Source organism: Streptomyces sp. NPDC053367, assembly GCF_044545925.1.
Classification (GTDB): Bacteria; Actinomycetota; Actinomycetes; order Streptomycetales; family Streptomycetaceae; genus Streptomyces.
In genome coordinates, this window is record NZ_JBITYN010000009.1 from 112,571 (window position 1) to 166,903 (window position 54,333).

The following is a 54,333-nucleotide window of genomic DNA, read 5'->3' on the forward strand; positions in this document are numbered from 1 at the left end:
GGGCGCCCACATGATGTCTCTGACCAAGCTGATCGTGGTGGTCGACTCCGACTGCGACGTCCACGACCTGCACGAGGTCGCCTGGCGGGCGCTGGGCAACACCGACTACGCCCGTGACCTGACGGTGGTGGAGGGCCCGGTGGACCACCTGGACCACGCCTCCTACCAGCAGTTCTGGGGCGGCAAGGCGGGCATCGACGCGACGAAGAAGTGGCCGGAGGAGGGCTACACGCGCGACGGGGGGTGGCCGGAGATGGTGGTGTCGGACCCGGACACGGCCGAACGGGTGACGCGGCGTTGGAAGGAGTACGGCCTGTGAGCAGCGCGTCCGCAGCCCTTCCCCAGCCGGGGCGCACGAAGGCGTTCCTGCGCCTGGTGATGATCGAGCACTCGGTGTTCGCGCTGCCCTTCGCCTACATCGCCGCGCTCACGGCGATGTTCGAACTGGACCGGAACGTCCACTGGGGCCGGCTGCTGCTGGTCACCGTCTGCATGGTGGGCCTGCGGACCTTCGCGATGGCGGTCAACCGGATCATCGACCGGGAGATCGACGCGCGGAACCCGCGGACGGCGCAGCGCGAGCTGGTGACCGGTGCGATGAGCGTGAGGCACGCCTGGACGGGCGCGCTGATCGCGGTGGTGATCTTCCTGGGCGCGGCGGCCCTGCTGAACCCGCTGTGCCTCGCCCTGGCGCCGGTCGCGGTGATCCCGATGGTGGTCTACCCCTACGGGAAACGGTTCACCAACTTCCCCCAGGCCATCCTCGGCCTGGCCCAGGCGATGGGCCCGGTAGGCGGCTGGCTGGCCATCACCGGCTCCTGGTCCTGGGACGCGGTGGTCCTCGGCCTCGCCGTCGGCGTCTGGATCGGCGGCTTCGACCTGATCTACGCCTGCCAGGACGTCGACACCGACCGCGAGACCGGCGTCGGCTCCGTCCCGGCCCGCTTCGGCGTGCCCGCGGCGATCTGGGGGGCGCGCGGCTGCCACGCCGTGACGACGGCGCTCTTCGTCTGGTACGCGCTGCTGACCGGCGCGGGCGCCTTCTTCTGGCTGGGCCTGCTCATCGTGGCGGGCGCCTTCGTCTACGAGCACAGGATCGTCCGGCCGCACGACTTGTCCCGCTTGAACAGGGCGTTCTTCACGACGAACGGGTTCATCGGCATCTCGTTGTTCCTCTGCGCGCTGCTGGACCTGCTGGTGCGGGGACTCACGCTGTAGTCCCCGCGGGGCCGGCTTGCGTTGGACCCCCCACCCGGCCTGAGCCCCGCTCGTCCCACCGGTACGCTCAATATGTGAACGCAGGAGAAACGCAGCGCCGGCCTTGGATCGTGGGGGTGTCCGGGGCGTCCGGGACGCCCTACGCGGCGGCCGTGCTGCGAGGGCTGCTGGAGGCGGGGGAGAGCGTCGATCTGGTGGTCAGCAGGGCCTCGCGGCTCACGCTGCTGGACGAGACGGGGATCTCCTTCCGGGACGCCCACTGGCAGGACGACCTGCGGGAATGGCTGGCCCGAGGGGCCGACGGGAAGCCCGACCGCTTCGACGTCGACCTGTCCGGGGTGCGGTACTGGAACGCCGGTGACCTCGCCGCCGGGCCCTCCTCGGGCTCGTACCCGACCAAGGGCATGCTCATCGTGCCCGCCTCCACCGCCTGCGTCGCGGGTGTCGCGCTCGGCCTGTCCAAGGACCTGCTCCAGCGCACGGCGAGCGTCTCCCTCAAGGAGCGCCGCCCCCTGGTCGTGGCCGTACGCGAGACCCCGCTGAACGGCCAGACCCTGCGCCACCTCGTCGCACTCGACGACGCCGGCGCCGCCGTCGTACCCGCCTCGCCCGCCTTCTACGCCGGTGCCACGCACATCCAGGACCTGGTGGACTTCGTGGCCGGACGCGTCCTGGACGCGGCGGGCGTCGCACACGGCCTGTACCGCCGGTGGAAGGGCGAGCTGGGCGGGGCCCGCCCCTCCTGACCGGCATCGGAACACTCAGACCACATCACTCTTCATCTCGGAAGGCTTCGATCGCATGGACGCGGTGGACAGGCAGCTCATCCAGGCCCTGAGGGAGAACGGCCGGGCCTCCTACGCGGAGCTGGGACGCCTCGTCGGCCTGTCGGGACCCAGCGTCACCGACCGCATCAACCGGCTGGAGGCGGCCGGGGTGATCACCGGCTACCGGGCGACGGTCGACTCCGCCTCCCTCGGCCTGGGCGTCACCGCGCTCATCGGCATCTCGCTCTCCGACGCCGCCGACCACGAGGACGTGGCCCGCCGGCTGAAGGACTTCACCGAGATCGAGGACTGCTGGTTCATCGCCGGTGACGACTCCTTCATGCTCAAGGTGCGCGCCAGCGACGTGGACGGGCTGGAGAAGATCATCCGCCGGCTCAGCGGCACCCGGGGCGTGTCCCGGACCCGTACCACCATCGTGCTCTCCACCAAGTGGGAGAACCGGGTCGGGGAGCTTCCGGAAGAGGTGTAGGCGCGGGGCGCCGTATGAGGGTCCCCCCGCCCCAAGGCCGGGGGAGTAGCGTTGGGCGAGCTGTCGTAGAAAGGGCATACGCATGGACGTCGGGCTCAAGCGCGAGCTGGAGGAGAAGGTCCGCTCCGGTGAGCGGCTGACTCGCGAGGACGGCATCGCGCTGTACGAGTCGGACGACCTGGCCTGGCTCGGCGGGCTCGCCCACGAGGTGCGCACCCGCAAGAACGGTGACGTGGTCCACTTCAACGTCAACCGGCACCTGAACATGACCAACGTGTGCACGGCCTCCTGCGCGTACTGCTCCTTCCAGCGCAAGCCGGGGGAGAAGGACGCGTACACGATGCGCATCGAGGAGGCCGTCAAGCTCGCCAAGGCGATGGAGTCGGAGAACCTCACCGAGCTGCACATCGTCAACGGCCTGCACCCCAACCTGCCCTGGCGCTACTACCCCCGCTCCCTGCGCGAGCTGAAGGCCGCCCTGCCGGACGTCTCCCTGAAGGCGTTCACGGCGACGGAGATCCACCACTTCGAGACGATCTCCGGGCTGTCCGCCTCCGAGATCCTCGACGAGCTGATCGACGCCGGTCTCGAGTCCCTCACCGGCGGCGGCGCGGAGATCTTCGACTGGGAGGTGCGGCAGCACATCGTGGACCACCGCACCCACTGGGAGGACTGGTCCCGTATCCACCGGCTCGCGCACGAGAAGGGTCTGAAGACCCCGTGCACGATGCTCTACGGCCACATCGAGGAGCCCCGCCACCGCGTCGACCACGTGCTGCGGCTGCGCGAACTGCAGGACGAGACCGGCGGCTTCCAGGTCTTCATCCCGCTGCGCTACCAGCACGACTTCGTCGACATGCAGGACGGCAAGATCCGCAACCGCCTCCAGGCGCGCACCACCATGGCGACCCCGGCGGAGGCCCTGAAGACCTTCGCCGTCTCCCGGCTGCTGTTCGACAACGTCCAGCACGTCAAGGTCTTCTGGGTCATGCACGGCGTGCAGACCGCGCAGCTCGCCCTCCAGCACGGCGCGGACGACATGGACGGCTCGGTCGTCGAGTACAAGATCACCCACGACGCCGACAACTACGGCACGCCGAACAAGCTGACCCGGGACGATCTGCTGGACCTGATCCGGGATGCCGGGTTCCGTCCGGTGGAGCGCAACACCCGCTACGAGATCATCCGCGAGTTCGAGGGGCCGGACGCCTCGCGCCGGGAGGCCCCGCAGCCGATGAGGCTCTGATCGTATGAGACAGGGCTGCGGTGGGTGTCCCTGAGGGGCGCGGGGCTGCGCGACCAGCCACACACGACCGCGACTGGGTACACGGCATTCATGACCACCTCGGAAGACCGGTACACCGCGGAGCCTTTCGTGCCGGAGGGCGCTTCCCTCAGCGCCCTCCGTGAAGCGGCAGCCGACTGCCGTGGCTGCCCCCTCCACCGCGACGCGACCCAGACGGTCTTCGGCGCGGGCAGCAAGGACGCCCGGGTCATGCTCGTCGGGGAGCAGCCCGGCGACCAGGAGGACCGCCAGGGCAGGCCCTTCGTGGGCCCCGCGGGAAAACTGCTGGACCGGGCCCTGGCGGAGGCCGGTATCGACCCGGGCGAGGCGTACGTCACGAACGCGGTCAAGCACTTCAAGTTCACGCAGGCCGAGCCGAGGAAGCGGCGCATCCACAAGTCTCCGAGCCTGCGTGAGATGACGGCGTGCGGCCCCTGGCTCGCCGCGGAGCTCGCGATCGTGGAACCGGAGCTGATCGTGGTGCTCGGCGCGACCGCGGGCAAGGCGCTGCTGGGCAGCTCGTTCAAGGTGACCGAGGTGCGCGGCACCGTGCTGGAGCGGGAGATCCACGGCCGCCGGGAGCGGCTGGTCCCGACCGTGCACCCCTCGTCCGTGCTGCGGGCGGACGACCGCGACAAGGCGTACGAGGGCCTGGTCCACGATCTGGAAACGGCGGCCCGCGCACTGGCGTAATGGCTACGATGCCTGCGTGTCCCTTACTTTCACTCTCGACCCGGCCGTCACCCCGGAACTGCGCGACGGCCTCCTCGACCTGTGGGCGGACGTCTCCAACGCGGGCGGCGCCGTCGGGTTCGTGCCGCCGGTGGACCGGGAGGCGATACGCCCGGAGCTGGTGAAGCACTTCACCGCGATGGCGGACGGACGCGTCCGATTGCTGGCCGGGTACGACGAGGACGGCCGGGTGGCCGCGACCGCGTTCCTCACCTTCAACACGCACCGGCTCATGAAGCACTGGCTGTGGCTGTACACGGTCATGGTGCACCCGCGCCACCAGGGCAAGGGCTACGGCCGCGACCTGCTGGCGGCGGCCGAGCGGGCGGCCCGCGGTCTGGACGGCATCGAGGCGATCCGCCTCACCTGCCGCGGCGGCCTGGGTCTGGAGCGGTTCTACGGCTCCTGCGGCTACAAGGAGGTCGGCCGTGTCCCCGGCGCGATCCGCGTGGCCCCGGGCGACGACCGCGACGACGTGATCATGCTGCTTCCGCTGGACTGAGCCGCGGCTGACCCCCGTACAAGATCGGGGGCCCGGCGTGCTTCACTGGACGGTGCCCCCTTTTGGAATCGGAAGAGTGGATTGAGATGCTCCGGTACACGCTGATGCGCCTCGGGATCTTCGTGGCCTGCTTGGTGGTCGTCTGGGGTCTGGTCTACTCCGGCATCGTCCCGCGCGGCCTCGGCGGCTCCAACGGCATGTGGGTCGTGCTGCTCGCCCTGGTGATCTCCGCGCCCATCAGCTTCGTCGTGCTGCGCGGCGAGCGGGACCGGGCGTCGGCTCAGGTCGTCGAGCGGGTCGAGCGGGTCAAGGCGAACTTCGAGGCCAACCGCAGCCAGGAGGACGCGGCGGTCGACGAGGCCGCGCGTACCCGCAGCGCGTCGTAGGGCGGGCCCAGGGCCTGCCGTTCGGCCCCGCGACGCCGGGCTGATCGAAACGACAGGCCCTAACTACCCTTGCTCCCATGGGAGCCGGGAAGACCAAGCGGATGCCGCGTGCCGTCCGTGAGCAGCAGATGCTGGACGCCGCCGTACGGATCTTCGGTCAGCGCGGGTACACGGCCGCCTCGATGGACGACATCGCGGAACTCGCGGGCGTGTCCAAGCCGTTGGTGTATCTGTACCTGAACTCCAAGGACGACCTCTTCTCCGCGGTCATCCGCCGTGAGGCCGCCGCGCTCACCGAGGCCGTGCGCGCGGCCGTCCGGCTGGAGGAGCCCGCCGACCGGCGCCTGTGGGACGGCCTGCTGGCCTTCTTCACGCACACCGCCGAGCACCCCGAAGCCTGGTCGGTGCTGCACCTGCACGCCCGTACCCACGGCGACCGCTTCGCCGCCGAGGTCGACGCCCTGCGCAAGGAGATCGTCACCTTCGTCACCCAGCTCCTCGCGGTCGCCGCCCGCGAGGCCCACCGCAACCCCGACCTGCCCGACGACGAGATGGCCGGCCTCGCTCAGGCGCTGGTGGGCGCGGCCGAATCCCTGGCGACCTGGGCGAACGCGACGGAGGGCGTGACGGCCCGGCAGGCGGCGGCGACGCTCATGAGCCTCGCATGGTCGGGCCTGGGCTCCTTGATGGAAGGACGAGGCTGGACCACAGGTACCTAGGCGCGCGGGGAACTGCGCGAGCAACCCACCACGGCCTGCACCCGGGAACGCACGATCACCACCCCCGAACGCTGCCGACCAGGTGCAGCCGCCCCGCACTTCTCAGCTCGAACCCCTTCTCGGACGCCCCGTACTCAACGCACCCCGGCAAGGGAACAGGCGCCCGGAAGGCCACCTGAACGCGCTCCACGTCCCCGAACGCGGCCAGACACCTCGCAGCCGTCCACATGCCATGGGCAACGGCCCGCCGGAAGCCGAAGAGCCGCGCGGTCGCGGCCGACAGATGAATCGGGTTCCGGTCGCCGGAGACCCCCGCGTAGCGCCGCCCCACATCCGCCCCGAGCCGCCAGGACTCCCGAACGGGCAGGGGTTCCGCGGCACTTCGCCCGTCCGCCCCGTCCGCCCCGTCCGCCCCGTCCGAACCGTCCGAACCGTCACCGTGCCGCGCCAGATACGTACTGGCCGACTCCCATACGACCGCCCCGCCCAGCCGCGCCTCGGTGACCACGGTCGCCTCCGTCCCGCGCCGATGCGCGGCCAACCCCGGGACGTGCACGGCGAGTTCGTACTCGCCTCCCACCGGCAGCGGCCGGTGTCGCGCGACGGAGATCGACGTGTGCACCAGCCCCAGCAGCGGCAGCGGAAACGCCCGTGCGCTCATCAGCCGCATGGCCAGCGGAAAGGCCAGCACATGCGGGTACGTCACCGGCAGGGTCCGGGCCCCCGTGGGAAACCCGCACGCGCGCTCGTAGCGGGCGAGGCGGACGGCGTCCACGCGCACGCCGGGCAGGACGAGCCGGTCGCGGGGGAAGGCGGCGCCGGGATGCGGCCGCCTGAAGGGGGAGCGGACCGCGCCACGCAGGAGGAGAGGGGTCAGAGCGGGTGGTGCGGCGAGGGTGACCTCGGGCATGGGTCGGCTCCTGGACGGGTCAGCACGTGCATGGCTCTTCCTTCTTACTCATCGGTAAGGTTACCGTAGGTAAACCCAAGGGCCGCAAGGGTCGAAGGTGCACAGCCCCGTCCCCGGACCGCCTCCGGACCACCCCGGAACCCGCACGAACCCCCCACGAGGGCGCCGTACGATCACGCATCCGACCGCTGCTGAACGCCACACCGTGCACCGCGCGTACTCCCACGTGCAGCCGCCAAGGACGCAGCTACAGGTCCCCAGGAGCCGCCATGCCGATCTCGTACTCGTCCCCGTCGCCGTCCCCCTCCCACCCCGGGCGAAACTCCGCGCCGTCGCTGGAGTACGACCCGGACGGCGGCCCGGTGCTCGTGCCGCCCGAGCTGCGCCGGCTGGACGGGGAGGTGCGCGAGGCGGCCGTACCGCCGCTGGTGCCGCCCGTGTCGCACGGCTCGCTGGCCGACCTGCCGTTCGAGAACGCCGGGGCCGATCCCGCCCACCGGGTCCTCAGCCGCCGTATGGCGGACGGCAGTTGGCAGGACGTGACGGCGGCCGAGTTCGCCGCGCAGGTGCTGGCCGTGGCGAAGGGGCTGATCGCGGAGGGGCTCGTACCCGGCGACCGGCTCGCCGTGATGGCACGCACCTGCTACGAGTGGACGCTGCTGGACTTCGCCGCGTGGGCCGCCGGACTGGTCACCGTGCCGCTCTATCCGACCTCCTCCGCCTTCCAGGCCCGGCAGATCCTCCAGGACTCCGGCACGGTCGCCCTGGTCACCGAGACCGCCGCGCAGGCCGGCACGCTCGGCCCGGAGCTCGGCCGGCTGCCCGACCTGCGCCATCTGTGGGCCATCGACCAGGGTCACGTCCAGCGCCTGGTGGAGCTGGGCGCGCACGTGCCGGACCAGGAAGTCGCCGTACGGCGCGGGGTGCTGGGCCCGGACACGCTCGCCACGCTCGTCTACACCTCCGGCACGACCGGCCGCCCCAAGGGCTGCGCGCTCACCCACGGCAACTTCCTCGCGGAGGTCGACAACGCCGTCGAACTGCTCTACCCCGTCTTCAAGGAGAAGGTCGGCGGGGAGCCGTCCACCCTGCTGTTCCTGCCGCTGTCGCACGTCTTCGGCCGGATGGTCGCCGTCGCCTGCGTCCGCGCCCGGGTGCGGCTCGGGCACGCGCCCAGCCTCAAGGCCGAGGACCTGCTGGCCGACCTGGCCGCCTTCAAGCCCAGCTTCCTGCTGGCCATCCCGTACATGCTGGAGAAGGTGTACGACAACGCCCGCGCCACCGCCGAACGCGGCGGCAAGGGCGCCGCGTTCGAGCGCGCGGCCGGCACCGCGCGCCGCTACGCCGAGGCGGCCGAGGCCGCCCGGCACGGCACCGGGTCCGGTCCCGGCGCGGCCCTGAAGGCGTCCCGTGCGCTGTACGACCCCCTGGTCTACCGGCGTGTGCGCAATGCCCTGGGCGGCCGGGTCCGGCATGTCATCTGCGGCGGCTCACCGCTGGGCCGCGACGTCGCCGCGTTCTTCGCGGGCGCGGGCATCGCCGTGTACGAGGGCTACGGCCTGACCGAGACCACCGGCGCGGCGACCGTCACCCCGCCGCTCAAGCCCCGCCTGGGCACGGTCGGCTGGCCGCTGCCCGGCACGCGCGTCCGGATCGCCGCCGACGGCGAGATCCTGCTGGCCGGCGGCCAGGTCTTCCGCGGCTACTGGGACCCGGCCGCCGGGGGTGTGGTCCCGGCCACCCCCGACGGCTGGTTCCCCACGGGCGATCTCGGCCGCCTCGACGACGACGGCTACCTCGTCATCACCGGCCGCAAGAAGGAGATCCTGATCACCGCCGGCGGCAAGAACGTGGCCCCGGCCCCGCTGGAGCACTACCTGCGCTCCCACCCCCTGATCTCCCACTGCGTCCTCGTCGGCGACCGCCGGCCCTACATCACCGCCCTCATCACCCTCGACATGGACGGTGTCACCCACTGGCGCCGTATGAACGGCCGCCACCCGGTACCGGCCGAACTCCTCGTCGACGACGAGGAGTTGCGCCAGGTCCTGCAGCGCGCCGTGGACGAGGCCAACCGGCTGGTCTCCCGCCCCGAGTCCATCCGCCGCTTCGCCGTCCTCCCGGCCGACTTCACCGAGTTCTCCGGCCATCTCACCCCGTCCATGAAACTCCGCCGCCAGACGATCCTGCGCGACTTCTCGGACGTGGTGGAGGGGCTGTACGGCCCGGCGCGGATGTGACGCGCGACACGGAGGGGCCTCGACGGTCACGTTCGGGTGCCGCGGTGTGTCAGTGAGGTGAACCCACCGCACACCGACGAGGAGCCGATCATGTTCGTCGCCCACACCGTCGTCACCGTCCTCGGAGCCCTCATGGCGGGCTTCTCCGCCTGGGCCCTCTTCAGCCGCCAGGAGTGGGTCGTCGCCCCGCTCACCGAGTACGGCGTGCCCCGGTCCTGGTGGAACCGGCTCGCCACCGCCAAGGCGGCCGGGGCGGTGGGCCTGCCGGCCGGTCTCGCGCTGCCCTGGGTGGGGATCGCGGCGGCGATCGGCCTGGCCCTGTACTTCACCGGGGCGGCGGTCACGGTCCTGCGCGCCCGCTCCTACGCCCACGTCCCGTTCCCCCTGCTGTACGCGGCCCCGGTGGTGGCCTCGCTGGCCCTGCTGTGACGGAGTCCGAGGGCACGCCCGCAACACCATCCCGACGTGACGGACTACGGCGAGGGGCGCTCGAAACTCCCGGCCACCGTGTCGGCGAAGGCCCGCGCGGCAGGTGGCAGCGCGTCCCACCGCCGCACCGCCCAGCCCACCCGCAGCGGCCGCAGGTCCCGCAGCGGAAGCAGCCGCAGCCGGCCGCCCTCGGCAGGCAGCCCCGGCCGAGCCGGAACCACCGCCCGCCCCAGCCCCAACTCGGCCAGCAGCAGAGCCGTGTCCCAGTCGGCGACCCCCGTGTCGAAGGCGAACCGCACCCCCAGCTCGGCGCAGGCGGCGTCCAGCTGCGAGGCCGAGGTCGAGTTGGGCGGCAGCCGTATCAACCGCGGGTCGGACAGGCTCGCGAGCCGGGCCGCGTCGACCTCGGACCGCCGGGCCAGCGGGTCGTCGGGTCGTACGGCCAGCACCCACGGCAGCTCGGCCACCACCCGCTGCTCGACCCCCCGCACCGGCGCGCCCAGGGTGATCCACGCCAGGTCGAGGTCGCTGTCGGCGAGCGCGCCGAAACAGGCCCGGCTCGAACTCTCCGTCCGGAACTCCAGGTTGACCTTGGGGTGCCGCCGCCGGAACGTGACGATCGCGTCGGCCATGAAGTGCCGTACGGTCGTCGCACCCGTCGCCACCCGCACCGAGCCGCTCTCCCCGTCCGCGAGGTCCCGCAGCCGCCGGACCGCCAGGTCCAGCCCGGCGATCCCCTCCGCCGCGGCCGCCTCCAGCACCCTCCCGGCCGCGGTCGGGGCCACCCCGCGCGGCAGCCGCTCCAGCAGGCTCACCCCCGTCTCCCGCTCCAGCCGCTTCACATGCTGGCTCACCGCGGACTGGGTGCACCCGAGCTCCCGCGCCACGGCGCTGAGACTGCCGGCCCGGCACACGGCAACGAACACACGGAGGTCGTCGAGGGTCATGGCGCGACAATACCCAAGCCAGACCTTGTAGTTGGCGAGGAATCCTTAGGATTGACTGGAACCCGCCACCGTACGAGGATCCCCACAGGGCCCAGGGCGGCAACCCGCTCCAGCCCCGGCCGGGTCCGGACGCGGCCGGGCCAGGGGAGCGGGTGCCGACCCGGCCGGGGCCCCGTCGTGAAGGGACTCCTGCTCGTGTCCAGCGAACCCCGAGCGTTCCTGCGCCGGTTGGGCGCCGAGTCGCTCGCCCACCCCGGCGGCACCCTCCTGGCCCACCTCGACCGGGTCCGCGAACGCCTCGCCGGCTGGGGCGCCCGCCCGGACCTGCAACTGGCCGGGCTCTGCCACGCCTGCTACGGCACGGACGGCTTCCCTGCCGCGCTGCTCGCGCCCGGGCGCCGGACCGACCTCGCCGCCGTGATCGGCACCGAGGCGGAGGCGATCGTGTACGCGTACGGCCGTTGCGACCGGGCCGGGGCCTACGCGGCTCTCATCGAGCCGGGCGCGCCCCTGCGGGACCGCTTCACGGGCCGCGCCTTCGTCCCCGGCCCACGGCTGCGCCGGGACCTCGCCGAGCTGACCGCGGCCAACGAACTCGATCTCGCCTGGGAGGACCCGGAGTTCCGTGCGCGCTGGGGCCCGGACCTGCTGGAGCTGTTCACCCGGCTGCGGCCGCTGCTGAGCCGTGCCGCGTGGGAGGACTGCACCGCCGTACTCGGGGACGGTGTCGGGGCACCGGCGGACTGAGACCGGCGGCCGGCTCACTCCCGGGACGGTCGGGTCAGTCCGGGGACGGTCGGGTCAGTCCGGGGACGGTCGGGTCACCCTTCGCGGACCGCCGGCTCACTCCCCGGGCCTGCGGGCGATCAGCGCCGCCTGCCGCGTCTTCTCGTTGGGGGCGGCCTCGCGCACGGTCGACGCGACGAGCGTGAAGCCGGCCTCCCGCAGCAGGTCCGCCATCTGCTCGGGCCGCCGCCGCAGGAAGTCCAGGACCACGGGGTGCCCGAAGGGCCGGTCCTGGCGGCTGGGCACGTCACCGACCTGGAAGGCGAGGAGGAGGTGGCCGCCGGGGGCCAGCACCCGCAGGAACTCGGCGAAGAGCGCGGGGAGTTCCTCCACAGGCGTATGGATGGAGGAGTACCAGGAGACCACCCCGTCCAGCGCGCCGTCCGGCAGGTCCAGCTCCAGCATCGAGCCCTGCTCGAACCGCAGCCCGGGGTGCTCCCGCCGGGCGATCGCGAGCATCGACTCCGACAGATCGAGGCCGAGAACGACGGACAGTCCGAGCGAGGCCAGATGCGCGGTCACCCGTCCCGGCCCGCACCCCAGGTCGGCCACCCGGCCGCCGGGCCCCACCAGGTCCGCGAACCCGGCGAACACCGCGCGGTCCAGCGGCTTGTCGGCGATCTCCGAGGGGAACATCTCGGCGTAGTCCTCGGCGACGGCGTCGTAGAAGACGCGCGTGGCGGTCACGAAGTCGGTGTCGGTCATGAGGCGGGACCCTAGCGGCCCCCACCGACACCCGGCCCCCTCGTGGGGCTACGCCACCCCCAGCGCCCGCAGTCCGGCCGCCGTCGCCGCCGCGCCGAGCACCACCACGGCGAACGGGGCCCTTCGCCAGGCCAGGACCCCCGCCACCAGCACCCCGGCCGGGCGGGCCCACCCCGCGAAAGTGCCGCCCTCGGTCAGCGCGCCCGTGGCGAGCAGCGCAGCCAGCAGCACCACCGCCCCCGCCGACAGCAGGTCCCTCACCCGCGGCGGGATCTCGACCCTGCCGTGCAGGGCCGGGCCGACCAGCCGGAAGGCGTACGTGCCGAGGGCGAGGACGAGGATCATCGCGACGGTCGGGCTCATGCCGTACGCCCCCTGCCGTACAGCGCCAGACCCATCAGGGCGAGCAGCACGGGCACCCCCGCGGGCACGAACGGCGTCACGGCCAGGGCCAGGGCGGCGCCCGGAAGCGCGGCACGGCGTACGCCGGCGTCCTCGCGGAGGGCGGGCAGGACGAGCGCGGCGAGCACGGCGGGAAACGCGGCGTCCAGGCCGAAGCGGGCGGTGTCGCCGAGCGCGGTTCCGGCGAGCGCGCCCGCGAGGACACCGGCGTTCCATACGGCGAAAAGGGCGACGCCGGACACCCAGAAGGCGGCCCGCCGCCGGGCGGGGTCCTGCTGGGCGAGCGCGAAGGCGACCGTCTCGTCGGTCACCAGGTGCGCCCCGAGGAGGCGTGCCGGTCCGCTCCGGCCGATGACACCGGCGACGGCCAGACTGAAGGCGGCAGTACGGGTGTTGAGCAGCAGCCCGGTGGCGGCCGCGGCGACCGGACCGCCCCCGGCCAGCAGCACGCCGACCGCGCTGAACTGGGCGGAGCCCGCGTACACCACCAGCGACATCACCACCGGCACCCAGACCGGCAGCCCGCCCGCGACGGCGATCGCGCCGAACGACACGCCGACGATCCCGCCCGCGAGACAGACGAGCGCCACATCACGCAGGAGTTCCGGATCGGCCGACCCGAGCCAGGCCGTTCGCTGTGTCGAACGCATGTTTTCTACAATGAACAGCAGACCCGCTGTTCGTCAAGCCGAACGCCGCATACCGATGGAGCGAACGAAGATGCCGGGACCCGTACCGCCCCGCCTCCCCCTCGACTGGATCGCCGCCGCGCTGCGGCGCGAGCGCGTCCGGGTCGGGCTGTCCCTGTCGGAGCTGGCCAAGCGCGCGGGGATCGCCAAGTCCACGCTGTCGCAGCTGGAGGCGGCGAGCGGCAACCCGAGCATGGAGACGATCTGGGCGCTGGCGGTGGCGCTGGGCGTGCCGTTCAGCGCGCTGGTGGAGCCGCCGGTGCCGGCCGTCCGGGTGATCCGCTCGGGGGAGGGGCCCGCGGTCCGCTCCGAGCAGGCCGACTACATCGCGACCCTGCTGTCGGCGAGCCCGCCGGGCGTGCGGCGCGACATCTACGACATCCGCCTGGAGCCCGGCACCGTACGGGATTCGGAGCCGCACATTCCGGGATCGGTGGAGCACATCGTGGTCAGCACCGGAAAAGTGAAGGCCGGGCCGCACGGGGAGAGCGTGGAGCTGGGGCCGGGCGACTACATGAGCTATCGGGGTGATGTGGCGCACGCCTACGAGGCGTTGGCGCCCGGCAGCCGGTTCGTGCTGATCATGCAGCACGTCTGAGAATTCGGCGGGAATTCACCCGGAGGGAACGTCCGGAAGGGGGACGTTCCCTCAAGGGGCGGAAGTCCGCCAAGGGCAGGAGCCCCGCTGCCGCGAGGGCGGCGGGGCTCCTTGGGTACTGCACTCGATTTCGATCGGACCGGATCAGGTCAGATCAGACCGGGGTGACGTTCTCCGCCTGCGGGCCCTTCGGGCCCTGCGTGACGTCGAAAGACACCTGCTGGTTCTCCTCGAGGGACCGGAAGCCGGTCGCGTTGATCGCGGAGTAGTGGACGAAGACGTCGGGGCCGCCGCCTTCCTGGGCAATGAAGCCGAAGCCCTTTTCGGCGTTGAACCACTTCACGGTTCCGGTAGCCATAAGCCCTCCTTGGGCTCAAAGGGTTGCCCTGCTCCAGAACCAGCAAGTGTGAAGACGAGTCCTGCACAACTGCATCCGCCTGAATACGACGAGAGCCCGCGGTCACATGCTCCGCAGGCTCTGTACTGCAAGGGAAACCAAACTGCAACTTGCGGCGAGCCTAGCACGCGGGCAACCGAATGCAATAGAGGTCAAGATCACGTCACCCGGATGTTTGAAGATCCGGTGAAGGGGTTGACCAGGGGGTCGGAGTCCTCGGCGCGCCCCGCGGGGTCTAGCCTCGCGATGTGGACAATTCTCGCACCCGGCCGCGCGTCGGACACATCCAGTTCCTGAACTGCCTGCCCCTGTACTGGGGGCTCGCGAGAACCGGCACGCTCCTCGACTTCGAGCTGACCAAGGACACCCCCGAGAAGCTCAGCGAGCGGCTGGTCCGCGGCGACCTCGACATCGGTCCGATCACCCTCGTCGAGTTCCTCCGCAACGCCGACGACCTCGTCGCCTTCCCCGACATCGCGGTCGGCTGCGACGGCCCGGTCATGTCCTGCGTGATCGTCTCGCAGGTGCCCCTGGAGCAGCTCGACGGCGCCCGCGTCGCGCTCGGCTCCACCTCACGCACCTCGGTCCGCCTCGCCCAGCTGCTGCTGGCCGAGCGCTACGGCGTCCAGCCCGACTACTACACCTGCCCGCCCGACCTCAGCCTGATGATGCAGGAGGCCGAGGCCGCCGTCCTCATCGGCGACGCCGCGCTGCGGGCCAACCTGCACGACGGGCCCCGCTTCGGCCTCCAGGTGCACGACCTCGGCGCGCTGTGGAAGGAGTGGACCGGCCTGCCCTTCGTCTTCGCCGTCTGGGCCGCCCGCCGGGACTACCTCGACCGGGAGCCGGTCATCACCCGCCAGGTCCACGAGGCCTTCCTCGCCTCCCGCAACCTCTCCCTCGAAGAGGTCGGCAAGGTCGCCGAGCAGGCCGCCCGCTGGGAGGCCTTCGACGAACAGGTCCTGGAGCGCTACTTCACCACCCTCGACTTCCGCTTCGGCGCCCCCCAGCTCGCGGCCGTCGCCGAGTTCGCCCGCCGCGTCGGCCCGACGACCGGCTTCCCGGCGGATGTGAAGGTGGACCTGCTCCAGCCGTAGGCGGGTTGCGGCTTATACGCTTCCGGGCAAGAAGGCGTACGGGGGGAAGGGGGACGCCGTGCAACCGCTCGGATCCGACGAACCGGCCACCGTGGGCCCCTACCGGCTGCTGGGCCGACTGGGCTCCGGCGGAATGGGCCGGGTCTATCTGGGGCGCAGCACGGGCGGCCGTACGGTCGCGGTGAAGATCGTGCACCCGCACTTCGCGCTCGACGAGGAGTTCCGGGCCCGCTTCCGCCGCGAGGTGGCGGCGGCCCGGCGGGTCGGGGGCGCCTGGACGGCACCCGTCCTCGACGCCGACCCCGACGCCCCGGTGCCCTGGGTGGCCACCGCGTACGCCGCGGGGCCGTCCCTGAGCGCGGCGGTCGCCGACCTCGGCCCGCTGCCCGCCCATTGCGTACAGGCGCTCGGGGCGGGACTCGCGGAGGCACTGGCCGCCGTGCACGCGCTGGGCCTGGTGCACCGGGACGTCAAGCCCTCCAACGTGCTCCTCACCCAGGACGGCCCCCTCCTCATCGACTTCGGCATCGCCCGCGCGAGCGACGGCACGACCTCCCTCACCTCCACCGGCGCCTCCCTCGGCTCGCCCGGCTACATGGCCCCCGAGCAGATCCTCGGCCACGGCGTCACGGGCGCGGCCGACGTCTTCTCCCTGGGCGCGGTCCTCGTCCACGCCGCCACCGGACGTCCGCCCTTCGCCGGGGACTCCTCGGCCGCGCTGCTGTACCAGGTCGTCCACGAGGAGCCCGAACTGGGCTGCCTCGCGGGCGACTTGCGCGCCCTGGCCGCCGGCTGCCTGGCGAAGTCGCCTGCCGCCCGCCCGGCCCCCGGCGAGATCGCCCACCGCCTCGCCCCACAGGGCGCGGCCCGCCTCGTCGCGGGCGGCTGGCTGCCGGGCGCCCTGGTGGAGAGGGTCAGCCGGAGCGCGGTGGAGGTGCTGAACCTGGAGGCGGCGGAGGCGACGGATGCCGTGTCGGGGGCGGCGGGGTTCGGCACGAGCGCTGCCGGCGGGGGCGGCGGGGCCGGGGGCGGAGGCGGTGGGGTCAGCGGGGTCGGGGCCGGGGGCGGTGGTGGCGGTGGGGTCGGGGGCGGTGGTGGCGGTGGGCTCGGTGAGGTCGGGGGCGGTGGTGGCGGTGGGCTCGGTGGCTGGGCCGAGGTGTCCGGTCCGCCCGGGGCGACCGCCGCCGGTGATGCCGGGGGTGGCTTCGGGGCAGGTGTCGGGGCCGGTGATGCCGGGGCTTGTTCCGGGACAGCCGTCGGGGCCGCGGGCGGGCGGGGCTTCCGGAGCCCTGGGATCCGGTCCGGCGGGTGGGTCCGGTGGTGGGTTGCCGTCCGTGCCCGGTGCGGTGGGTGGGTCCGGTGGTGGGTTGCCGTCCGTGCCCGGTGCGGTGGGTGGGTCCGGTGGTGGGTTGCCGTCCGTGCCCGGTGCGGCGGGTGGGTCCGGTGGCGGTCTGTCGTCCGGGTCCTCCCCGCACGGTCCGGCTGTTGCCCCGCCGGGGGACCGGCCGGGCCGGCTCTCCTTCAGTGTGTCCGCGGACTCCTCGCGCAGCGGCGCGGGACGCGGCCGCCGGGTGAGCTGCTCGGTGGTGATCGCGGTGGCGGGCGCGCTCGCGGCGGTGACCCTCGGGTCGGTGCTGGTTTTCGACCTGCTGCCGGACGAGAGACGGGACACGGCGGGCGGCGGCCTGCCCGCCTACTCGACGGCGCCGAGCGCCTCCGCCGCCCCGGACACCTCCGGCTCCGCGGGCGAGGGACCCGGCATCCCCGAGCGCTACCTCGGCACTTGGGAGGGCCAGGGCGCCGCGCTGGAGGGCAAGCTGCCCATCGGCACGTTCCGCATCACCGTCCGGCAGGCCCGGGTGGGAGAAGAGCTGGGCCGGCTGCGGCAGACGGACATCGCGGGCGGTGTCTGCACCGACGTACTGACGCTGAAGGAAGTGACGGACCGAGAGCTCGTCGCGACGTCGGTCGGCGCGAAGGGCAACCACGCCGGCTGCAACCCGGCCCGCACCACGGTCCGCCTCGTCCCCACCGGCGACGACCTGACCTACGAGTCGGACAGCGCGGAGTCGGGGAACCCCAAGGCCCGGATGTCGCGGGTCAGTTAGCTGCGGCCTCCCCGGCCCTGGAGCCCGCGTACCGGAACAGGGCGGCGATCAGCAGCGCCCCCACGGCGAGCGTGACCAGCAGGCCGACCAGCCAGACCCACGGGTAGTGCACGTGCACCCAGCAGGGGTGGCCCTCGCTGTAGCACACCTGGTCCCAGTTCCGGCGGCGCTTGGGGCGCAGCACGCCGGAGATCACGGCGCCGAGCGCCTGGCACGCGAGGAGCCCCGGCAGCGCGGCGGCCAGCAGGCCGAGCGAACGGGCCCTGCCGCGCCGCCAGTTGATACGAACGAGCGGGGCGATGAGGGCCGCGAGGGCGAAGGGCACCAGCGCGCCGACCGTCGCGGCCAGGCCGTAGCCACGGCCCGGCCAGCCCGCCGCGACCTCGCCCCAGACCGTCGCGCCCCAGGCGGCGGCTCCGACCGCCACCGGCACGATGATCACCAGCGCGCCCAGGAACATCAGGCAGAAGAAGAGACATCCACCGTCCCGTTCCTTCGGCCGCGGCAGCCGTACGCGCCGGCGCTCGTAGCGCAGGCTCGCCGGTGCCGCCTTCCTCCGCCCCGGCTTCGCCGAACCCCCGCCCATGCCCGGCCCCCTACCCGGGCACCACGACGGTGCGCAGCTCTCCGTCGCCCAGGTGCAGCATGCCCTTGCCGGGGGCGACCTGGCCGCCGACGAGGCTGCGGGACAGGCGCAGGCCGATGAGGTCGCCGCTGGAGGACTCCTGCGGGGAGAGGAGGATGCCGCGGCGGGCCTTCTTGGCGTCGACCTGCCAGCCGGAGAAGCCGCTGCACACGTCCTCCTCGTCACCGGCGATGACGAGGGCGAGGCCGCGCTCGGCGCCCCGTGAGACGACCTTCTTCAGCTGGCTCGCGGCGTCGGCGTCCTCCAGGATCTCGGCGTCGTCGATCAGCACGGCGACCGGGGCGTCGGTGGAAGGCTCGGCGTCGTCGAGGAGCTCCTCGAACTCGTCCTCGTCGATGTCGTCGCCGGTGAACAGCTTCAGCACGCCCTCGGTGCCGTCGAGCCGGCGCAGCGGGGACTGCCTGGGTGCGGCGATCACGAGGCGTACGCCCTGCCGCAGGTAGGACTGTGCGAAGTTCATCAGCACCGTCGAGCGGCCCGACTTGGCCGGGCCGGCGATCACGAACGCCGGTACGCCCTCGGACAGGTCCGGGCCCATGCCGACGATCTCGTCGCCGCCGATGCCGGCCAGCGCCCAGAGCTTCGAGCGGGACGCCTCCGGGTCGCGCATCTCCCACGCGTCGGGGAAGCCGATCCGGCTGGGCAGGCTGTCCACCCGGAACGGCCGCCGCGAGCGCGGCACCTCGGCGTCCCGGGCCGCGGCCGCCTCGCCGATCGCGGACAGCGCGGCCGCCTGGCCCTGGCCGGTGGTGTCCTCGGCGAGCAGCGCGAACTGCGTCTCCGAACCGGACTCGTTGCGGAAGGCGCGGCCCGGCGGGATCTCCTCGGGCACCTTGCGGGCCGGGATGCCGAGCGCGGAGAAGTCGCCGCGGTCGGCGAGCCGCAGACCGTACTTGTCCTCGGTGAGGGTGGCGATCCGGCCGACCAGCAGGGTGCGGTCGCCGGTGAGGACGAGGTGGATACCGACGCTGGCGCCCTCGCGCATCATCGTCTGCAGCTCGTCGGTGAGCGAGCCGTGGTCCACCTCGCCGAGCGTGGGCACCCAGCCCTCCCAGCGGTCGAGCAGCACCACGATGTGCGGCAGCCGCTCGTCCTCGGCGACCGCGGCCCGCTGCTCGCCGATGTCGGCGAAGCCCTTGTCGGCGAGGACGTTCTGCCGGCGGTCCATCTCGCCCTTGAGCCGGTTGACGAGCCGGATCACCCGCTCGGTCTGGTTGCGGCCGACGACCGCGCCGCAGTGCGGCAGCCGGGTCAGCGCGTTCAGCGCGCCGTTGCCGCAGTCGATGCCGTAGAGGTGGACGTCGGCGACGGAGTGGGTGCGGGCGAGGGATCCCGCGATGGTGCGCAGCACCTGCGAGCGGCCGCTGCGCGGGGCGCCGCCGATCATCAGATGGCCGAAGCTGTCGAAGTCCACCACGACCGGGCGGCGCGACTGGAGCGCCGGCAGGTCCTCGACGCCGTACGGCGCGGGCGCCAGCTTGCCCGGTGCGGGCGTGAACGCCGGCGGCTGTACGTCGTCCAGCAGCAGCGTCTCGTCCAGCGCGGGCAGCCACGGGCTGTGCTGCGGGGGGATGCCGAGCGAGTGGTTGGCGTCGCGGATGGTGTCGACGAGGACCTTCAGGTCGGTGATCTCGTCGTCCTCGCGCGTCTCCGACTTCGGCTTGGCGAGCGCGGCCCGGCCCAGGTCCTCCCAGTTCAGCGGACCGACCCAGGGCGCTAGCGCGGCCGGGTCGGCGGCACCGGGGCGGCGGCCTCCGACGCGGCCGGACTGGAACGGCACCAGCGAGGCGTGACCGAGGCGGGCGTAGGCGCGGCCCGGCGTGTTCTTGGAGATGTGCCCGGCCTCGGGCGAGTCGATGACGTCCGAGGACTCGCCGCCGTCGGTGACCCGCAGGGCGATCCGCAGGTTGGTGTTGGCCCGGATCTCCGGCGAGACGACACCGCTCGGCCGCTGCGTGGCCAGCAGCAGGTGGATGCCGAGCGAACGGCCGCGCTGGGCGATGTTCACCAGACCCGTGACGAAGTCGGGCAGATCGCGCACCATCGAGGCGAACTCGTCGATGACGATCAGGAGTCGGGGAAGCGGCTTGTGGGAGGGATCCCTTCTGACGAGATCCTGGTAGTCCTCGATGTCCTTGGCGTCCGCGGCCGCGAGGATGTGCTCGCGCCGGTGCAGCTCCGCGCCCAGCGACTCCAGTGCCCGCTCCACCAGATGGGCGTCGAGGTCGGTCACCATGCCGACGGTGTGCGGCAGATGGACACAGTCCTTGAAGGCCGCGCCGCCCTTGTAGTCGACGAGCACGAACGTCATGTTCTCCGGGGTGTTCGCCACCGCCAGCGCCGCGACGATCGTCTGCAGCAGCTCCGACTTGCCGGAACCGGTCGTACCGGCGATCAGACCGTGCGGGCCGTCCTTGCGGATGTCGATGCCGAACGGGCCGTCGTACGACTCACCGATGACCGCCAGCGTCGACTGCCCGCCCATCCGCCAGCGGGCCACGATCGCGTCCGGGGTCGGCGGCTCGAGCTGCAGGACGTCCAGCAGCCGGCTGGAGCCGGGCAGCGCCGAGTCCTCGGTCTCCCCGCTGATGTCCCGCAGCGGCGCGAGGGCCCGGGCGAGCCGCAGACACCAGGCCGGGGAGACGAAGTCGGGCCGTACGTCCTTGATGCGCTCGGCACCGGCCTCCTCGACGCGCAGCCGCAGCTCCTGGGGACGGTCGTCGGAGCGGGTCTCCTGCGGGGCGGTGGTGTGCCAGGCATGGAAGGAGGGGAAGCCGCCGGCGACGGGCTGGGGTGCGGTCGCCTGTGTCTGCTGCTCCTTGCGCACCGGCTCGGCGACGACGAACGCCTGGCACTCGCCCGGCAGGAACCGCTCCTCCGCGTCGAGGCAGACCGCGAAGATCGACACCGAGGGGCCCTCGCGCAGCAGCCGCACGACACCGGGAAGGGACCGCAGCCGCCGCGAACCGTCCCAGACGACGACGATGTCCGGGTCGGTGAAGGTGGCGGCCTGCCCGCGGTTCTGCTCGGCGGCCTTCTTCCGGGCGTCCAGGATCTGCGTCAGCTCGCCGATCCGGGCGCCGACGGTCTCGGCGTCGGTGCCGATCAGGATGTTCACGTCCATGCCGGAGGCGGGCCGGGCGTGCGGCAGCCAGCGCAGCCAGTCCCAGCTGTCCCGCGCGGAGTTGTCGCTGAGGACGCAGAACTGGACGTCCATGGGGCTGTGCAGGGCGGCCGTCTGCGCGACGGCCCACCGTCCGAGGGCGCGCGCGGAGTCGCCGGGGCCGGCGATGCCGATGACGCCGAGCGAGCGCAGGGAGAGCGCGACGGGGGCGTCCTCGATGTTCCAGGTGACCTGACGGCGGTGGTCGTCCTGCTCCGGGTCGTCGAGGACCACCTCGGAGGGCAGGGTTCCGGTGCCGACCCTGACCAGCAGATGATCGGGGTCGGTGCGCCGCCGCTCCCACAGCCGGGTGCGCGGCCCGGTGCCCAGCGACAGCACCGCGGCCGGGTCGGGCACGGCGTGCCGCCGGTCGTCCCGCTCGTTGCGCAGTGCCTCCTGCGCGTCCGCCTCGATCCGCTCCTTCTGCTCCTTGTACTCCTTGACCTGCTTGGCATGGGACTTGCGCCCGTGCTTCTTGTCGTTGAAGTAGTTCGCGAACAGCAGGATCGGGCTGAGGCCCGCCATGATCAGGTAGTACCAGCGCTGGAAGATCAGCACGGACACGACGGCGCCGACGAGCGGGGTGAGCGCCATCAGCCACGGCAGCGGCCGGGCCTCGTACTCGCGGGGCGGGCTGGGCAGCCGGAACTTGGTCTGCCGCTCGGCGGGCCGCAGCCGGGGCGGCCGGTTGTAGTCGAGCCCGACGCCGTCCTCGGACCACTTCAGGGCGGCGTCGGGCGGGGAGTAACGGACCAGCTGCAGCAGAGAGTTGCCGACGGACACCTGCGCGCCGAGCGGCCAGTCGTCGCCGTCCACCGGCTCCCCGTCGAGCCGTACGGCGTCCGCGTCCTCCACGTGGACGGCGAGGGTGCAGGTGCCGTCGGAGGCGACGGACAGGGTCAGGGCGCGGGCCTCGACCTCGGGATCGTCGATCCGGATGTACGACGCCGGCCCGCTGCCGATGTCGTACCGGCCGACGCCGAGCCGGTGCACGAACCCGGCCGCGGGCCCGCCGACCACCCGCAGCTCGACCAGCCCCGCGGGCTCGCCGGGCAGGCACCCGGAAGGATCCTGCAGACTGACGACCGCGCCGTCCCGCAGCGGCGACCGCACGACGGTGGCGCCCGGGTCGACGGCGTACCCGTCGACGTACACCAGGGGGCCGCCGCCGGCCCGCGCCTGCTGTCCGATGGGAATGACCTGTGCGCCCGTGGCGCCGACCTCCTTGGCCAGCTCCTGGGCGATGTCCCCGACGGTGGACTCGGGATCGGCGTCGAGCACGACGTCGGCGGAGCCCCCGCCGAACGGGTCGACGACGGTCAGAGTCAGGCGCACGCTTGTCCTCCCCAGTGCGAGTCGTTGTGACGATAGCCGCTCGCGGTGACAGGGGGGGCGAGGGGGGACGAGGCAGCCTTCCCGATGGCAACGCGCAGGGGTGTCACTCAGGGGGAGGCGCACAACTCGCCCACGTCTGCACGCGTCTTGTTCACACCGCCGGGATGTGACACCGCAAGCCCCACCCGTAAGCTGCTGCCTCAAGAGCGGACGATCACACCGGTCACGGCCGGCTCCGCAACCGGTCGCCGTGATCGAAGCGTCCGCAAACAGGGAGCCACGGGGGTTGGCCCTGCGGCGTTGTGAATTGGGAGCGGCTTCATGGCCAAGGACCTTGACATCACATACCAGGACATGCGCGACGCGGCCAAGCATGTCGTCAAGGAGAAGGAGAGGCTCCAGGAGAAGCTGGAGGGCCTCCGCAAGTACATCAACAACCTCGTCCAGTCCGGCTACGTCACCAAGTCCTCCTCCAAGGCCTTCGACGAGAACTTCGACGAGTTCGTCCGCGGCACCAAGGACACCCTGGACGGCCTCGACGGCATGGGCGACTACCTGACCACCGCCGCCGACAAGTTCGAGCAGATCGATGACGAGCTGGCGAAGGCGGCGCGGAGCAAGTGACCGCACCGTTACGGCCGCCCGGTGCGGCAGCGCAGGCTGCACGCACCGGGCGGCCGTCGGTTGCCGAAAGCGGGCTTCCGCGGCGGGTGGGTGCGCAGAGCGCTGGCAGGTGAGGTTTTGCGGGGCCCTCGACCGAAAGAAGCCAGTGTCGCGTCGATGGACGCCTGTCGTGAGCGGATATATGAAACGGCCGGACCGCAGGGGAGTCTGATCTCGGGGACCTCGCCCTGACCGGGCGCACTCGAAGTGCCTGTCGCTGCATGAACGGGACTGAACCGAGCCTGGTCGGCCGTATCCCGCAGGGAGACGGACGTCACCTCTGCCCCGTGCTCATCGGGTAGCAGCTTCGTCGGGCAGCTTGAACCGCCGCGTCGGCATGGCTCTTCGGTGCAGGTGGCGTGGGCAGGGTGAGCAGACGTCTCGAGACGATTCAGCCATGATCGCGTGAGCCGGACATTCTCAGCGATACAGCCACCATTGGCGAAAAATCCCCCCTCCTGTTCCTGCCAGCAGAATCCCCAGGAGCGTAAATCGCCCCAATGGCGTGGTCGCCAAGAGCCAAATGCCGCCGAGCAGGCACAGGAGCCCGCCGACGAACATCAGGACCTTATAGGCATTCTCAGGGATGCTTCCAGGAGGAATCCAAGGCATTACGTTCACCTTCAGGCCGGCACAAGCAGTGGTCCGAGCCAAGCATTACTAGGCAGCTGAGTCTTCATCCGGGGTGGGCGGGACATAGTCATTGTGGCGCAAAACGATAGAGTGAGCCAAATCGTCTACCGCGTCTAGTGCCTGCAACACAGACGTCGGCGCGGGCGAACCCGTGATGATGACCACGTATTCCCCGTGCTCTTCGCTACGCCATGCGTAGCGAAGGCTCGAGATGACGGTGTTGCTCTCGTCATCGACCGAATAGCGAAGAACGCGCAAACCCTTCCCCAGTGAATCGGTCGCAAATTCCTCGACGATCGGCTTCTCGATGGCCCCTTCACCGTCCGCAAGGGTAACCCGCCGCAGCTCACAGTCCTTCTCGCTTTCCGAGGGGAAGTGGCTCACGAAAACGGGCAGCGGAAGACTTGACGGGCTGGGGAGGTGCAACAGGACTTCGAACCCGGGGAACATCTTGGGGTAGCGCTCAACGCAGGCCATCAAAGTGTCGGCCAACAGCTCGACCCCGCCATCTCCGGGATCTTCGTCCGACTCGTCCCACCACAGCTCAGCTGTTTCAGTTGCCCATTCCTGGGGCGTGCGCGTGTCGTCGTCCTCCCAAGGCTCCACTGCCCCAATCGTCCAGCGCGGAGGGATCTCCAGCCAGATATCCACATCGTACGCAATATCGAGCCAGCTCATTCAGTGCTCCAGTGGAAGGTGGACACAATTGCGTCAAACAGAGAGACGGTAGCATCGGAAAGCTCATCGCGGGGATCGCCGCCGCCCATGGTTGAGAAGGAAATGGTGAGCCATCTACCAGGATTGCCGGGGATGGCGGCCACATAATCCACGCGCCTCGAAGCCAGCTCAATCTCTTCCTGGGAGTCGGCGTCAACGACCAGCTCCCGCCTGACACCGGGGGCCTCACCCACCTCGGCTGGCCTGTAAGCCGAGCCTGAAGTCATTCCATCCAGAAATCTCCCAGGATGATCCCCTTCGAAAGTGATTTCACCCACTACAAAGGATGCGGCAACCGGAGTCCCTCCCGGGGCCATTATCGGCAGGTAGAAGTCCAACCCGCCACTCTTGCGAGCGTTGCTCACGCCTTTGTTGAGGCGCCGTTCGACTTCCAGGCGATACCGTGTGGCCAAATCTCGTGGGAAGTTCCTCGGGAGCTGTTTGACCGCAGTGTCGACGATCTCTCGCACTGCCGCTTCTCGATCCCTCTTGCGTCGCAGTGGAATCCGCTTCCAACTCGGCGGAAGAATCAAAGAGTAGCCGACGGCCATGCTTTGCTCGACGTCTCTGGACGCGGTCTTGGGGATGGGGTCAGAACGATCCGGTTCCACAGTGTTCCTCAACGATTGCAGAAGTACGATCCGGCGTGGTGGCTCTCACCACCCAGACCCTTGCTGCACCACGAACTGCTCCTTCGTCTCGTTGTAGCCCTCGACATAGGGCTTGCCTTCCCAGACGTCGCTGGTTCCCAGCGCTTTGTCCGTCAGGTCGGCGCCGAGCCCAGCACCAAAGGCGACACGAAACCGATCACGATACACTTCAGCAGCTTGGCTTGCTTTCAAAACCTCGGGAGAATCGGGGTGGTTCGCCCGCATCCGCTGGATGTCCTTGTAGTGCCGAGCAAATTCCTTGTCTCCACCGGATCCGGCCAAGTCCCGCCGACCGGCATCTGGCAACTCCCGGCTGCGCTCAGCGGCCCGAGCCTCATTACGCGCGGCATTCTTCTGCTTCTGTGCGGCGTATCGGGCCATCTCTGCCCCCCTACGCTTCCGCTTGCTTGTCGTTCGCTTCCGCGCCTGCCGGTCGGCTCTCCTGATCGCATCGTCGATCTTGTTGTTGTTCTCGGCGCCTTTGCTGGCTCTCGCGGCTTTCCCGGCTGCTTTGGTAGAGGCTCTTCTGGTGAGTGCCTGCACAGACTTCAGGCCCTTCAGGGCCTTAGCCCCCAGTCCCATGGTGAGGAGGGAGAATGCATCCGTGGCTACGTCCATCCATGACCCGTCCCCTGTGATGGCGAGCAGGAGATGGCCGGCCATGACCAGAGCGGTGGCGATAGTTGCGATCATGGCAACCCAGCCAACAGGTGTGACGAGGAGGGCAACGATGCCGATCAGCGTGGCCGTCCAGCTCAGTACATCGATGGCAATCTTGACATAATCGACGACGCTTTCCCACCACGAGTCCTTGATGATATCGTGGATTTCGTCGCTGATTTCTCCCGCATAGTAGCTCGCGCGCTCGTCGCGATCACCTTTCACCGTCTCAAGCTGCTTACGGTAGCTTTCGTAAGGGTCGCTCTCGGTCGAGTGTGAACTTTTACTGTCGGCGGAGTCCTCCTTCTTTTTCGCCGCCTCGACTTCCTCTTCTTCTTTCTTGGCTCTGGCTAGGATCTTGTCTGCTTCGCCTTGATAGAATTCCAGATCGTTGGCCCAGTTGGACAGGTGCACGTGGACGCGTTCATAGCGGCTGGCCACTTCTCGCAGGTGCTTTTCGAGTTCCTCGGACTCCTCGCGCAGCTTGCCCGCATACTTGCCTTTCAGCTCATTGTCATCTTTGATCGCGCGAAGATCGCGAGCCTGATCCCGAAGTGACGAGGCCACACTCTTCATGTGCTTCACTTCGTCGCGGATCTCTTCAGCGTCTCCGGGAACCGGATCAGAGTCAGCAAGAGGGTGCCAGTCCCGCGGGCGAGGCTTGGAAGCGGCGCTCATTTCTTTTTCGCCGCCTTCCTGAGTTCTTTGGCAAGCTCGGCATCGAGTCCGGTGAATCCGTCGACCGTGGAGGTGACGAGTTTGCCGACGTTTTCGACACCTTCGATCATCTTTTCGCGGTACTTTTCCCAGTTGTCCACGAAATCGTCCATGACATCCGCTATTTTTCCGCTCCCCCAGTAGGGGCGCATGTCATCCTTGCGATTGCCGATATTCTCGAGCTCTTTCTTGATGTTCTTGAGTCGCGATTCTGACTCCACGAGCAGATCGACGTTCACGATGAGGTCGGAGTCTTCCGCCATGGCCGCCGTTGGTTCCTTTCTGCTCTCTGGCTGCTGCAATGCCTGCGATGCGACCGCCTCAGCGGTTGACGGACTGGATCTCCTGGACGACGACGGCTTGTTCGTTGCCGAACGTGCCGTTGGGCATGTCACCGCCCGCGCCGCCCGTGCCGGTCCAGGTGATCTTCCAGGTGATGGTCGCCCGCAGCTTGTAGGAGCCGTTGCCGGAGGAGCGCAGGTAGCGCAGGCCGCAGGGTGGGGTCTGGTCGGCCTTGCCCTTGGCGTAGGGCTCGCCGATGGAGTCGTCGGCGTTGAGGGCGCATTCGCCGGAGGCGGGGTAGGTGTCGGCGTCCTCGGTGCCGGGCTCCAGCTTGAGGGCGACCGGCCTGGCGGTGGTGGTGGCCTGGATGTTGTAGCCGGGGACGTTGAGGGCTGCCGTCGCCTGGACCTCGTCGAAGACGGCTCGGTCGAGCCAGGCCCAGGTCGGCAGGTTCACCTTGGTGGTGCCCTCGGGGGCGAGGGTGACCTTGGTGGCGGGCAGCTGCATGTGCTGGTAGGCCAGGGCCGCGAGTATCTCCGGGTTGATCGCTTCCTCGTACTGCGGCGGCGGGGCCTCGCCGTTGTCGACCCAGAACGGGAGGTCGTTGCAGGAGCTGCGCTTGAGGACGTCCGGCTCGTCCGGGTTCTCGACGGCGGCCCAGAACATCCCCTCGCCGTCCTTGTCGACGTTGTAGTCCTTGTAGCCGGGGGTGTCCGTCCAGCCGTACGCGTCCTCGTAGTGCCGCTTCAGCTCACTGAGCGCCGCTCCCGCGGTGCCGCCGATGCCAGGGGTCTTCAGCTGGCTGTCGATGCTCCTGGACATCCGCTCCTTGAAGTCCTTGGCACCGAGGAACGGGGCGTACCAGCAGGGTGGTGGAGCCCAGTTGACGTCCGCGGACGTGATGTTGCCCTTGCCGCCGCCCTTGGCTACGGAGCCGGAGTAGGTGATGCGGGCGGTGGCGTAGATACCCGTGCCGTCACCGCCGCCGGTCGTCTCCGTGCCGCCGCCCTTGCCGTAGTCCACCGGCTCCGCGGCGGCGTCGGGCGTCGCGAGGATCAGAGAGCCGACCGCGAGGGTGAACGCAGCGGTGCCGGTACCGAGGACGGTGCGTCGGGATCGGTTCACTGGCACTGCGCGGCTCCCGTCTCGACGAAGACCTTGGATGCCTGCCAGATCCCCTCACCAGTGGGGAACTTCACCATGATGATCTTGTAGTGCCCGAAGTCCTTCGGGCTGGGATCGGTCTTCAGGACCTTCCCCGTTTTGACCTCTTTGCCGTAGAACTTTCCGGTGTCAGCGCAGAACGACACCTCCACCGATGAGCCGTTCGGGGTGGACCGAGTGGTGGCGTCGTAGTGACGGCGGGTCCCGGTGGCGGTCCAGCCGCCCTTGAGCCATTCGTTGATCTGCACCTCGCCGTAGTGCAACGCGTCGCCTGTGGCGTAGGTGGTGAGGGCCGCGTCCTTGGTCGTTCGCTTGTCGACACCTCGGTAGATGGCGCGCAGGAAGTTCGCTGCGTCATCCATCGCCGCCGCCTCGTTCTCGTCCGCCGGCCTCTCCCAGTCGAAGACCAGGTTCATGTCCTTGGGCAGCGAAACGTCGACGCCGTCCGGCTTGTCCGACGCCGGGGCTCCCGAGGGCTCCGCCGACTTCGACGGCTTCTCCGTCGGCTGCTCGGCTCCGGCGATCTTGTCGTTGGCTTCGGACTTGTCGTCTCCGTTTCCGCAGGCGGTCAGCAGTAGTGCTGTGGATGCCGCGAGCGCGACAGCAACGGGCAAAGTGCGGCGCTTCACAGTGGACTCCCCGTGAGACAGAAGTTCAGTCAAGAGCTCAGACGCTATCGGTGTGGTTCTCGGTTTCGCCAGCGCGAACGCCTCCCGGTGCGAAGCTGGTTGCCGGGCATACGGGGTCCCGGCCCAGCTCGTCAGTCACCGACGGCAGACTGGCGGAGCGCGTACATGTGGAGTTCTCCACGCAGATCTTCCGTCTCGACGCGCAGCCGGGAGCCGTCCTTGAACCGGATCAGCAGCATCCGGGTCTCGAACTCGCCGAGGAATGGGTCGAAGAGGCTCGCCTCGTCGGCCGGGATCCGCGCCACTACCTGCAGGTGCTTCTCCCGCCCCACGCTGACGCGCTGCGGCGGGGCCGCCAGGACGATGCCCTCCGGGGTCGCCAGCAGCAGCCGCTGGTGGTGGGTGGAGTGGGTGTACCAGCGGAGCAGGAACTGCCCCGCCAGCCCCTGCCAGTGCCCGTCGAAGACCGTGTCCAGCCCATGCTGGGCGACGATGGCCTCCCGGCGAGCCTTCTCGTCCTGCCGCTTGGCGCGCAGCCGCTCCTTCTCGTCCTTGGGATCGAGGAATCGCATGAACGCGTCTTCGGCCTTCGCCAGAAGCTCGAAGAACATGATGAGAGGTATGAAGGGCGCCCCGAGCGCCGCACCGAGCATGCCCAGGGGTGGCATCCTTGCGGGTCTCAGACGGGGGTTCCCCGCGGCCTCGAGGACCTCCGCGGGGGGCTGCGGGATCTTGTCGACCGAGCACCAGTCCCCTGCCTCGGCCCGAACGCCGAGCCGCTCCGCGGTCACGCGCTGCTTGCCCCTACGTGTCACGTCAAGACTCTCCGACCTCAAGGGATGAAAACTGCAAGGGACTTGGCCAGTGCCTCCACGTCGTCCGAGGCAGCGATGACTCGGGCGATATCGTCGGTGGCTGTCCAGATGACGACGTCCGCCCCGTGCTCGGCCAGCTGCCAGGCGTAGCGGACGCAGGCGAGCACATGCGGTGAACTGTCCTGGGCGACGTAGCGGAATGTCGTCGTGCCCTTGCCAAGGCGCTCCGAATGGAAAGGCTTGACGACGGGTGGCTCCACTGCGTTGGGGTCGTCCGCCATCGTCAGCGCGCGCAGAGTCTCTTCTCGGGGAGCTGATGCTGGCCCGATCGCCGCACAGACGGGAAGCGGAGTGTCCGTGGGGTGGTCGAGATGCAGGAACAGCCAATGGTCCGAGCCGGGGGGACAGAAGGCCTCGGCACACCGGGCCAGCGTCTCACCCACGAACTCCACGCCGTTCACCCCAGGGTCGAGATCACGATCTGCCCAGATGTCCTCTGCGTAGTCCCGGCACCAGGCCTGTATGTCGTCCCATGCCTCGAAGGGGGCTGACGGGCCCGACCGCGGCGGAATGATCGCCCACGGGTAGGCGTCGACGTACTCGATATCGAGGACGGGCCAGAACCAGTCCGTCATCCACGCCTCCATCGGAACGTCGTCATGACCGCGTCGAACCACTCAACCAATGCCTCGGACAGGTCGTCGCGGGGATCGCCCGCGCCGACGGTTGAGAAGGCGGCCACGAACCAACGGTCCGGGTCGCCCGGGACGGCCATGATGTACTCGACCCGCCTGGATGCGAGTTCGACGCCAGGTCCGGAAGCCGCCACGTGCTCGCGCCGTACGGCCAATGCACCGTCGATCTCGCCTGAGCTGAGGTCGGCTTGCTCAACGCCGTCTCTGGACAGTAGTTGTACGGCCAGCTCTGTCGGATCGGTTGCTGCCCGTCCCCGGTCAGGCAGAAGAGTTTCGGACACCAAGATCGAGGCGCCCAGATTGAAGGAACCGTCGGCCACCGGCTTGACCGGCAGATAGAGGTCGAGCGCATTCGTTTCCTGGGCTTGCGTGACGGCCTTTCGGAATCGGCGTGCCAGTTCCCGCTTGTAGGGGCCGACCTTGTCCGGAGGTGCATCCTTGGGGATACGCGTGTAAGCGTCTTCGAGGATGCTGTCGACGGCCTCATCCGTGCCATGACGCAGGGGCACTTGTGCCCACTGGTCAGGGAGAAGCATGCGATAGCCGGTTGCGGGCAGGGCGAGTTCGGAGCGTGAGCCGGCATGTTCAACGGGCATCGGCGGGCTCCCTGCGGTTCAGGCGGTGCATCCCCGCGAATCCGGCGAGTCCAGCGGCTACAGCGATCCAGAGAATCCATTCGCCCTGGAAGACGGCGAAAGCCAGGGCCCATAGAAGGTAGAAGGCGAGGAAGATCTTCAGGTACGTGCGCTCACCGGAGAGAGTCTCCCAGTCGTCGGGGCGCCGGGCCAGGTAGACGAGAAGCACAGGGCTGACAGAGCACAGGGACCACTCCCACGTGGGCATGGGGAGCAGTTCGCTGTCGAAGACATCCTTCGTGAACGGACCGGCCAGCACACGAAGCACAGCCAGAATGAAGATCACCTTGGTTGCGGCCATTCCGTAGTACAACCGTCGTGTGCGCGCGGCGGAATCGTTCGCGTTCTGGAACGGGTCGGCGTCGGTCATGAGCGGGCGGTCCTTCACCATTGCGATCCTACGGGGGCCGTCATACGACCCTTCATTCTGCTGTAGCCGTCATCCGTGAGGGAGTCCGCACTCTTGTCCGCGGTGTCGAGTCCCGTGGCAACGGCCCAAGACCCCTGGACGACATCCTTGTGGCGCTCGGCCTGAGCGGCATTGCCGGCGAGCGTGGGATTGTCCGGGTAGGCGTCCCGCCACTTCTTGATGTCCTTCATCTGCTGGGCGAGGGCCTTGTCACCCAGGACTCCCACCTTTTCCTGTGTGGTGATCTGAGGCATCTCGGCGTCGCGTACCTCATTGGACGCCCGCTTGCCCACCGCGCGGTTCTCTGCCTCCATGCGCAGCCGCCTGCCGCGAGCGTTCGCCCGATTCCTGCCGGACGTGCCGCCGCGCTTCCGCTCAGCCCTCGCGGCTGTCTTGCGCGCACCAGCGTTCGACTGCGCTGCCCGCGCGGCGGCCTTGTCCTTCGCCAAGCCCGCTGCGGTCTTTCGGGAGCTTTCCTGCAGGGCCTTGACGGCTTTGGCTGCCTTAATGCCATTTCGGGCCATTTTCACAGCCCCGATGTCCATGATGACGTCGAACCAGGAACCATTGCCGGTAATCGCCTGACCCAAGTGGATCAAAGCTACGGCGCCAGTGAGGACGAGCGCCACAGGGCCGAGGAAGGGGAAGAACATGGCTGCGAAACCCACAATGGTCGCCGCCCAGCTGAGGGCATCAGCCAGGTCGCCCAGCCACTCCGCATCGGCTACCCAGGCCTTGATGTCGTTCCAAACGCTGTCTTTCATGTCGTCATTGATCGACGACCGGATCTTGCCGGCGAAGTGGCCGGCGCGTTCCTGGTAGTCGCCCGTGACGGTGTTCAGCCGTCTACGAGCGTCCTCCAGATCCTCTTTCGCCTGCTTCAGGGCGGGGTCGTCCCCTCGGGACGCGCTGTCGTCCCCGTTCTTCCGCTTGTTGTCTGCCGTCTTTTCCTTCGGCTTGGCGTCGTGGGTGTCGATCACATGCTGGGCGTTCTTGGCGTCATGGAGTGCGCTGTCTGCCTTTTTCTGGAATTCTTCCAGTTCGTCCGCCCAGCTGGACAGGTGACCCTTGACTTCTCGGTACCGGTCCTCCGCCTCGTCCAGCTTACGACCCAGGCCGCGGGCCTCCTCGCCCAGCTTCTCGGCGTACTGGCCCTTGAGGTCATCGGCATCCGCCATCGCGTTGAGAGCTGCGGCCTGTGTCCGCAGATAATGGGCGATCAGCTTCATGTGATCGACTTGATCGCGGATCTTTTCCGGATCGCCCGGTACGGGGTCGTTCTCGCAGAGTGGATGCCAGTCCCTGGGTCGTGCCATTGAATCCCCCGGAGATTCTGATGGGCGGTGTGCTGCGCCTACTTCTTCTTGTTCGCCTTCGCCAAGTCGTCGTCCAACCCCTTGAAGGCGTCTCTGGTCCCTTCCACCAGCTTCCCTACGGTTTCGAGGGACTCGAGCAAGCGCTTGCGATTCTTGTCCCAGTTGTCGACGAAGTCCTCCATCGCATCCTTGATCTGTGGAGCACCCACCACCGATGTGATGTCGTCCTTCCACTCGCCGAGTTCGGTGAACTCGCGCCTGATCTCACCTAGTTGTTTGGCCGATTCGTCCAACAGGTCAAAGTCGACGGTCAAGTCCGACATCGATCTACCTTCTGCCTCAGCGGTTGACCGACTGGATCTCCTGGACGACGACGGCCTGTTCGTTGCCGAACGTGCCGTTGGGCATGTCACCGCCCGCGCCGCCCGTGCCGGTCCAGGTGATCTCCCAGGTGATGGTCGCCCGCAGCTGGTAGGAGCCGTTGCCGGAGGAGCGCAGGTAGCGCAGGCCGCAGGGCGGGGTCCGGTCGGCCTTGCCCTTGGCGTAGGGCTCGCCGATGGAGTCGTCCGGGTTCAGGGCGCACTCACCGGACGCCGGGTAGGTGTCGGCGTCCTCGGTGCCGGGCTCCAGCTTGAGGGCGACCGGCTTGGCCGTCGTCGTGGCCTGGATGTTGAGGCCGGGGACGTTCAGGGCCGCCGTCGCCCGGACCTCGTCGAAGACGGCCCGGTCGAGCCAGGCCCAGGTCGGCAGGTTCACCTTGGTGGTGCCCTCGGGGGCGAGGGTGACCTCGGTGGCGGGCAGCTGCATGTGCTGGTAGGCCAGCGCCGCGAGTATCTCGGGAGTGATGGCCTCCTCGTACTGCGGCGGCGGGGCCTCGCCGTTCTCGACCCAGAACGGTAGGTCGTTGCAGGAGCTGCGCTTGAGGACGTCGGGCTCGTCGGGGTTCTCGACGGCGGCCCAGAACATGCCCTCGCCGTCCTTGTCGACGTTGTAGTCCTTGTAGCCGGGGGTGTCGGTCCAGCTGTACTCGTCCTCGTAGTGCCGCTTCAGCTCACCGAGCGCCGCACCCGCGGTGCCGCCGATGCCAGGGGTCTTCATCTGGCTGTCGATGCTCTTGGACATCCGCTCCTTGAAGTCCTTGGCACCGAGGAACGGGGCGTACCAGCACGGCGGAGGAGCCCAGTTGACGTCCGTCGACGTGATGTTGCCCTTGCCTCCGCCCTTGGCTACGGCTCCGGTGTACGTGATGCGGGCGGTGGCGTAGATGCCGGACTTGTCGCTGCCGCCCTGCTGAACCGTGCCGGCTCCCTGGCCGTTGCTTGTCGGTTCCGCGCCGAAGGCCGGTTCCGCGACGAGGAGGAAGCCAAGGGCGAGTGGCAGGGCCGCCAGGCCGGTACGCAGTGGCGCGTTCACTGGCACTTCTCCGCCTCCGTCTCGACGAACACCTTGGACGCCTGCCAGAGGCTCTCGCGTGAGGGGAACTTGGTCATCACGAGCTTGAAGTAGTCGTAGTCCGCGATGCTGGGCTCGGTCTTCAGGACCTTCCCGGTCTTGACCTCTTTGCCGTAGAACTTGCTCGAGTCCACGCAGAACGCGACCTCCACGGCGTTGCCGTTCGGGGCCGAGCGAGTGGTCGCCTGGTAGTGGCGTCGGGTGCCGGTGGCCGTCCAGCCGCCGTCGAGCCTGCTCTCGATCTGGGTCTTCGCGTAGTGAAGCCCATCACCGGTGGCGTACGTGGCGACGGCCGGGTCGGTGGACGTGCGCTTGTCCACGCCGCGGTAGATGGCACGGAAGAGGTTCGCGGCGTCATCCATCGCCGCCGCCTCGTTCGCGTCCGCCGGCCTCTCCCAGTCGAAGACCAGCTTCATGTCCTTGGGCAGCGACACGTCGACGCCGTCCGGTTTGTCCGAGGCGGGGGCTCCCGAGGGCGCCGCCGACTTCGACGGCTTCTCCGTCGGCTGCTCGGCTCCGGCGATCTTGTCGTTCGCTTCGGACTTGTCGTCCCCGCTTCCGCAGGCGGTCAGCAGCAGTGCGGTGGATGCCGCGAGCGCGACAGCAACGGGCAAAGTGCGGCGCTTCACAGTGGACTCCCCGTGAGACAGAAGTTAAGTCAAGAGCTCAGACGCTATCGGTGCGGTTCTCGGTTTCGCCAGCGCGAACTACCCTGCAAGGAGGGCGAATCCGGGCATACGAGATATCGAAGCGTGGCCACTCAACGGGTGTAGGCGCGTCCCCCGCGGTTCAGGTGGTGCATTCCCGTGACTCCGGCAAGATCGACGACGGACCGGGACCCTGCGCCATTACGACATGGCCACGCGGTCCGCCCCGAGCGGCGACTCCGTGGAGGTGGCGTTCTGTGCCGACGCAGGCGGTCCAGCCGCCGTCGATCCAGGCGTCGATCTGCGTCTTCGCGTAGTGCAGCCCCTCGCCGGTGGCGTACGTGGTGACGGCCGGGTCGGAGGACGTGCGCTTGGCCACGCCCCGGTAGACGGCACGGAAGAAGTTCGCGGCGTCCTCCGTCGCCGCCGTCTCGTCCGCGTCCGCCGGCCTCTTCCAGTCGAAGACCAGGTTCATGTCCTTGGGCAGCGACACGTCGACGCCGTCGGGCTCGTCCGACGCCGGGGCTCCTGAGGGCTCCGGGGACCTCGACGGCGTCTCCGTCGGGTGTTCCGCTGCGGCGATCTCGTCGTTCGCCTCGGACCTGTCAGGACCTGTCAGCTCCGCCGCACGCGGTCAGCAGCAGTGCTGCCGACGTCGCGAGTGCGACAGCGACGGGCAGAGCGCGGCGCCTCACAGTGGACTCCCCGTGAGACTTCGGTTAAGCAAGGGCACCGACGGTATCGGTGTGTTTCTCGGTTTCGCCAGCGCGAACCGTTGTGCACGTAGCGGAGATGGGGAGCCGGAGTGGCCGGGCTTGAGGGCGGGGACGTTCAGCTGCGTCGGGACGTGATCCGGTGGCTGTTGTTCAGCCTCGGGTGCGCCGGTGGTTCGGTGGGGCTGGCGTGGCTCGGGCCGGTCGTGCCGCTGCCCGGCCCGCTGCGGGGAGCCGCCGTGCTCCTTGCCTGGATCGTGTTGCCGCTGGCTTCCCTGCTGGTGCCGCTCCTGCTGCTGCGCAGGGTGCCGCGGAGGCGGCGCAAGGTGGCGTGGCAGCTCGTCGTGCCGGTCGTCGCGGGCGTGGCGTTGGGCATGCTCGGCACGGAAGCAGGCGACAAAGCCGCCCTGGCGGCGCGGGGCACATGGACGGTGGCCGAGGTCGTACGCGTGGAAGAGGCGAGGACCGACCACTGCGACCTGCGCACCGCCGAGGGGCGGGAGATATCACCCTCGCTCTCCGAGGGCGACGGCTGCGACGGCCCGATCGCGAAGGGGGACAGGCTTCGGGTCCGCTACGACCCCGCAGGTGTCGCCGGTCCCGCCGAGCGGGCGGACCGCACGTCGTACGGCGGGCTGATCACCGGCCTCTTCCTGGCAGCGGTGGTGATGGGCACCTGGGGAGGGGTGCGGCAGAACCGCTGGGACCGGGAGTACGCCGGCTGAGGAGGATTCGGAGGCCTCGCTCGGAATGGTGAACCGCCCTGTGGCGGCGGCCATCCCTTCGTGAGCGATTCGTGCAGGCCTCATGGCCGGCCCGTGACGAACCCCGCGTCGGCTCCGTCACAGCCCTGTGCGCGGACGGTGTGGGAACGGCAACAGATTCGCTGGCGCACAGGACGGCGGACGCCGTCGCGCCTTATGCAAGAGGGGTGGGTGGGCGCCGGATTGCAGAGGAAGAACGGCATGTCGGGGGTGGCTCAGGGGGTTGGGGGTGCCTTGAGGGGCTTATGGGCGGCTGATACGGTGCCATGGCTTGACACTCACCCCAGTGCCGAATACCCGCGCAGGGCGCGGACGGTAAGCGCGAAGACGAGTGAAGTGTCCCGAAGTGCAAAGAATTTGGCAGACAACGTCTTGGGTGTACGGGGAGCGGTTGCGTGAAGATCCAAGAGCGTACGGGGGTGGGCGCCGGTCGTTCCGCCGCTCCGGCTCAGCCGTCGGTCGGTGACCGGCTTCCCACGCCGCCTCGCGAGCGCAAACCCGCACTGGCCGCGCTCGCCGTGCTGCTGATCCTCGTCGGCGCGCTGGGCGCGACGATGCTGGTGCTGCGGGCGGGGGACCGGATCGAGGTCGTGAAGGTGACCGGCGAGATCCAGGCCGGCGAGTCCGTCTCCGACAAGAACGTGACCTCCGTCATGGTCGCCGAGGACCCCGGCATCAACTACATCCGCTGGGAACAGCTGGACACCCTGAAGAAGCTGAAGGCCAGGACGACCATCTACAGTGGCACCGTCGTCATCGGCGAGATGTTCACCTCCACCGAGAGCCTTCCCGCCGGCAAGGCCGCCGTCGGTGTGGCCCTGAAGGAGGGGCAGTACCCCACCGACATCAAGTCCGGTGACACCGTGGCCGTATACAACGTCGACGCACCTTCCGGCTCGAACGACGACGACACTTCCGGCGCGGCATCCTCGGGCGGTGGTCTGCTGGTCGACGACGCGACGGTGCAGAAGAAGGCCGAGAAGAGCGACTCCACCGTCTCCACCGGCAACCTCTCCCTCACGCTGCTCGTGGACGAGGCCGACGCCGCCGCCGTGACGAAGGCCGCGGCCGCCGGTGCGGTCGCCATCGTGCACGTCCCCAACAAGCAGTAAGGCGGGCAGCACAGCCATGGCGCTCATCGCTCTCGCCGCAGACAAGGGTTCCCCCGGCGTCACCACCGCGGCCGTCGCCCTCGCGGCGGTCTGGCCGCGCCGCGTCCTGCTGGCCGAGACGGACCCGGCCGGCGGTGATCTGGTGTACCGGTCGGCCGCCGCGCACGGCGGCCCGCTCAACCCGAACACCGGCATGCTGTCGATCGCGGCGACCGCCCGTCGCGGCCTCGTACCGGACCAACTCTGGGACCACGTACAGCCGTTGAGCGGCGGCCTCGAGGTGCTGGTCGGGCTGGGCATCGCAGAGCAGGCGGCCGGTCTGGCCGGGCTGTGGCCGACGCTCGGCCGCGCCTTCGCCTCGCTCGCGGACTCACCGAACGCGCCCGCCGACGTCATCGCCGACTGCGGACGCATCAGCGGCGACACCCCCGCCGTGGAACTGTTCCCGCACGCGGCGCTCGTCCTGCTGATCTCGCGCACCGAACCCGAGGCCATCGCGCGGGTACGCGACCGGGCCGCGGCCCTGTCCGCCAAGCTGCACGGCGGCACGCGCGGGGCCGCCGGCCTCGGCACGCCCCTCGTCGGGGTCGTCCTCGTCGCCGACCCGAGCAACGCGGGCAAGCTCGCCGGCCAGGTCAACGACATGCTGGTGCACGCGCAGACCGGCGCCCGGGTGGTCGGCACCATCGCCGACGACCCGGCCGGTGCCGAGCAGCTCGCCGGGCGCAAGCGCGGCCGGCTGGAGAAGTCGCTGCTCATCCGGAGCGCCCGCAAGGTCACCGCGGACCTGTACCAGCAGTACGGCGCCGCCTGGACCGTGCCCGGGCAGGCCCCGCAGGGAGCCGGCCGATGACCGCTGTCGACCACCAGCTGGTCAAGCGGTTCCGGCAGGAGGCCGGTGACCGTATCGCGGAACAGCGGCGGCAGGACCAGGTCGCCGGTGTCACGCCGATGTCCGGCGAGGACGAGCGGCACTACGCCCGCGCGGTCATAGCCCAGATCCTGGAGGAGCACGCCCGCCAGGAGATCAACGCCGGCCGTACGCCGCTGGACGCCGAGACCGAGGAGGCGTACGCGGCCGCCGTGCACGCCGCGCTGTTCGGCGTGGGCCGGCTCCAGCCGCTGCTGGACGACCCCGAGGTCGAGAACATCGACATCAACGGCTGCGACCAGGTGTTCGTCGGGTACGCCGACGGCCGTGAGGTGCGCGGCGAGCCGGTCGCGGAGACCGATGAGGAACTCATCGAGCTCATCCAGGTGCTGGGCGCCTACAGCGGTCTGTCGTCCCGCCCCTTCGACTCCGCCAACCCGCAGCTCGACCTGCGACTGCCCGACGGCTCGCGTCTGTCGGCGGTCATGGACGTCGCCCGCCGGCCCGCGCTGTCCATCCGCCGGGCCCGTATGGGCAAGGTCTTCATCTCCGACCTCGTCGGCAACGGCACGCTCACCCCGGAGATCGGCCACTTCCTCGCCTGCGCGGTCCGCGCGCGCAAGAACATCATGATCGCGGGCGCCACCAACGCCGGTAAGACCACGCTCCTGCGGGCCCTCGCCAACGAGATCCCGCCGCACGAGCGCCTCATCACCGTCGAGCGCGCACTGGAACTCGGACTGGACACCTTCCCCGAACTCCACCCCAACGTCGTGGCGTTCGAGGAGCGGCTGCCCAACTCCGAGGGTCAGGGCGCCATCTCCATGGCCGAGCTGGTGCGCCGGTCGCTGCGTATGAACCCCTCCCGGGTCATCGTCGGTGAGGTCCTCGGCGACGAGATCGTCACCATGCTCAACGCGATGTCCCAGGGCAACGACGGCTCGCTGTCCACGATCCACGCCAACAGCTCAAGCGAGGTCTTCAACCGCATCTCGACGTACGCCCTCCAGGCGTCGGAACGGCTGCCCATCGAGGCCAGCCAGATGCTGATCGCCGGCGCGGTCAACTTCGTGGTGTTCATCCAGCGCCGCAACGAATTCCAGAGCGGCGGCCGCCTCCAGCGCATGGTGACCTCCGTCCGCGAGGTCAACGGCGTCGACGGACGCGTGCTGTCCAGCGAGGTGTTCGCCGAGACGCCGGACGGCCGGGTCGTGCCGCACGCGCCGATCGCCTGCATCGAGGATCTGATCGCGCAGGGCTACCGGCCGAACGGCTCGTGGGGGTGACGTTTCACATGACCGAGAACCTTGCGGCGCTGGACCAACTCGGTTCCATGGGCGGGCTGTTCTCCACCACCGTCCTGTACGCCCTCGGCTGCGGCGTCGCCGTCGGCGGCGGCCTCGCGCTGCTCCTCGTCGCCGTACGAGGACTGCCCGCCAAGCCCGAGCACGAGAAGCAGAAGGCGGCCGAACGGGTCGACGAGCTGATCCGGTTCGCCGGCCGGCGCGGCTCGCTGGCCGCGCTCGTCGGGCTCGCCGTGCTGCTGCTCACCCGCTGGGCGGTCGCCGGCATCGCGGCCGGTGTGCTCGTCTTCTTCTGGGACCGCCTCTTCGGAGGAGCCCGCGAGGAGCGCGCCGCCATGCGACGGGTGGAGGCCCTCGCCTCCTGGACGGAGTCGCTGCGCGACACCATCGCCGGCGCCGTCGGCCTGGAGCAGGCCATCCCGGCGTCCGCCCGTGCGGCCGCGCCCGTCCTGCGCCCGCACCTCGACGCGCTCGTCGACCGTCTGCGCGCCCGCACCCCGCTGCCCGACGCGCTCCAGAACCTCGCCGACGAGATCGACGACGCCTCCGCCGACATCATCGTCGCCGCCCTCATCCTCAACGCCCGACTGCGCGGCCCCGGTCTGCGCCAGGTGCTCGGCGCGCTCGCCAAGTCGGCGCGTGAGGAGGTCGACATGCGGCAGCGCGTGATGGCCCAGCGCGCCTCGACGCGCCGCTCGGTCCAGATCGTCGTAGCCGTGTCGATCGCGTTCGTCCTCGGCCTGTCCGTCTTCAACCGCGACTTCGTCGAGCCGTACGGCACCGCCGTCGGCCAGCTCGTCCTCGCCCTCGTCTGCGCCCTGTTCGCGCTCGGCTTCTGGTGGCTGCGCAAGCTGTCCACCATCGAGACGCCCGAACGCTTCCTGGTGCGCGACGACTCGGCGGTGCAGTTCGTACGACCGCGCACGCCGGCACCGACGGAAGAGGGGGTACGGCGATGAGCCTCACCATGCCGATCGTCGTCGGAGTCGTCTTCGGACTCGGCGTCTACGCGCTGATCCGCGCCCTGATGCCCAGCAGGCGCAGCGCCGTCGCTCAGGTCGCCCGGATCGACGCCATGCGGGCGCGCGGGGCGGCGTACGAGTCGGCGCGCAGCAGCCAGGACACCGGCCGGTTCGCCTCGCTGCGCGCCGAAGTGGGCGCGCGGGTCGCGGAGTTCTACATCCAGCAGGGCTGGGAGCAGCGCTCGCTGCGGGCCGACCTCGCGGTCCTGGACCGCAGCTGGGAGAAGTTCCTCGCGACGAAGGTGCTGCTGGGCGTGACGGGCCTGATCTTCGGGCCGTTCCTGTTCGCCGTCGTCTACACGATGGGCGTCGGCCGCAGCCCGGTCGTCCCGGTGTGGCTGGCGCTGGTGTGCGCGGCCCTGTTCTTCTTCCTGCCCGACCTGGAGGTCCGGCGGGACGCGGCCGACAAGCGGCGTGACCTGCGGCGCGTCATCGGGGCCTACCTGGACCTGGTGTCGATGAGCCTGGCCGGCGGGCGCGGTCTGCCGGAGGCGCTGATGGCCGCCGCCGAGGTCTCCGACGGCTGGGCCACGCAGCGCATCCGCAACGCCCTCGCCGACGCGCGGATCACCGGCCTGAGCCAGTGGCAGGCGCTGGGGCAGCTGGGCGAGGAACTGGGCGTCGAGGAGCTGAAGGACCTCTCCGCCTCCCTCGCCCTGGTGGCGGACGACGGAGCCAAGGTCCGTGAGTCCCTCGCCTCCCGTGCGGAGACCATGCGCCATCGCGAGCTGGCCGAGATCGAGGGCAGCGCGGGCGAGAAGTCGCAGTCGATGCTCGTCGCGCAACTTCTGCTGTGCGCCGGCTTCCTGGTGTTCCTGATCTTCCCGGCGGCGATGCGGGTGTTCCAGGTGTGACGTGACCGATCGCAACCGCCCCAGCTGATTTGAGAGGAAAGAGAACACTCATGAACGCACCGAAGAACTTCCACACGGGCATCCCGGCCGTGGACTTCCTCGTCACCTTCCTGCGCGGCCGCGTCGAGCGCGCCCGCTCCGGCGAGCTGGACCGCGGTGCCTCCGCGGTCGAGTGGGTCATCATCTCCGCGGTCGTCGTGGCGATCGTGGGCGTGGTGGCGGCCATCATCAACGCCGCGCTGAGCGAGGGCGCCAACAAGGTCGGCGACTGCATCAAGGGCGCGGACGCCGGCAAGACCTGCTGACGGCCGCGGGATCGACGGGGGTTGCTGGTGGGCGTGGTGCGCTGGGTACGCCGTAGGACGGAGGCCGTCTCCGCCCGCGGCGACTCCGGTATGACCGCGATCGAGTTCGTGCTGCTCACGCCGGTGCTGTTCTTCATGATCTTCGCGACGGTGCAGTTCGCGCTGTACTTCTTCGCCGATCACGTCGCCCAGGCCGCGGCCCAGGCGGGCGCCCGCAAGGCCCGCGCGACGGCGGACGCCCAGCCGGGCGCCTGGCGCGGTGAGGCCCGTACGGTCGTCGACTCCTACATCGAGCAACTGGGCCCGCAGCTGGTGCTCTCCCCGGACGTGAAGCTGCTCCAGCCGGAGCAGAACACCGTCGGCGTGGAGATCACGGCACGCGTCCCGACGGTCTTCCCCGGCCTGGACCTGACGGTGCACGCGCAGTCGTCGGGCCCGGTGGAGCGTTTCGTGCCGGAGGGGGAGAACTGACCATGAGCCGCAGGGACGACGAGGGCCTGTCCACGGTCGAGGTGGTGATCCTCGCACCCGTGATGATCCTCTTCATCCTGGTCCTGGTGGCGTTCGGCCAGCTCGTCGACGGCCGCGGCGCGATCGACGGCGCGGCCAGGGACGCCGCCCGCGCGGGCTCGATCCAGAAGGACCACGCGACGGCGATCGCGGAGGCGAGGAAGGCGGCCGAGGCGGACCTGGAGGACGTCTGCTCCGGCCCGGTGACCGTCCGCCAGACGAGCCCCGGCTTCGAACCGGACACCTTCTTCACCGTCGAGGTCAGCTGCGAGGTCCGCGGCCTGGCCATGCTCGGCCTGGACATCCCCACCACCCTGTCGGCGAGCTTCAGCTCCCCGCTGGACCCGTTCCGGAGGACGGCGTGAGGACTTGGCTGTCGGCCCGGCGCGCCCTGCTGGACGACCGGGGCTCGGGCGCCGGCGCGGTGATCATCTTCGCGCTGGTCTTCCTCTCCCTGTCGGCGTTCGTGATCGACGGAGGCATGTCGATCTCCAAACGCGAACGCGCCGCCGACATCGCGGAACAGGCCGCCCGCTACGCCGCCCAGGACATCGACCGCGAGGCCCTCTACGACAACGAGGGCGGTCCGGCCCCCATCAACTACGAGAACTGCGACGCCCGCGTCAAGGCATTCGCCCGCGAGATGGACATGACCGGCGCCGACATCGCCGCGTCCCACTGCGTGACGGCCGACGCCGCCCAGGTCGAGGTCGAGATCCAGCTGACGTACTCCCCGGTCTTCACCGGCATGTTCTACGGCGGCGACGTGGTGGTGCGCGGTCAGGCGGTGGCGGAGAACGAGGTGGGCTGACGGGTGTTCGAACGTGGAGCACGGGACGACCCGGTCGTGGAGCCGGTGCACTGGGACCGGGCCGGCTGGTTCGCGGTCACCGACCTGGTGCGCCCGGCGTCGCTCCGCCGCAAGGCGCGCAAGGAGCAGTGGGCCGTACGCGCCGGGACGATGCGGGACGGCGCCTGGCTCCTGGCGCCGATGGCGTTCATCACCGTCAGTGGGGGCGATGCCCCGGTGTACCACTTGTACGACGCCACCCACCCGGAGACATCGCTGTGCTCCGCGACGCCGGAAAGGAACGGTGCCCGCTACCGGGTGACCGACGGGCAGGACCGAGAGCTCGGTGTGCTGCACCGGACCCCCGCCGCCAAGCGCACCGTTCAGCACGACTGGTGGTTCCGGCTGCCCGACCACGCCGACATCGTGGCCAGCTACCACTGGACCCGGGTCACCGCGAAGGAGGTCGCGGCGCGCGGCAAGCAGCGGGTCGCACACGAAGCCTCCGAACTCGTCGGCAGCGTGGTCCAGTCGTTCGTCAGTCTCGGGATCGACGGCGGCGGAGATGAGAGAGGGCGCATCCACGTCCCCAAGCCCGTGGCCTGGCGCGCCGAGGGCGAGCCGGAGCCCATGGTGCTGACGTCCGGCCAGGTGGAGGGCATCAGGGCCTACCGGCCCCTGGCCGGCTGGCTCGACCTGCGCCTGGCCTACACGCTGGCCGTCGTACGAGAGGCGGCAAAAGGCCCTCGCTGACCGCCTGAGCCGAGCCCGCTCCGCAGGGTGCGACTGTCGCCCCGAAGGACGGCCACGTCCTCAACGCCCGGCGGTTGGTGCCGGGCCGAGGCGCAGGCCGAGGTCCTGGGTCGCGATCTCATGGAGTCTTGAGTCCGGGACCGTCGGAGCGGCGTGGCCGAGCCCTCTGATGTGGGCCAGGAACTCGGCGGGCAGCGTCACGTGGTACGCCGAGACGTAGTAGGGCAGGTCTTCTCGCCAGAGCCAGGTGCCGTCCGTGAGGAGCGAACCGGCGCCCGTCAGGTCTGGTCCTTCGGGGTCCAGTACGTCGCGTTCCGCGCCCGTCTCGCTCCAGAGCGCGGTGCCATTCCTGAGGTATCCGATGATCCGGTCCTCGTCGGATTCGCCCGCAGACCGGACGGCATCTCTGATCGACCCGTCGAGGGGCATTCCCCAACCCGGGTTCAGTTCAGCGAAGAATCCGGCCGAGCGGATCACAGGTGAGCCTCTGCCGTCCGGCCGTCACTCGGCACCCTTGCCCCCCTTCTCGCCCTTCCCGCCGCGCGTGTCCTTGACCTTCATGGCGTCATTGACCTGCTTGGCCAGCTCCTCGTCGAGCTTCGTGAACTCGCGTACGACCGCGTCCGACATGTCCGCGAGGGCGTCGAGCTGCTGGGTGATGTCCTCACGGCCGTCCTCCCAGTTCGACTCGAAGTCGCCGAGGGCGTCGTTGACGCTGCTGTCGCCGATGTCGTCCTTGTAGGACTCGAAGAGCTTCTTGGTGTGGTTCAGGCGGCTCTTGATGGAGCGCAGGCTGCTGCCGAAGCCGGCCAGCTCGTCCAGCGGGAGCGAGAGATCGCTCTTGCCCTTCCCCATGTGTCCTGTCCCCCAGGTGTGTCGGTCAGACGAAGCGGAACGTGCTCGTCACGGCGTCGAAGATGTCGTGGAACGCCTCGGCCAGGTCGAGGACGGGGCTGGCGCCGGAGACGAGGACGACCTGGTCGGTGGCGCCGGGGATCGGGATGTACGTCTGGGTCAGCGCCATCCGCAGGGTGCGGCTGTCGCCCTGTGCGACGGGCACGTCCTCCACGCCGTACGTCCGGGCGGCGACCCCCACCTCGGGGATGTCGACGGTGGTCACCTTCCGCCACGCGTCGCCCTCCCTGCGGGGTGTGATCGTCCGCAGACTCTCCGCGATGGCCCTCGGGTCGGTGGACAAGGCCACGCCCTGCTTGTTCTTCGCGCCGAGGACGGAGACGGTGATGGTCGCCGAGAGCGGGACCCCGTCGAAGTTCTCGGCCATGCAGCCCAGATACACCGCACCGGACTCGTGAGCGTCCTTGGCCATCTTGCGGAGCATCGCCGTGAGCTCGGAACGGTAGGGCGCGAGTTCGGGCACCTCGCGAACGCGCTCGTCGACCAGTTTTCTGATGGTCGACTCCCGGCCCTCGGGGCGGATGTCGAATTCCCACCATGAGTCCGGCACTGAGAGCGACAGACCCACGGGCGACGTACCGGTCACAGCCGCCATCTCTACTCCTCGTCCTCGAAACTGACCGGCGTGTAGCGCTCCGCGTATTCCGCCAGAAAGGCACGTGCCTCCGGCGGGACGGCGAGGGGGACTCGGACCACATACTCGAGAAGGCGCTTCGGCGGGTAGTAGTCGACGAATTCGTACTCGATCTGAGCGAGTGTCTCGGGCGACCCGTATCTGTCGGCCACGCCGAGAGCTGTCAGAAGGCCTTGGAGATCGTAGGAGGCGATGCCTTCGAGGTCATGCGGCAGACGGTAGGGAAAGACATTGGCCGGAGAGAGAGGGGTTCCGCCGCGCGCGAGGTGCGCGAGGTCGGCCAGGCCGAGCTGGACCCATGGTCCGCTGTGACTCACCACCATCCATCGGTCGGCGACGCCGCTCCGATAGACGCGGCATTCCGCTCCGGCGAAGATCTCCTCCATGCCCAGGCCCATTCTGGTGAGCGGCGGCGGTGACCCGTCGAGGCTCTGGACCTCCTCATGCCCCGCCTGGAGCATGTGCGTGAACTCCTCGACGAACACGACGTGCTCGTCCGACCGGGCCAAGCACGAGAAATGAAGGTTCCCGTCGAAGAAGGCAGGACGTTCGGCCCAAGGGTCCCGGATCAGCCGATAGCCCGCGACCCCGTCGCAATGTCCTGGGACGAGAGGGGCGGGCGCCCCGCAGATCTGGCATTCGTTGAGATCCGGCATATCCGTTCGCCTGTCGTTTCGATCGATTTAGGGGGCCTGACGTGGGCGGGTCCGGTCACTATATGCCGGGTACGGGCACGATCCCGCCGCGATCGCTGATCGGCCCACCTGGCGGATATGTGCCCTGCGGCAGTTCCAGCACGCCGTTGTTGTCGAAGAAGCGGACATTTCCGTCGCGGCTGATCACCGCCTCCATGTGGGGTGTGCGTTTGTTGTCCAGATCGCGGCTCATGCTGTTCTTCATGCCGCGTGCGGCTTCCAGATCGTCGGGTGGACCGGGTATGCGGTCCTCCGGGTGCGTGTGCACCGTGAACTTGTAGCCTTCGTCGCGAAGTTCCTTCGGCACGATGGTCGTGACCTGGTCGCCCTGGAAGAGCCGCATTTCGCCGAGGGGGTTCTGCACCACAGCGTGCTCGACACCGTGGAACTTCTGCAACTCGGCCATGTGCGTGATGTGGACCTCGTTCGGGGTGATGCGGACAGGGCCCTTCGTGAGGGCTTTCGCGAGCTGCCTGGCCTTCGGGGAGAGCTCACGGTACGGAATCGTTCCACCGAACAATCGGCTCGACCCCTTGAACGGGCGGTAGATGGAGCGCAAGGCGTCGCCGGAGCGCAGCGCCTGGTACTTCTTCGCGAAACCCCCGCCGATCCCCTTCATCGCGCCGGCGCCCAGCGCCTTCAGCCCGCCCGCCTTCCACAGCTTGCCCAGCTTGGCCAGGCTGGTGAAGCCCTTCGTGGCGGGGATGCAGTCCAGGACGGCCCAGGCCAGGTCTCCCCACCCGGCTGTGCCGTTGAGCATTTTTCTGACCGTGTCCGCGAGGACGACGAGTGCCGCGGCGAACACCAGCCAGCCCAGCGGGCCGCCGATGATCATGACGATGATGCCGACGATCGTGACGACCCACTTGCAGACCGTGACGATCTCGTCCCAGTGGTCGGAGACCCAGTCGCCGATCTCCTCCCACCAGTGCCGGTTCCGGATGCCGGCGTCGGAGGCCTCCTGGAGCTTGGTGACCGTGCGCCGGGCGGCCTCCTCGCGCAGGCCCCGCGCCTGGGCGGCGAGCTTCTTGGCCGCCTCCAGGGCGTTCTGGGCGGTCTGGACGTCCTTCTCCGCGCGCTCCTGGCGGGACTTGGCGTGCTGGGCGTCGCGGGTGGCGCGGCGGACCTCGGCCTCGTCGGGCTTGGGGACGTCCTTGCCGGCGTTCTTCGACGGGTCGTAGGAGTCGGCCTTCTCGGTCGCCCGCCGTACCCAGTCCTCCGCTCCGGACAGGGCCGTCTGGGCGGTGCTCAGCTCATCGCGCGCCTTGCGGCCGTCCCGCAGCGCCTTGTCCGCCTTCTCCTGCGCCTCCTGGAGGTCCGGCCAGAAGGAGGCGAGGGCGTCGCCCGCCAGGTCGTACGACTTCTTCAGCTTGCGCAGCTTCTTCGGGGCGTCGCCGAACTCCTCCGCGAAGACCTCGGCCGTCTTGCCCGCCCAGGAGAGGATCTCGTCCTCCTTGGCTATGCCCTTCAGGTCGCGCAGGGCGTCGGCCACGTCGTCCGCGAAGTCGTGCAAGCTGCCCGCGAGTTGGCGGATGCGCTGCGGATCGCCCGGGGTCGGGTCCTTCTCCAGGTCGAGTACGTGCCAGTCGGTCGGCCTGTGGGACACGCGTTTACCCCCGTAACGCCCGCGATCGTGCAAGAGAACGTACGTGTGAATCTATCCTGTGGGCGGATGCCGCTCCCGTGCGGTATCCGGCGTGACAGACGCAAAGCGGCGAACCGGCGGTTGCGGGTGTGGCCGGAAACGGCGGTGAACTCGGCTGAGGCGACTGGGGATGTGCGTGAGCCGGCTCGCCGACTGGTCGCGGTGCGGCCCGCGTTGAAGGGGATCCGTCGGTTGTTCGACCCCGAGGAACCGGCGGGGCGACGGCCGGCCCGGCCTCGTCGGACGTGCGGCGATCCAACGCCTCTCGCCGGAGACCCCTTTGACGCTCGGAGCGTACTTCACCGAAGCCTCCCGCCGGCCCGCCGGGCAGTCCAGGTGCAACACCCGCCGCCCGACGTGAAGATCCTGCACAGGCCGCCCGCCTGCATGCCGGGCAAGTCGGGCCCAATGGACGGGAAGCGGCAAAGCGGCGCTTGTGCTTCCGGAACGGGGTTCTGTGCCGACAACCCGATTCATAAGATCTCGGTAGGCTCGGTACACCCACCAGGCACCCCCATCGAACCCACCCCAGGACACCCGCCATGCCGCGACGCCGCAGTTCAAGCTCGTCAAGCTCGACGGGAAACGCGACCGCCCCGGGGAGCACCCCCCGCAACCGCACCCCGCAGCCCGTACGTGTGCGGCGGCGCACGTTCGGGGACTTCGTGAAGGCGTTCCTCGCGTTCGTGGCGCTGGTGGCCCTGGTGTTCGGCGTGCCGCTGGGGCTGGCGTCGCAGCTCGGGTGGCCCTTCCCCGACGGGGCGCCCAGCCTGGACTGGCTGCAGCGCGAGATCTCGGTGCAGACGTTCCTGAACATCCTCACCGTCGTCGTGTGGCTGGCCTGGGCGCAGTTCACCGCGTGCGTACTGGTCGAGGTGAAGGCCGCCGTGTCCGGGGTCGGCGTGCCGGGCCGGGTGCCGGGTGCCGGGCCCAGCCAGCTGCTCGCGCGGCAGCTGGTGGCCGCGCTGCTGCTGGTCGGCGCCACCGCCGCGAGCCTCACTCCCGGGCTGTCGCAGCTCGGGCAGAACCTGGAGGGCAGCCAGCGGCCCACGGTCGCCGCGGCCCAGCAGACGCCCGGACTCTTCGCCCAGCAGCAGGAGCAGACCGCCTCCGCCGCGGCCGCCCTCGCCGACCAGGCCGCCGACGCCGCGGACCGGGCCGACAGCGGCGCCACCGCCCGCAGCGGCGACACGAAGTACTACCGGATCCAGCCGCCCGAGGGCCGCCACCACGACTCCCTGTGGGAGGTCGCCGAACGCCACCTCGGCGACGGCCGCCGCTACAAGGAGATCTACGAGCTCAACAAGGACCGCGTGCAGCCCGACGGCTCCCGCCTGTCCGAGGCGAGCCTCATCCGGCCCGGCTGGATCATGGAGATGCCCGGCGACGCCGTCGGCGGCGAGCTCGTCGAGATGCCCGACGAGGCGGCCGCCGTCCCGCCCGAGGTCCGGCAGCAGATCCGCGACTACGCGAAGACCGGCGACCACGCCGAACAACGGCAGCCCGGCGGCGGCCACGGCGACACGGCCGTGTCCCTGCCCGAGCAGCGGCCGGCCCCCGTACCCGAGGCCCCGCAGCGGCACGAACACCAGGCCGCCCCGGCGTCCGGCAGCGACTTCGGCCTCCCCGAGGCCCTCCTCGGCGCCCCCCTCCTCGCCGCCGGCCTCCTCGGCGCGCTCGGCCGGCGCCGCCGCCAGGCCCTGTGGCAGTCGGCGCTCGGCGCCGTCGGCGGGCGGCGCGGCATGGAGCCGCCCACCCCGGCCGGCGCCGCCGCGGACGCCCAGGACGCCCTCCTGGTCGGCGCCGACCCCGAAGCCGTACGCCTCCTGGACCGCTCGCTGCGCGGCCTCGCCGCCTCCCTCGCCGCCGAGTCGAGGCCGCTGCCGGTCGTGTACGCGGCCTGGCTCAGCAACGGCGACCTGCACCTCCAGCTCGCCCAGCCGTCCGGGAAGCCGCCCGCGCCGTGGCGGACCGGTCAGGACCAGACCTTCTGGCTGCTGTCGCGCGCCGACGCCGAGCGCTACGAGGACACCGACACCGCCGCCCCGTACCCGGGCCTCGTCAGCCTCGGCACCATGGACGAGTCGCGGCTGCTGCTCAACCTGGAGGCCGTGCCCGGCATCGTGTCGCTGAGCGGCCGCGAGGCCGACCGGGCCGCCGTGTTCGCGTCCGTCGCCGCCGAACTGGCCACCAACGGCTGGTCGGACCGCATGACCATCACCCTCGTCGGCTTCGGCGAGGACCTCACCCCGCTCGCCCCCAACCGGCTGCGCCACCTCGACGGCGTCGACGACCTCATCGAGACCATGGAGGCCGAGACCCGCCAGCGGCGCGGCGCGCTCGGCGCCGCCGGCCAGGACTCCGTGCTCACCGGCCGCACCGGGCCCGCCCACCACACCCGTTGGGCTCCCCACCTGGTGCTGCTCGCCGCCCAGCCGTCCCCCGAGGACGCCGTCAAGCTCGCCGAACTCGCCGCCGACGCCGGCCGCCTCGGCATCGGCTACCTCGTCGGCACCGAGTCCGGCGATCTGCCCGGCGCCGCCTGGGAGATGGAGATCACCGGCGAGGGCAAGCTGCTCGCCCCGCTGCTCGGCCTCGAACTCGACGCCCAGCTCCTGCCCGTCGCCCAGCAGCGCGCGGTCGTCGAGCTGTTCGTCGAGGCCGACCCCGACCGCGGCCCCGACGGGCCCACGACCACCCCGCCGTTCCTCGTCGACATCAGCGAACAGGGCCGGCCCGCCGTCTACGCCCGCCTCGTCGGGTCGTACGAGATCATCGGCCTGGACACCCCCGACGGCGAGCGCAGCGCCCTGCTGCACGAGGCCCTCGCCCTGCTGCTCCTGCACCGGGAGGGCGTGCACCCGCGGGTGCTGGCCTCCGCCCTGTGGCCGCGCGGCGTCACCGACGACGTACGCGACGCGCTGCTGGACCGGCTGCGCGACTGGCTCGGCGCCGACCCCGACGGCACGCCCCGCCTCGCCACCGACACCACCGGGCGCCTCACGCTCGCCAAGTCGGTCGTCTCCGACCTCGACGTGCTGCGCTCGCTCTACCACGAGGCCACCCAGGGCCGGGGCGTCGACAGCCGTGCCGTGCGCGGGCGGCTGCTCACCGACGCGCTGGTACTGGTGCGCGGCCCGCTGCTCGCCGACCGGCCCGAGGGCCGCTACCGCTGGCTCACCCACGAGATCGTCGATGCCCAACTCCCGCTGCTGGTCGCCGACATCGGGCTCGCGCTGGCCGAGTTCCACCTCGTGAAGGACCGGGCGGAGAAGGCCATCGAGGCCCTGAACGCCGCCCTGCGCACGGCCCCCGCCGACGAGCGCCTGTGGAACGAACTCCTGCGCGCCACCCACGCCACCGGCGACCCGGCCCGCCTCACCTCCCTCGCCGCCGACCTCCTCACCCGCAGCGGCGCCCGCGGCCTGCCGCCCCGCACGGAGGCCCTGCTCGACGAGCTGCTCCCGTCGTGGCGCGACAGCGTCGCGGCCGTGGGATGAACAGCCCCCTGCTCGTCCTCGCCGCCGCGCTGTGGGGCGCGGCGGCGGGCGCCCTGCTCCCGCGCGCGGTCTACCGTTTCGCGGCTCCCTCCGGCGAGCCGTGGCGCGGACTGTGCCCCGGCGGACACCCGCTGCGGGGCTGGACCGGGCGCGGCTGGTGCGGGGAGTGCGCCGGTACGGCGACGGGGGCCGGGGCAGCGACGGGGCGGGCTGCGGCCGACCCGGGCCCCGCATCCGCCCCGCGAGGGCGCCCCGCAGGCGAACCGGCCGCCTCCCATGCCTCGGGCGGCGCCCGCACCTCACCGTCGTACGGCCCGAGGACCCTGCCCCTGACGGCCGTCACCGCACTCGTGTGCGCGGCCCTCGCCGCGGCCACCGGTGTCCGCCCGGAGCTCGGTGTCTGGCTGCTGCTCGCGCCCGTCGGCGTGCTGCTGGCGGCGGTGGACTTCCGGGTGAAGCGGCTGCCGGACCCGCTGACCCTGCCCCTCGCGGCGGCGGCCCTCGCCCTGCTGGGCCTCGCCGCCCTGCTGCCCGAGCACGCGGGGGAGTGGACCACGGCTCTGCTCGGCTCGCTCGCCCTGGCCGCCGGCTACGGCGTGCTGTTCCTGATCAACCCCGGCGGCATGGGCTTCGGCGACGTGAAGCTCGCCCTCGGCACCGGCGCCGCGCTCGGCTGGTACGGCTGGGGGACCCTGATGCTCGGCACCTTCGCCGGGTTCCTGCTGGGCGCGCTGTACGGCGGCGCGCTCGTCGTCGCCCGGCGCGCGGACCGCAAGACGGCGATCCCGTTCGGCCCGTTCCTGATCGCGGGGGCGTTCCTGGGGCTGCTGGCCGGGGCGTACGCGGCCTGAGGCCGGCCCTCCTGATCGCCTCGCGTAGGCTGTTTCCGTCCGTCCACAACCCTTGACGAAAGGGACACCCGGTGACCGAGAAGGCCGACCTCACGTCGTTTGATGTCACAGCCGTCCTCGACCGAGCCGCCGGGGGCGGGCGCATCACCCCCGAGGAGGCGCTCGGCCTCTACCGGGACGCCCCGCTGCACGCCCTGGGCGCGGCCGCAGACGCCGCACGCCGCCGCCGTTACGCCGGGGTGGAGCACATCGCGACCTACATCATCGAGCGGAACATCAACTACACGAACGTGTGCGTCACGGCGTGCAAGTTCTGCGCCTTCTACGCCCCGCCGAAGAGCGACAAGGGCTGGACCCGCGATCTGGACGACATCCTGCGCCGGTGCGCGGAGACCGTCGAACTCGGCGGTACGCAGATCATGTTCCAGGGCGGTCACCACCCGGACTACGGCGTCGAGTACTACGAGAAGCACTTCTCGGCCATCAAGAAGGAGTTCCCGCAGCTCGTCATCCACAGCCTGGGAGCGAGCGAGGTCGAGCACATGGCCCGGATCTCCAAGGTGTCCGTGGAGGAGGCGATCCAGCGCATCCACGCGGCCGGCCTCGACTCCTTCGCCGGCGCCGGCGCCGAGCTGCTCCCGGAGCGGCCGCGCAAGGCGATCGCCCCGCTGAAGGAGAGCGGCGAGCGCTGGCTGGAGATCATGGAGACCGCCCACAACCTCGGCGTGGAGTCGACGTCCACCATGCTGATGGGCACCGGCGAGACCAACGCCGAGCGCATCGAGCACCTGCGCATGATCCGCGACGTCCAGGACCGCACGGGCGGCTTCCGCGCCTTCATCCCGTACCTGTACCAGCCGCAGAACAACCACCTGAAGGGCCGCACCCAGGCCACCATCTTCGAGTACCTGCGGATGATCGCGGTCGCCCGGCTCTTCCTCGACAACGTCGCCCACATCCAGGGCTCCTGGCTCACCACCGGCAAGGACGCGGGCCAGCTGACCCTGCACTACGGCGCCGACGACCTCGGCTCGATCATGCTGGAGGAGAACGTCGTCTCGGCGGCCGGTGCCAAGCACCGCTCGAATCTCATGGAGATGATCGAGATGATCCGCGGCGCCGACCGGGTGCCCGCCCAGCGCTCCACGACCTACGAGCACCTGCTGGTGCACGACGACCCGGCGAACGACCCCGTCGACGAGCGCGTCGTCTCCCACATCTCCTCCACCGCGATCGAGGGCGGCACCGCGCACCCCGAGCTGAAGATCCTCGCCGCGAACTGAGCCAGGTGTGCTGACCCTTCACGTCGCCGAGGCCTCGCCCGAGGCCGCCGTCCTGGTCGACGGCGCGCGGATCACCGCCGTCGGCCCGTACGAGGAGCTGGCCGCCGCGCACCCCCACGCGCGTGTGCGCCGCTGGCCGGGCATCCTCACGCCCGGGCTGCTCAATCCGTACGGGCCGGAGCTGCTGGAGCGGACGTACCACCCGGACCCGCGTGAGGCCGACGCCCTCGGCACCGAGCCGATCGGCGGGCCGCGCGCCGAGGCGCTGTTCCGCACGGACCCGGCCCGCCGGGGCGCCAGCGCGCGGCGCGGGGTGCAGCGGCTCCTCGCGCACGGCACCGTCGCCGTCGCGGGCGAACTGCGCGACCGGGCCGCCCTGGACGCCGTACGGCGGGCCGGGCTCGCCGTCGGACAGCGGCCGCCGTCGCTGCCCGGGCCGCCGTCCCTGTCCCCGGCCCCGCTGATCCTGCTGCCCGCCCTGGCCGCGGGCTCCCCCGCCCGCTTCGCCGTCTTCGACGTGCCGGACCGGGCCGGGCTGGTGCGGCGGGGCGCGGGCACCTGCGTGGCGACCGTGCTGGGCGGCCGGCTGGTGTACCGGGCCCGCTAGCTGGGGCCGCTTCCCGCCGTCCGCGGCCCCTGCTGCCACAATGAGGGCGTGACCCGCGCATCCCTGGACAAGCAGCCGCACGAAGTCGCCTCGATGTTCGACGACGTGGCGGAACGGTACGACCTCACCAACGACGTGCTGTCCCTCGGGCAGGCGCGCGGCTGGCGCAAGGAGGTCGCCAAGGCGGTCGACGCCCGCCCCGCGCAGAAGATCCTCGACCTGGCGGCCGGCACGGGCACGTCCTCCCAGCCCTTCGCCCGGGCCGGCGCCTACGTCGTCCCCTGCGACTTCTCCCTGGGCATGCTCCGGGTCGGCAAGCGGCGCCAGGCCTGGATGCCGTTCACCGCGGGCGACGCCACGCGGCTGCCGTTCAAGGACGACACCTTCGACGCGGTGACGATCTCCTTCGGGCTGCGCAACGTGCAGGACTTCGACACGGCCCTGCGCGAGATGCACCGGGTGACGCGGCCCGGCGGACGGGTCGTGATCTGCGAGTTCTCGCAGCCGACCTGGGCGCCGTTCCGCACGGTGTACACCGAGTACCTGATGCGCGCCCTGCCGCCGGTCGCC

The 54,333-nt window shown here is 70.3% G+C and carries 60 protein-coding genes and 1 pseudogene (2 of these 61 only partly in view); 33 read left to right on the forward strand and 28 right to left on the reverse strand.

Annotation, left to right across the window (positions count from 1 at the left end; translation table 11 throughout):
• From ACIGXJ_RS25055 to ACIGXJ_RS25095, 9 genes are all read left to right on the forward strand, one after another.
• A protein-coding gene (locus tag ACIGXJ_RS25055; protein WP_399649388.1) for a menaquinone biosynthesis decarboxylase crosses the window boundary here: on the forward strand, positions 1 to 319 show its final stretch. Its footprint begins 1,139 nt before the window's first position; the window shows 319 of its 1,458 coding nt (coding positions 1,140–1,458); the start codon falls outside the window, past its left edge; it ends in the stop codon at positions 317 to 319.
• The gene (gene mqnP / locus ACIGXJ_RS25060) at positions 316 to 1,218 is read left to right on the forward strand and encodes a menaquinone biosynthesis prenyltransferase MqnP (protein WP_399649391.1); all 903 of its coding nucleotides are present in this window, start codon (positions 316 to 318) and stop codon (positions 1,216 to 1,218) included. Before ACIGXJ_RS25055 ends, mqnP begins: the two co-directional genes overlap by 4 nt.
• A gap of 74 nt (positions 1,219 to 1,292) precedes the next feature.
• On the forward strand, positions 1,293 to 1,964 hold the full coding sequence (locus tag ACIGXJ_RS25065; protein WP_399649394.1) for a UbiX family flavin prenyltransferase: 672 nt from the start codon (positions 1,293 to 1,295) through the stop codon (positions 1,962 to 1,964).
• A 55-nt stretch (positions 1,965 to 2,019) separates the two neighbouring features.
• Positions 2,020 to 2,475 (forward strand): Lrp/AsnC family transcriptional regulator, encoded by a 456-nt coding sequence (locus tag ACIGXJ_RS25070; protein WP_399649397.1) that lies wholly within the window; start codon positions 2,020 to 2,022, stop codon positions 2,473 to 2,475.
• Positions 2,476 to 2,557: 82 nt separating this feature from the next.
• Positions 2,558 to 3,721, forward strand: a complete 1,164-nt coding sequence (gene mqnE, locus ACIGXJ_RS25075; RefSeq protein WP_399649400.1) for an aminofutalosine synthase MqnE — start codon at positions 2,558 to 2,560, stop codon at positions 3,719 to 3,721.
• Positions 3,722 to 3,811: 90 nt separating this feature from the next.
• Complete coding sequence (locus ACIGXJ_RS25080) at positions 3,812 to 4,453, forward strand: UdgX family uracil-DNA binding protein (RefSeq protein ID WP_399649403.1); 642 nt, start codon at positions 3,812 to 3,814, stop codon at positions 4,451 to 4,453.
• Positions 4,454 to 4,469: 16 nt separating this feature from the next.
• Positions 4,470 to 4,994: a GNAT family N-acetyltransferase gene (locus ACIGXJ_RS25085; RefSeq protein WP_399649406.1), complete on the forward strand. Its 525-nt coding sequence runs from the start codon at positions 4,470 to 4,472 to the stop codon at positions 4,992 to 4,994.
• An 86-nt stretch (positions 4,995 to 5,080) separates the two neighbouring features.
• Positions 5,081 to 5,380, forward strand: a complete 300-nt coding sequence (locus ACIGXJ_RS25090) for a DUF4229 domain-containing protein (protein WP_399649409.1) — start codon at positions 5,081 to 5,083, stop codon at positions 5,378 to 5,380.
• Positions 5,381 to 5,457: 77 nt separating this feature from the next.
• Positions 5,458 to 6,099 carry a TetR/AcrR family transcriptional regulator gene (locus ACIGXJ_RS25095; RefSeq protein WP_399649411.1) on the forward strand — a complete coding sequence of 214 codons (642 nt, stop codon included), beginning with the start codon at positions 5,458 to 5,460 and terminating at the stop codon, positions 6,097 to 6,099.
• Between the two features lie 55 nt (positions 6,100 to 6,154).
• Here the strand turns inward: ACIGXJ_RS25095 and ACIGXJ_RS25100 are convergent, their stop codons facing one another.
• On the reverse strand, positions 6,155 to 7,009 hold the full coding sequence (locus tag ACIGXJ_RS25100; RefSeq protein WP_399649414.1) for a MaoC family dehydratase: 855 nt from the start codon (positions 7,007 to 7,009) through the stop codon (positions 6,155 to 6,157).
• Between the two features lie 269 nt (positions 7,010 to 7,278).
• Between ACIGXJ_RS25100 and ACIGXJ_RS25105 the strand changes: the two genes are divergently transcribed.
• Complete coding sequence (locus ACIGXJ_RS25105) at positions 7,279 to 9,249, forward strand: AMP-dependent synthetase/ligase (protein WP_399649416.1); 1,971 nt, start codon at positions 7,279 to 7,281, stop codon at positions 9,247 to 9,249.
• 90 nt (positions 9,250 to 9,339) lie between these two features.
• A complete protein-coding gene (locus ACIGXJ_RS25110) occupies positions 9,340 to 9,678 on the forward strand; it encodes a DoxX family protein (protein ID WP_399650204.1) in 339 nt (112 codons plus the stop codon).
• Positions 9,679 to 9,722: 44 nt separating this feature from the next.
• Here ACIGXJ_RS25110 and ACIGXJ_RS25115 read toward each other — a convergent pair whose 3' ends face one another.
• The gene (locus ACIGXJ_RS25115; RefSeq protein WP_399649419.1) at positions 9,723 to 10,625 is read right to left on the reverse strand and encodes a LysR family transcriptional regulator; all 903 of its coding nucleotides are present in this window, start codon (positions 10,623 to 10,625) and stop codon (positions 9,723 to 9,725) included.
• Positions 10,626 to 10,820: 195 nt separating this feature from the next.
• Here ACIGXJ_RS25115 and ACIGXJ_RS25120 point away from each other — a divergent pair, with 195 nt between their 5' ends.
• Positions 10,821 to 11,372 carry a DUF6817 domain-containing protein gene (locus ACIGXJ_RS25120; RefSeq protein WP_399649422.1) on the forward strand — a complete coding sequence of 184 codons (552 nt, stop codon included), beginning with the start codon at positions 10,821 to 10,823 and terminating at the stop codon, positions 11,370 to 11,372.
• A 96-nt stretch (positions 11,373 to 11,468) separates the two neighbouring features.
• Here ACIGXJ_RS25120 and ACIGXJ_RS25125 read toward each other — a convergent pair whose 3' ends face one another.
• Genes ACIGXJ_RS25125 through ACIGXJ_RS25135 form a run of 3 tightly spaced genes read right to left on the reverse strand, consistent with a single transcriptional unit; the run spans position 11,469 to position 13,168 of the window.
• Positions 11,469 to 12,116 carry a class I SAM-dependent methyltransferase gene (locus ACIGXJ_RS25125; protein WP_399649424.1) on the reverse strand — a complete coding sequence of 216 codons (648 nt, stop codon included), beginning with the start codon at positions 12,114 to 12,116 and terminating at the stop codon, positions 11,469 to 11,471.
• Between the two features lie 48 nt (positions 12,117 to 12,164).
• Entirely contained in the window at positions 12,165 to 12,479 is a 315-nt protein-coding gene (locus ACIGXJ_RS25130; RefSeq protein ID WP_399649426.1) for an AzlD domain-containing protein, read from the reverse strand.
• Positions 12,476 to 13,168 (reverse strand): AzlC family ABC transporter permease, encoded by a 693-nt coding sequence (locus tag ACIGXJ_RS25135; protein ID WP_399649429.1) that lies wholly within the window; start codon positions 13,166 to 13,168, stop codon positions 12,476 to 12,478. The genes ACIGXJ_RS25130 and ACIGXJ_RS25135 overlap by 4 nt, the downstream gene beginning before the upstream one ends.
• Before the next feature lie 70 nt (positions 13,169 to 13,238).
• On the opposite strand from ACIGXJ_RS25135, the gene ACIGXJ_RS25140 reads away from it, so the two are divergent.
• A complete protein-coding gene (locus ACIGXJ_RS25140; protein WP_399649431.1) occupies positions 13,239 to 13,805 on the forward strand; it encodes a helix-turn-helix domain-containing protein in 567 nt (188 codons plus the stop codon).
• Between the two features lie 154 nt (positions 13,806 to 13,959).
• Here ACIGXJ_RS25140 and ACIGXJ_RS25145 read toward each other — a convergent pair whose 3' ends face one another.
• The gene (locus tag ACIGXJ_RS25145; protein WP_004984723.1) at positions 13,960 to 14,163 is read right to left on the reverse strand and encodes a cold-shock protein; all 204 of its coding nucleotides are present in this window, start codon (positions 14,161 to 14,163) and stop codon (positions 13,960 to 13,962) included.
• A gap of 287 nt (positions 14,164 to 14,450) precedes the next feature.
• Here ACIGXJ_RS25145 and ACIGXJ_RS25150 point away from each other — a divergent pair, with 287 nt between their 5' ends.
• From ACIGXJ_RS25150 to ACIGXJ_RS25160, 3 genes and pseudogenes are all read left to right on the forward strand, one after another.
• A complete protein-coding gene (locus ACIGXJ_RS25150; protein ID WP_399649433.1) occupies positions 14,451 to 15,299 on the forward strand; it encodes a menaquinone biosynthetic enzyme MqnA/MqnD family protein in 849 nt (282 codons plus the stop codon).
• 58 nt (positions 15,300 to 15,357) lie between these two features.
• A pseudogene (locus tag ACIGXJ_RS25155) lies at positions 15,358 to 16,332 on the forward strand (serine/threonine-protein kinase); the annotation flags it as partial.
• Between the two features lie 493 nt (positions 16,333 to 16,825).
• The gene (locus ACIGXJ_RS25160; protein WP_399649436.1) at positions 16,826 to 17,407 is read left to right on the forward strand and encodes a hypothetical protein; all 582 of its coding nucleotides are present in this window, start codon (positions 16,826 to 16,828) and stop codon (positions 17,405 to 17,407) included.
• Here ACIGXJ_RS25160 and ACIGXJ_RS25165 read toward each other — a convergent pair.
• Both ACIGXJ_RS25165 and ACIGXJ_RS25170 read right to left on the reverse strand, forming a co-directional pair.
• Positions 17,400 to 17,993: a hypothetical protein gene (locus ACIGXJ_RS25165; protein WP_399649439.1), complete on the reverse strand. Its 594-nt coding sequence runs from the start codon at positions 17,991 to 17,993 to the stop codon at positions 17,400 to 17,402. The genes ACIGXJ_RS25160 and ACIGXJ_RS25165 overlap by 8 nt on opposite strands.
• Positions 17,994 to 18,003: 10 nt before the next feature.
• Positions 18,004 to 22,551, reverse strand: coding sequence for an FtsK/SpoIIIE domain-containing protein (locus ACIGXJ_RS25170; RefSeq protein WP_399649441.1), 4,548 nt, complete (start codon positions 22,549 to 22,551; stop codon positions 18,004 to 18,006).
• A 321-nt stretch (positions 22,552 to 22,872) separates the two neighbouring features.
• Between ACIGXJ_RS25170 and ACIGXJ_RS25175 the strand changes: the two genes are divergently transcribed.
• Complete coding sequence (locus ACIGXJ_RS25175; protein WP_399649443.1) at positions 22,873 to 23,175, forward strand: WXG100 family type VII secretion target; 303 nt, start codon at positions 22,873 to 22,875, stop codon at positions 23,173 to 23,175.
• Positions 23,176 to 23,874: 699 nt separating this feature from the next.
• On the opposite strand, the gene ACIGXJ_RS25180 is transcribed toward ACIGXJ_RS25175, so the two are convergent.
• The 15 genes from ACIGXJ_RS25180 to ACIGXJ_RS25250 all read right to left on the reverse strand — a co-directional run bounded on the left by ACIGXJ_RS25180 (position 23,875) and on the right by ACIGXJ_RS25250 (position 35,128).
• Complete coding sequence (locus ACIGXJ_RS25180; protein WP_399649446.1) at positions 23,875 to 24,525, reverse strand: hypothetical protein; 651 nt, start codon at positions 24,523 to 24,525, stop codon at positions 23,875 to 23,877.
• Positions 24,522 to 25,034: a hypothetical protein gene (locus ACIGXJ_RS25185; RefSeq protein ID WP_399649449.1), complete on the reverse strand. Its 513-nt coding sequence runs from the start codon at positions 25,032 to 25,034 to the stop codon at positions 24,522 to 24,524. The genes ACIGXJ_RS25180 and ACIGXJ_RS25185 overlap by 4 nt, the downstream gene beginning before the upstream one ends.
• Before the next feature lie 186 nt (positions 25,035 to 25,220).
• Positions 25,221 to 26,552, reverse strand: coding sequence for a hypothetical protein (locus tag ACIGXJ_RS25190; RefSeq protein WP_399649451.1), 1,332 nt, complete (start codon positions 26,550 to 26,552; stop codon positions 25,221 to 25,223).
• A complete protein-coding gene (locus ACIGXJ_RS25195; RefSeq protein ID WP_399649452.1) occupies positions 26,549 to 26,854 on the reverse strand; it encodes a hypothetical protein in 306 nt (101 codons plus the stop codon). The genes ACIGXJ_RS25190 and ACIGXJ_RS25195 overlap by 4 nt, the downstream gene beginning before the upstream one ends.
• 58 nt (positions 26,855 to 26,912) lie before the next feature.
• On the reverse strand, positions 26,913 to 27,998 hold the full coding sequence (locus ACIGXJ_RS25200) for a hypothetical protein (protein ID WP_399649454.1): 1,086 nt from the start codon (positions 27,996 to 27,998) through the stop codon (positions 26,913 to 26,915).
• Positions 27,995 to 28,666, reverse strand: coding sequence for a hypothetical protein (locus ACIGXJ_RS25205; RefSeq protein WP_399649457.1), 672 nt, complete (start codon positions 28,664 to 28,666; stop codon positions 27,995 to 27,997). The genes ACIGXJ_RS25200 and ACIGXJ_RS25205 overlap by 4 nt, the downstream gene beginning before the upstream one ends.
• 131 nt (positions 28,667 to 28,797) lie before the next feature.
• Complete coding sequence (locus tag ACIGXJ_RS25210) at positions 28,798 to 29,277, reverse strand: hypothetical protein (RefSeq protein ID WP_399649459.1); 480 nt, start codon at positions 29,275 to 29,277, stop codon at positions 28,798 to 28,800.
• A 221-nt stretch (positions 29,278 to 29,498) separates the two neighbouring features.
• Positions 29,499 to 30,116: a hypothetical protein gene (locus tag ACIGXJ_RS25215; protein ID WP_399649462.1), complete on the reverse strand. Its 618-nt coding sequence runs from the start codon at positions 30,114 to 30,116 to the stop codon at positions 29,499 to 29,501.
• A complete protein-coding gene (locus tag ACIGXJ_RS25220; protein ID WP_399649464.1) occupies positions 30,113 to 30,772 on the reverse strand; it encodes a hypothetical protein in 660 nt (219 codons plus the stop codon). The genes ACIGXJ_RS25215 and ACIGXJ_RS25220 overlap by 4 nt, the downstream gene beginning before the upstream one ends.
• A complete protein-coding gene (locus ACIGXJ_RS25225) occupies positions 30,762 to 31,181 on the reverse strand; it encodes a hypothetical protein (RefSeq protein ID WP_399649466.1) in 420 nt (139 codons plus the stop codon). Before ACIGXJ_RS25225 ends, ACIGXJ_RS25220 begins: the two co-directional genes overlap by 11 nt.
• Before the next feature lie 14 nt (positions 31,182 to 31,195).
• Entirely contained in the window at positions 31,196 to 32,449 is a 1,254-nt protein-coding gene (locus ACIGXJ_RS25230; RefSeq protein WP_399649468.1) for a hypothetical protein, read from the reverse strand.
• A 125-nt stretch (positions 32,450 to 32,574) separates the two neighbouring features.
• Positions 32,575 to 32,859: a hypothetical protein gene (locus tag ACIGXJ_RS25235; protein WP_399649471.1), complete on the reverse strand. Its 285-nt coding sequence runs from the start codon at positions 32,857 to 32,859 to the stop codon at positions 32,575 to 32,577.
• A gap of 16 nt (positions 32,860 to 32,875) precedes the next feature.
• Positions 32,876 to 33,955: a hypothetical protein gene (locus ACIGXJ_RS25240; protein WP_399649473.1), complete on the reverse strand. Its 1,080-nt coding sequence runs from the start codon at positions 33,953 to 33,955 to the stop codon at positions 32,876 to 32,878.
• The gene (locus ACIGXJ_RS25245) at positions 33,946 to 34,617 is read right to left on the reverse strand and encodes a hypothetical protein (RefSeq protein ID WP_399649476.1); all 672 of its coding nucleotides are present in this window, start codon (positions 34,615 to 34,617) and stop codon (positions 33,946 to 33,948) included. The genes ACIGXJ_RS25240 and ACIGXJ_RS25245 overlap by 10 nt, the downstream gene beginning before the upstream one ends.
• Before the next feature lie 160 nt (positions 34,618 to 34,777).
• Positions 34,778 to 35,128 carry a hypothetical protein gene (locus ACIGXJ_RS25250; RefSeq protein ID WP_399649479.1) on the reverse strand — a complete coding sequence of 117 codons (351 nt, stop codon included), beginning with the start codon at positions 35,126 to 35,128 and terminating at the stop codon, positions 34,778 to 34,780.
• 312 nt (positions 35,129 to 35,440) lie between these two features.
• On the opposite strand from ACIGXJ_RS25250, the gene ACIGXJ_RS25255 reads away from it, so the two are divergent.
• The 11 genes from ACIGXJ_RS25255 to ACIGXJ_RS25305 all read left to right on the forward strand — a co-directional run bounded on the left by ACIGXJ_RS25255 (position 35,441) and on the right by ACIGXJ_RS25305 (position 43,633).
• Entirely contained in the window at positions 35,441 to 36,073 is a 633-nt protein-coding gene (locus tag ACIGXJ_RS25255) for a hypothetical protein (RefSeq protein ID WP_399649480.1), read from the forward strand.
• A gap of 434 nt (positions 36,074 to 36,507) precedes the next feature.
• Complete coding sequence (locus ACIGXJ_RS25260; protein WP_399649483.1) at positions 36,508 to 37,224, forward strand: hypothetical protein; 717 nt, start codon at positions 36,508 to 36,510, stop codon at positions 37,222 to 37,224.
• Positions 37,225 to 37,240: 16 nt separating this feature from the next.
• Entirely contained in the window at positions 37,241 to 38,077 is an 837-nt protein-coding gene (locus tag ACIGXJ_RS25265; protein ID WP_399649486.1) for a hypothetical protein, read from the forward strand.
• Positions 38,074 to 39,381 carry a CpaF family protein gene (locus tag ACIGXJ_RS25270; RefSeq protein ID WP_399649488.1) on the forward strand — a complete coding sequence of 436 codons (1,308 nt, stop codon included), beginning with the start codon at positions 38,074 to 38,076 and terminating at the stop codon, positions 39,379 to 39,381. The genes ACIGXJ_RS25265 and ACIGXJ_RS25270 overlap by 4 nt, the downstream gene beginning before the upstream one ends.
• 47 nt (positions 39,382 to 39,428) lie before the next feature.
• Positions 39,429 to 40,358: a type II secretion system F family protein gene (locus ACIGXJ_RS25275; protein ID WP_399650206.1), complete on the forward strand. Its 930-nt coding sequence runs from the start codon at positions 39,429 to 39,431 to the stop codon at positions 40,356 to 40,358.
• Positions 40,355 to 41,275: a type II secretion system F family protein gene (locus ACIGXJ_RS25280; RefSeq protein ID WP_399649491.1), complete on the forward strand. Its 921-nt coding sequence runs from the start codon at positions 40,355 to 40,357 to the stop codon at positions 41,273 to 41,275. The genes ACIGXJ_RS25275 and ACIGXJ_RS25280 overlap by 4 nt, the downstream gene beginning before the upstream one ends.
• Positions 41,276 to 41,325: 50 nt before the next feature.
• Positions 41,326 to 41,580, forward strand: a complete 255-nt coding sequence (locus ACIGXJ_RS25285; protein WP_399649492.1) for a hypothetical protein — start codon at positions 41,326 to 41,328, stop codon at positions 41,578 to 41,580.
• Positions 41,581 to 41,670: 90 nt separating this feature from the next.
• Positions 41,671 to 42,051, forward strand: coding sequence for a TadE family protein (locus tag ACIGXJ_RS25290; RefSeq protein WP_399650209.1), 381 nt, complete (start codon positions 41,671 to 41,673; stop codon positions 42,049 to 42,051).
• 2 nt (positions 42,052 to 42,053) lie between these two features.
• A complete protein-coding gene (locus ACIGXJ_RS25295; protein WP_399649495.1) occupies positions 42,054 to 42,455 on the forward strand; it encodes a TadE/TadG family type IV pilus assembly protein in 402 nt (133 codons plus the stop codon).
• Positions 42,452 to 42,901 (forward strand): pilus assembly protein TadG-related protein, encoded by a 450-nt coding sequence (locus ACIGXJ_RS25300; protein WP_399649498.1) that lies wholly within the window; start codon positions 42,452 to 42,454, stop codon positions 42,899 to 42,901. The genes ACIGXJ_RS25295 and ACIGXJ_RS25300 overlap by 4 nt, the downstream gene beginning before the upstream one ends.
• A 3-nt stretch (positions 42,902 to 42,904) precedes the next feature.
• Positions 42,905 to 43,633, forward strand: coding sequence for a hypothetical protein (locus ACIGXJ_RS25305; protein ID WP_399649501.1), 729 nt, complete (start codon positions 42,905 to 42,907; stop codon positions 43,631 to 43,633).
• Between the two features lie 60 nt (positions 43,634 to 43,693).
• Here the strand turns inward: ACIGXJ_RS25305 and ACIGXJ_RS25310 are convergent, their stop codons facing one another.
• The 5 genes from ACIGXJ_RS25310 to ACIGXJ_RS25330 form a co-directional block, all read right to left on the reverse strand.
• On the reverse strand, positions 43,694 to 44,110 hold the full coding sequence (locus tag ACIGXJ_RS25310; RefSeq protein ID WP_399649503.1) for a hypothetical protein: 417 nt from the start codon (positions 44,108 to 44,110) through the stop codon (positions 43,694 to 43,696).
• A 24-nt stretch (positions 44,111 to 44,134) separates the two neighbouring features.
• Positions 44,135 to 44,488, reverse strand: coding sequence for a hypothetical protein (locus ACIGXJ_RS25315; protein ID WP_399649506.1), 354 nt, complete (start codon positions 44,486 to 44,488; stop codon positions 44,135 to 44,137).
• A gap of 25 nt (positions 44,489 to 44,513) precedes the next feature.
• On the reverse strand, positions 44,514 to 45,143 hold the full coding sequence (locus tag ACIGXJ_RS25320) for a hypothetical protein (protein ID WP_399649509.1): 630 nt from the start codon (positions 45,141 to 45,143) through the stop codon (positions 44,514 to 44,516).
• Positions 45,144 to 45,145: 2 nt separating this feature from the next.
• Entirely contained in the window at positions 45,146 to 45,667 is a 522-nt protein-coding gene (locus ACIGXJ_RS25325) for a hypothetical protein (RefSeq protein ID WP_399649512.1), read from the reverse strand.
• Positions 45,668 to 45,896: 229 nt separating this feature from the next.
• Positions 45,897 to 47,483, reverse strand: a complete 1,587-nt coding sequence (locus tag ACIGXJ_RS25330) for a putative T7SS-secreted protein (protein ID WP_399649514.1) — start codon at positions 47,481 to 47,483, stop codon at positions 45,897 to 45,899.
• Between the two features lie 581 nt (positions 47,484 to 48,064).
• On the opposite strand from ACIGXJ_RS25330, the gene ACIGXJ_RS25335 reads away from it, so the two are divergent.
• The 5 genes from ACIGXJ_RS25335 to ACIGXJ_RS25355 all read left to right on the forward strand — a co-directional run.
• Entirely contained in the window at positions 48,065 to 51,022 is a 2,958-nt protein-coding gene (locus ACIGXJ_RS25335; protein ID WP_399649517.1) for a BTAD domain-containing putative transcriptional regulator, read from the forward strand.
• Positions 51,019 to 51,873, forward strand: coding sequence for a prepilin peptidase (locus ACIGXJ_RS25340; protein WP_399649519.1), 855 nt, complete (start codon positions 51,019 to 51,021; stop codon positions 51,871 to 51,873). Before ACIGXJ_RS25335 ends, ACIGXJ_RS25340 begins: the two co-directional genes overlap by 4 nt.
• A gap of 71 nt (positions 51,874 to 51,944) precedes the next feature.
• The gene (gene mqnC / locus ACIGXJ_RS25345; protein WP_399649522.1) at positions 51,945 to 53,156 is read left to right on the forward strand and encodes a cyclic dehypoxanthinyl futalosine synthase; all 1,212 of its coding nucleotides are present in this window, start codon (positions 51,945 to 51,947) and stop codon (positions 53,154 to 53,156) included.
• 7 nt (positions 53,157 to 53,163) lie between these two features.
• The gene (locus ACIGXJ_RS25350; protein WP_399649525.1) at positions 53,164 to 53,763 is read left to right on the forward strand and encodes an imidazolonepropionase-like domain-containing protein; all 600 of its coding nucleotides are present in this window, start codon (positions 53,164 to 53,166) and stop codon (positions 53,761 to 53,763) included.
• A gap of 48 nt (positions 53,764 to 53,811) precedes the next feature.
• Positions 53,812 to 54,333, forward strand: partial view of a demethylmenaquinone methyltransferase gene (locus ACIGXJ_RS25355; protein ID WP_399649528.1) — the 5' portion only. Its footprint extends 174 nt past the window's final position; 522 of the gene's 696 nt are visible here — the first part of the coding sequence; the start codon lies at positions 53,812 to 53,814; the stop codon falls past the right edge of the window.

What these genes read in the sequence shown, in the direction of transcription:
- ACIGXJ_RS25070 (WP_399649397.1), top strand. Translation starts at nt 2,020, where the DNA reads ATGGACGCGGTGGACAGGCAGCTCATCCAGGCCCTGAGGGAGAACGGC.
- mqnE (WP_399649400.1), top strand. Translation starts at nt 2,558, where the DNA reads ATGGACGTCGGGCTCAAGCGCGAGCTGGAGGAGAAGGTCCGCTCCGGT.
- ACIGXJ_RS25080 (WP_399649403.1), top strand. Translation starts at nt 3,812, where the DNA reads ATGACCACCTCGGAAGACCGGTACACCGCGGAGCCTTTCGTGCCGGAG.
- ACIGXJ_RS25090 (WP_399649409.1), top strand. Translation starts at nt 5,081, where the DNA reads ATGCTCCGGTACACGCTGATGCGCCTCGGGATCTTCGTGGCCTGCTTG.
- ACIGXJ_RS25095 (WP_399649411.1), top strand. Translation starts at nt 5,458, where the DNA reads ATGGGAGCCGGGAAGACCAAGCGGATGCCGCGTGCCGTCCGTGAGCAG.
- ACIGXJ_RS25100 (WP_399649414.1), bottom strand. Translation starts at nt 7,009, where the DNA reads ATGCCCGAGGTCACCCTCGCCGCACCACCCGCTCTGACCCCTCTCCTC.
- ACIGXJ_RS25105 (WP_399649416.1), top strand. Translation starts at nt 7,279, where the DNA reads ATGCCGATCTCGTACTCGTCCCCGTCGCCGTCCCCCTCCCACCCCGGG.
- ACIGXJ_RS25110 (WP_399650204.1), top strand. Translation starts at nt 9,340, where the DNA reads ATGTTCGTCGCCCACACCGTCGTCACCGTCCTCGGAGCCCTCATGGCG.
- ACIGXJ_RS25115 (WP_399649419.1), bottom strand. Translation starts at nt 10,625, where the DNA reads ATGACCCTCGACGACCTCCGTGTGTTCGTTGCCGTGTGCCGGGCCGGC.
- ACIGXJ_RS25125 (WP_399649424.1), bottom strand. Translation starts at nt 12,116, where the DNA reads ATGACCGACACCGACTTCGTGACCGCCACGCGCGTCTTCTACGACGCC.
- ACIGXJ_RS25130 (WP_399649426.1), bottom strand. Translation starts at nt 12,479, where the DNA reads ATGAGCCCGACCGTCGCGATGATCCTCGTCCTCGCCCTCGGCACGTAC.
- ACIGXJ_RS25135 (WP_399649429.1), bottom strand. Translation starts at nt 13,168, where the DNA reads ATGCGTTCGACACAGCGAACGGCCTGGCTCGGGTCGGCCGATCCGGAA.
- ACIGXJ_RS25140 (WP_399649431.1), top strand. Translation starts at nt 13,239, where the DNA reads ATGCCGGGACCCGTACCGCCCCGCCTCCCCCTCGACTGGATCGCCGCC.
- ACIGXJ_RS25145 (WP_004984723.1), bottom strand. Translation starts at nt 14,163, where the DNA reads ATGGCTACCGGAACCGTGAAGTGGTTCAACGCCGAAAAGGGCTTCGGC.
- ACIGXJ_RS25165 (WP_399649439.1), bottom strand. Translation starts at nt 17,993, where the DNA reads ATGGGCGGGGGTTCGGCGAAGCCGGGGCGGAGGAAGGCGGCACCGGCG.
- ACIGXJ_RS25175 (WP_399649443.1), top strand. Translation starts at nt 22,873, where the DNA reads ATGGCCAAGGACCTTGACATCACATACCAGGACATGCGCGACGCGGCC.
- ACIGXJ_RS25180 (WP_399649446.1), bottom strand. Translation starts at nt 24,525, where the DNA reads ATGAGCTGGCTCGATATTGCGTACGATGTGGATATCTGGCTGGAGATC.
- ACIGXJ_RS25190 (WP_399649451.1), bottom strand. Translation starts at nt 26,552, where the DNA reads ATGAGCGCCGCTTCCAAGCCTCGCCCGCGGGACTGGCACCCTCTTGCT.
- ACIGXJ_RS25195 (WP_399649452.1), bottom strand. Translation starts at nt 26,854, where the DNA reads ATGGCGGAAGACTCCGACCTCATCGTGAACGTCGATCTGCTCGTGGAG.
- ACIGXJ_RS25210 (WP_399649459.1), bottom strand. Translation starts at nt 29,277, where the DNA reads ATGTTCTTCGAGCTTCTGGCGAAGGCCGAAGACGCGTTCATGCGATTC.
- ACIGXJ_RS25215 (WP_399649462.1), bottom strand. Translation starts at nt 30,116, where the DNA reads ATGACGGACTGGTTCTGGCCCGTCCTCGATATCGAGTACGTCGACGCC.
- ACIGXJ_RS25220 (WP_399649464.1), bottom strand. Translation starts at nt 30,772, where the DNA reads ATGCCCGTTGAACATGCCGGCTCACGCTCCGAACTCGCCCTGCCCGCA.
- ACIGXJ_RS25225 (WP_399649466.1), bottom strand. Translation starts at nt 31,181, where the DNA reads ATGACCGACGCCGACCCGTTCCAGAACGCGAACGATTCCGCCGCGCGC.
- ACIGXJ_RS25230 (WP_399649468.1), bottom strand. Translation starts at nt 32,449, where the DNA reads ATGAAGCTGATCGCCCATTATCTGCGGACACAGGCCGCAGCTCTCAAC.
- ACIGXJ_RS25235 (WP_399649471.1), bottom strand. Translation starts at nt 32,859, where the DNA reads ATGTCGGACTTGACCGTCGACTTTGACCTGTTGGACGAATCGGCCAAA.
- ACIGXJ_RS25265 (WP_399649486.1), top strand. Translation starts at nt 37,241, where the DNA reads ATGGCGCTCATCGCTCTCGCCGCAGACAAGGGTTCCCCCGGCGTCACC.
- ACIGXJ_RS25270 (WP_399649488.1), top strand. Translation starts at nt 38,074, where the DNA reads ATGACCGCTGTCGACCACCAGCTGGTCAAGCGGTTCCGGCAGGAGGCC.
- ACIGXJ_RS25275 (WP_399650206.1), top strand. Translation starts at nt 39,429, where the DNA reads ATGGGCGGGCTGTTCTCCACCACCGTCCTGTACGCCCTCGGCTGCGGC.
- ACIGXJ_RS25280 (WP_399649491.1), top strand. Translation starts at nt 40,355, where the DNA reads ATGAGCCTCACCATGCCGATCGTCGTCGGAGTCGTCTTCGGACTCGGC.
- ACIGXJ_RS25285 (WP_399649492.1), top strand. Translation starts at nt 41,326, where the DNA reads ATGAACGCACCGAAGAACTTCCACACGGGCATCCCGGCCGTGGACTTC.
- ACIGXJ_RS25290 (WP_399650209.1), top strand. Translation starts at nt 41,671, where the DNA reads ATGACCGCGATCGAGTTCGTGCTGCTCACGCCGGTGCTGTTCTTCATG.
- ACIGXJ_RS25295 (WP_399649495.1), top strand. Translation starts at nt 42,054, where the DNA reads ATGAGCCGCAGGGACGACGAGGGCCTGTCCACGGTCGAGGTGGTGATC.
- ACIGXJ_RS25315 (WP_399649506.1), bottom strand. Translation starts at nt 44,488, where the DNA reads ATGGGGAAGGGCAAGAGCGATCTCTCGCTCCCGCTGGACGAGCTGGCC.
- ACIGXJ_RS25320 (WP_399649509.1), bottom strand. Translation starts at nt 45,143, where the DNA reads ATGGCGGCTGTGACCGGTACGTCGCCCGTGGGTCTGTCGCTCTCAGTG.
- ACIGXJ_RS25335 (WP_399649517.1), top strand. Translation starts at nt 48,065, where the DNA reads ATGCCGCGACGCCGCAGTTCAAGCTCGTCAAGCTCGACGGGAAACGCG.
- ACIGXJ_RS25340 (WP_399649519.1), top strand. Translation starts at nt 51,019, where the DNA reads ATGAACAGCCCCCTGCTCGTCCTCGCCGCCGCGCTGTGGGGCGCGGCG.